The 44,981-nt window shown below is 71.3% G+C and carries 40 protein-coding genes and 1 pseudogene; 27 read left to right on the forward strand and 14 right to left on the reverse strand.

The window, feature by feature from the left end:
* Positions 1–310 precede the first annotated feature (310 nt).
* Positions 311–1,615, reverse strand: coding sequence for an MFS transporter (locus AC07FN_RS38600; protein ID WP_478400107.1), 1,305 nt, complete (start codon positions 1,613–1,615; stop codon positions 311–313).
* Positions 1,616–2,136: 521 nt separating this feature from the next.
* On the opposite strand from AC07FN_RS38600, the gene allB reads away from it, so the two are divergent.
* Complete coding sequence (gene allB / locus AC07FN_RS38605) at positions 2,137–3,504, forward strand: allantoinase AllB (RefSeq protein WP_452619455.1); 1,368 nt, start codon at positions 2,137–2,139, stop codon at positions 3,502–3,504.
* A 50-nt stretch (positions 3,505–3,554) separates the two neighbouring features.
* Here allB and AC07FN_RS38610 read toward each other — a convergent pair whose 3' ends face one another.
* Entirely contained in the window at positions 3,555–3,860 is a 306-nt protein-coding gene (locus AC07FN_RS38610; protein WP_478400108.1) for a hypothetical protein, read from the reverse strand.
* A gap of 80 nt (positions 3,861–3,940) precedes the next feature.
* Between AC07FN_RS38610 and AC07FN_RS38615 the strand changes: the two genes are divergently transcribed.
* The 5 genes from AC07FN_RS38615 to tsaD all read left to right on the forward strand — a co-directional run bounded on the left by AC07FN_RS38615 (position 3,941) and on the right by tsaD (position 10,255).
* Positions 3,941–5,272, forward strand: a complete 1,332-nt coding sequence (locus tag AC07FN_RS38615; protein ID WP_478400109.1) for an SWIM zinc finger family protein — start codon at positions 3,941–3,943, stop codon at positions 5,270–5,272.
* A complete protein-coding gene (locus AC07FN_RS38620; protein ID WP_478400110.1) occupies positions 5,269–7,884 on the forward strand; it encodes a DUF6493 family protein in 2,616 nt (871 codons plus the stop codon). The genes AC07FN_RS38615 and AC07FN_RS38620 overlap by 4 nt, the downstream gene beginning before the upstream one ends.
* Positions 7,885–8,055: 171 nt before the next feature.
* Complete coding sequence (gene tsaB, locus AC07FN_RS38625; protein WP_478400111.1) at positions 8,056–8,712, forward strand: tRNA (adenosine(37)-N6)-threonylcarbamoyltransferase complex dimerization subunit type 1 TsaB; 657 nt, start codon at positions 8,056–8,058, stop codon at positions 8,710–8,712.
* Positions 8,709–9,200: a ribosomal protein S18-alanine N-acetyltransferase gene (gene rimI / locus AC07FN_RS38630; protein WP_478400112.1), complete on the forward strand. Its 492-nt coding sequence runs from the start codon at positions 8,709–8,711 to the stop codon at positions 9,198–9,200. The genes tsaB and rimI overlap by 4 nt, the downstream gene beginning before the upstream one ends.
* Positions 9,200–10,255: a tRNA (adenosine(37)-N6)-threonylcarbamoyltransferase complex transferase subunit TsaD gene (tsaD, locus tag AC07FN_RS38635; protein WP_478400113.1), complete on the forward strand. Its 1,056-nt coding sequence runs from the start codon at positions 9,200–9,202 to the stop codon at positions 10,253–10,255. The genes rimI and tsaD overlap by 1 nt, the downstream gene beginning before the upstream one ends.
* A gap of 245 nt (positions 10,256–10,500) precedes the next feature.
* Here the strand turns inward: tsaD and AC07FN_RS38640 are convergent, their stop codons facing one another.
* The 4 genes from AC07FN_RS38640 to AC07FN_RS38655 form a co-directional block, all read right to left on the reverse strand.
* The gene (locus tag AC07FN_RS38640) at positions 10,501–13,275 is read right to left on the reverse strand and encodes a PQQ-dependent sugar dehydrogenase (RefSeq protein WP_478400114.1); all 2,775 of its coding nucleotides are present in this window, start codon (positions 13,273–13,275) and stop codon (positions 10,501–10,503) included.
* Positions 13,276–13,427: 152 nt separating this feature from the next.
* Complete coding sequence (locus tag AC07FN_RS38645; RefSeq protein WP_478400115.1) at positions 13,428–14,015, reverse strand: SanA/YdcF family protein; 588 nt, start codon at positions 14,013–14,015, stop codon at positions 13,428–13,430.
* A 109-nt stretch (positions 14,016–14,124) separates the two neighbouring features.
* A complete protein-coding gene (locus AC07FN_RS38650; RefSeq protein WP_478400116.1) occupies positions 14,125–15,693 on the reverse strand; it encodes an alkaline phosphatase D family protein in 1,569 nt (522 codons plus the stop codon).
* A 176-nt stretch (positions 15,694–15,869) separates the two neighbouring features.
* A complete protein-coding gene (locus AC07FN_RS38655) occupies positions 15,870–16,331 on the reverse strand; it encodes a MarR family winged helix-turn-helix transcriptional regulator (RefSeq protein WP_452619139.1) in 462 nt (153 codons plus the stop codon).
* Positions 16,332–16,432: 101 nt separating this feature from the next.
* Between AC07FN_RS38655 and AC07FN_RS38660 the strand changes: the two genes are divergently transcribed.
* The 3 genes from AC07FN_RS38660 (at position 16,433) to groL (ending at position 19,628) form a co-directional block, all read left to right on the forward strand.
* Positions 16,433–16,837 (forward strand): DUF5313 family protein, encoded by a 405-nt coding sequence (locus AC07FN_RS38660; protein ID WP_478400117.1) that lies wholly within the window; start codon positions 16,433–16,435, stop codon positions 16,835–16,837.
* Positions 16,838–17,502: 665 nt separating this feature from the next.
* Positions 17,503–17,793, forward strand: coding sequence for a co-chaperone GroES (gene groES / locus AC07FN_RS38665; RefSeq protein WP_010316109.1), 291 nt, complete (start codon positions 17,503–17,505; stop codon positions 17,791–17,793).
* Positions 17,794–18,005: 212 nt separating this feature from the next.
* The gene (groL, locus tag AC07FN_RS38670) at positions 18,006–19,628 is read left to right on the forward strand and encodes a chaperonin GroEL (protein WP_478400118.1); all 1,623 of its coding nucleotides are present in this window, start codon (positions 18,006–18,008) and stop codon (positions 19,626–19,628) included.
* A gap of 179 nt (positions 19,629–19,807) precedes the next feature.
* Here the strand turns inward: groL and AC07FN_RS38675 are convergent, their stop codons facing one another.
* Complete coding sequence (locus tag AC07FN_RS38675; protein WP_029536210.1) at positions 19,808–20,113, reverse strand: WhiB family transcriptional regulator; 306 nt, start codon at positions 20,111–20,113, stop codon at positions 19,808–19,810.
* A gap of 195 nt (positions 20,114–20,308) precedes the next feature.
* Here AC07FN_RS38675 and AC07FN_RS38680 point away from each other — a divergent pair, with 195 nt between their 5' ends.
* The 4 genes from AC07FN_RS38680 (at position 20,309) to AC07FN_RS38695 (ending at position 24,498) form a co-directional block, all read left to right on the forward strand.
* Positions 20,309–21,412 carry a MerR family transcriptional regulator gene (locus AC07FN_RS38680; RefSeq protein ID WP_478400119.1) on the forward strand — a complete coding sequence of 368 codons (1,104 nt, stop codon included), beginning with the start codon at positions 20,309–20,311 and terminating at the stop codon, positions 21,410–21,412.
* 309 nt (positions 21,413–21,721) lie between these two features.
* Positions 21,722–22,318 carry a response regulator transcription factor gene (locus tag AC07FN_RS38685; protein WP_029536209.1) on the forward strand — a complete coding sequence of 199 codons (597 nt, stop codon included), beginning with the start codon at positions 21,722–21,724 and terminating at the stop codon, positions 22,316–22,318.
* Between the two features lie 524 nt (positions 22,319–22,842).
* Positions 22,843–23,415, forward strand: coding sequence for a sigma-70 family RNA polymerase sigma factor (locus AC07FN_RS38690; protein ID WP_093265524.1), 573 nt, complete (start codon positions 22,843–22,845; stop codon positions 23,413–23,415).
* Positions 23,416–24,498: an anti-sigma-D factor RsdA gene (locus tag AC07FN_RS38695; RefSeq protein WP_478400120.1), complete on the forward strand. Its 1,083-nt coding sequence runs from the start codon at positions 23,416–23,418 to the stop codon at positions 24,496–24,498.
* A gap of 84 nt (positions 24,499–24,582) precedes the next feature.
* Here the strand turns inward: AC07FN_RS38695 and AC07FN_RS38700 are convergent, their stop codons facing one another.
* Entirely contained in the window at positions 24,583–24,978 is a 396-nt protein-coding gene (locus tag AC07FN_RS38700; RefSeq protein ID WP_478400138.1) for a DUF5319 domain-containing protein, read from the reverse strand.
* Between the two features lie 222 nt (positions 24,979–25,200).
* Here AC07FN_RS38700 and guaB point away from each other — a divergent pair, with 222 nt between their 5' ends.
* From guaB to AC07FN_RS38720, 4 genes are all read left to right on the forward strand, one after another.
* Positions 25,201–26,712: an IMP dehydrogenase gene (gene guaB, locus AC07FN_RS38705; protein WP_132486445.1), complete on the forward strand. Its 1,512-nt coding sequence runs from the start codon at positions 25,201–25,203 to the stop codon at positions 26,710–26,712.
* A 179-nt stretch (positions 26,713–26,891) separates the two neighbouring features.
* The gene (locus AC07FN_RS38710) at positions 26,892–28,022 is read left to right on the forward strand and encodes a GuaB3 family IMP dehydrogenase-related protein (protein ID WP_478400121.1); all 1,131 of its coding nucleotides are present in this window, start codon (positions 26,892–26,894) and stop codon (positions 28,020–28,022) included.
* A 138-nt stretch (positions 28,023–28,160) separates the two neighbouring features.
* Positions 28,161–29,108: a helix-turn-helix transcriptional regulator gene (locus AC07FN_RS38715; protein ID WP_478400122.1), complete on the forward strand. Its 948-nt coding sequence runs from the start codon at positions 28,161–28,163 to the stop codon at positions 29,106–29,108.
* Positions 29,109–29,262: 154 nt separating this feature from the next.
* Complete coding sequence (locus AC07FN_RS38720) at positions 29,263–30,963, forward strand: FAD-dependent oxidoreductase (RefSeq protein ID WP_478400123.1); 1,701 nt, start codon at positions 29,263–29,265, stop codon at positions 30,961–30,963.
* Here AC07FN_RS38720 and AC07FN_RS38725 read toward each other — a convergent pair.
* Positions 30,879–31,400: a CPBP family intramembrane glutamic endopeptidase gene (locus AC07FN_RS38725; protein WP_478400124.1), complete on the reverse strand. Its 522-nt coding sequence runs from the start codon at positions 31,398–31,400 to the stop codon at positions 30,879–30,881. The two genes, AC07FN_RS38720 and AC07FN_RS38725, sit on opposite strands and share 85 nt — an antisense overlap.
* Positions 31,401–31,421: 21 nt before the next feature.
* The gene (locus AC07FN_RS38730) at positions 31,422–31,856 is read right to left on the reverse strand and encodes a hypothetical protein (protein WP_478400125.1); all 435 of its coding nucleotides are present in this window, start codon (positions 31,854–31,856) and stop codon (positions 31,422–31,424) included.
* A gap of 152 nt (positions 31,857–32,008) precedes the next feature.
* Here AC07FN_RS38730 and AC07FN_RS38735 point away from each other — a divergent pair, with 152 nt between their 5' ends.
* The 5 genes and pseudogenes from AC07FN_RS38735 to AC07FN_RS38755 all read left to right on the forward strand — a co-directional run bounded on the left by AC07FN_RS38735 (position 32,009) and on the right by AC07FN_RS38755 (position 37,219).
* On the forward strand, positions 32,009–33,223 hold the full coding sequence (locus tag AC07FN_RS38735) for a sensor histidine kinase (RefSeq protein ID WP_478400126.1): 1,215 nt from the start codon (positions 32,009–32,011) through the stop codon (positions 33,221–33,223).
* Positions 33,211–33,849, forward strand: a complete 639-nt coding sequence (locus AC07FN_RS38740; RefSeq protein WP_478400127.1) for a response regulator transcription factor — start codon at positions 33,211–33,213, stop codon at positions 33,847–33,849. The genes AC07FN_RS38735 and AC07FN_RS38740 overlap by 13 nt, the downstream gene beginning before the upstream one ends.
* Before the next feature lie 90 nt (positions 33,850–33,939).
* Positions 33,940–34,410: a carboxymuconolactone decarboxylase family protein gene (locus AC07FN_RS38745; protein ID WP_478400128.1), complete on the forward strand. Its 471-nt coding sequence runs from the start codon at positions 33,940–33,942 to the stop codon at positions 34,408–34,410.
* A 150-nt stretch (positions 34,411–34,560) separates the two neighbouring features.
* Positions 34,561–36,162: a glutamine-hydrolyzing GMP synthase gene (gene guaA, locus AC07FN_RS38750; RefSeq protein ID WP_478400129.1), complete on the forward strand. Its 1,602-nt coding sequence runs from the start codon at positions 34,561–34,563 to the stop codon at positions 36,160–36,162.
* 245 nt (positions 36,163–36,407) lie between these two features.
* Positions 36,408–37,219: pseudogene (locus tag AC07FN_RS38755) on the forward strand (nitrilase-related carbon-nitrogen hydrolase).
* A gap of 102 nt (positions 37,220–37,321) precedes the next feature.
* Here the strand turns inward: AC07FN_RS38755 and AC07FN_RS38760 are convergent.
* The gene (locus AC07FN_RS38760) at positions 37,322–38,212 is read right to left on the reverse strand and encodes a glycoside hydrolase family 16 protein (protein ID WP_478400130.1); all 891 of its coding nucleotides are present in this window, start codon (positions 38,210–38,212) and stop codon (positions 37,322–37,324) included.
* 218 nt (positions 38,213–38,430) lie between these two features.
* Here AC07FN_RS38760 and AC07FN_RS38765 point away from each other — a divergent pair, with 218 nt between their 5' ends.
* The 3 genes from AC07FN_RS38765 (at position 38,431) to AC07FN_RS38775 (ending at position 40,033) form a co-directional block, all read left to right on the forward strand.
* A complete protein-coding gene (locus AC07FN_RS38765) occupies positions 38,431–38,793 on the forward strand; it encodes a winged helix-turn-helix transcriptional regulator (RefSeq protein WP_478400131.1) in 363 nt (120 codons plus the stop codon).
* A gap of 100 nt (positions 38,794–38,893) precedes the next feature.
* On the forward strand, positions 38,894–39,667 hold the full coding sequence (locus tag AC07FN_RS38770; protein WP_478400132.1) for an E3 ubiquitin ligase family protein: 774 nt from the start codon (positions 38,894–38,896) through the stop codon (positions 39,665–39,667).
* A 183-nt stretch (positions 39,668–39,850) separates the two neighbouring features.
* A complete protein-coding gene (locus AC07FN_RS38775; protein WP_478400133.1) occupies positions 39,851–40,033 on the forward strand; it encodes a hypothetical protein in 183 nt (60 codons plus the stop codon).
* A 33-nt stretch (positions 40,034–40,066) separates the two neighbouring features.
* Here the strand turns inward: AC07FN_RS38775 and AC07FN_RS38780 are convergent, their stop codons facing one another.
* Together AC07FN_RS38780 and AC07FN_RS38785 are read right to left on the reverse strand one after the other, a co-directional pair.
* Positions 40,067–40,270: a hypothetical protein gene (locus AC07FN_RS38780; protein WP_132486427.1), complete on the reverse strand. Its 204-nt coding sequence runs from the start codon at positions 40,268–40,270 to the stop codon at positions 40,067–40,069.
* Positions 40,263–41,495: a PspC domain-containing protein gene (locus AC07FN_RS38785; RefSeq protein WP_478400134.1), complete on the reverse strand. Its 1,233-nt coding sequence runs from the start codon at positions 41,493–41,495 to the stop codon at positions 40,263–40,265. Before AC07FN_RS38785 ends, AC07FN_RS38780 begins: the two co-directional genes overlap by 8 nt.
* 119 nt (positions 41,496–41,614) lie before the next feature.
* On the opposite strand from AC07FN_RS38785, the gene AC07FN_RS38790 reads away from it, so the two are divergent.
* Together AC07FN_RS38790 and AC07FN_RS38795 are read left to right on the forward strand one after the other, a co-directional pair.
* Positions 41,615–42,931 (forward strand): ATP-binding protein, encoded by a 1,317-nt coding sequence (locus AC07FN_RS38790; RefSeq protein WP_478400135.1) that lies wholly within the window; start codon positions 41,615–41,617, stop codon positions 42,929–42,931.
* Positions 42,932–42,968: 37 nt separating this feature from the next.
* The gene (locus tag AC07FN_RS38795; RefSeq protein ID WP_478400136.1) at positions 42,969–43,664 is read left to right on the forward strand and encodes a response regulator; all 696 of its coding nucleotides are present in this window, start codon (positions 42,969–42,971) and stop codon (positions 43,662–43,664) included.
* Here the strand turns inward: AC07FN_RS38795 and AC07FN_RS38800 are convergent.
* The gene (locus tag AC07FN_RS38800; protein WP_478400137.1) at positions 43,644–44,672 is read right to left on the reverse strand and encodes an Lrp/AsnC family transcriptional regulator; all 1,029 of its coding nucleotides are present in this window, start codon (positions 44,670–44,672) and stop codon (positions 43,644–43,646) included. The two genes, AC07FN_RS38795 and AC07FN_RS38800, sit on opposite strands and share 21 nt — an antisense overlap.
* Between the last annotated feature and the right edge of the window lie 309 nt (positions 44,673–44,981).

Below are 44,981 nucleotides of genomic sequence, written 5' to 3' on the forward strand. Positions count from 1 at the left end.
TCTGGGCCCTGCTGCGCGACAGACGAACCTTCAGCCCAGCTGGACCACAGAAAGCTACTGCTGCAGCTTGACATGATCATTCAGATTCTTTCAGCACTGCTTTGGACTTGGTCTTGCCTTCAGGCGGCGCAGCCGCTTGGCCCACCTGTTCGACTTGCACCGCCGCGGGTTCTCAGGAGGCTTCTCGCGAGGACAGCCCCGATGCCGCGTGGGTCAACGCAAGTCGGGGATCCCGGAGTCGAGAAGGCTGCCGTGGTTCCCGCAGGGGGGCCGCTACCTGCACCGCTGCGCAAGCCGGGTCCGGAGACCGTCAAGCGGGGAGGCGCTTGGTGTAGTCGAGGGTGAGGACCGCGGCGGTCATGATCAACCCGGCGCCGACGAAGTAGAGCAGTGCCCAGGTGTAGCTGCCGGTGGCGCCGACGATGAAGCCCACCAGCATCGGGGTGAGGATGCCCGCGATGTTGCCGCTGAGGTTCATCGCGCCGCCGAGCGCACCGGCGTTCTCCCGGCCGCCGAGCAGCGACGGGACGCTCCACATGAGGCCCACCCAGCGCAGGAAGAACAGCACGATGGACAGCAGCGTCACGGCCGCGATCGGGCCGGGCACCAGGGTCACGCCGAGCAGTCCGAGCACGACCGCCACGCCGGCGACGCCGAGCAGCGTGCGCATCACGACGTTGCCGTTGCGGCCGCGGGCCCGCCAGGCGTCGGCGAGCCAGCCGCCGATCAGCTCGCCCACGAAACCGGCGCCGAAGATGACGAAGGTGGACCAGCCGATCGTCTTGATGTCGAAGCCCTTGGACTCCGACAGGTACAGCGGACCCCAGGTCAGCAGGCCGTAGAACACGCCGTTGAAGCCCAGCCACGCGGCGCACATCGCCCAGAACGACCGGAACTTCAGGTAGCGGCGCAGGGGGCGCCGACCGCTGACGGCGCCCGCGGCGCGGTCCTCGGCGGCGTGCGAGGTCTCGATGTCAGTGGCCTCGGCGTCGTTCACGCCCGGGTGGCTGCGCGGGTGGTCCCGGAGGTACCACCAGGCCCACAGGCCCATCAGCACGGTGACCGCGCCCGCGACGATGAACGCGGGCCGCCAGCCGCCGGTCGTCGCGATCAGCCAGGAGATCGCGATGCCGCCGACGCCCGCGCCCAGCGGCGCACCGGCGTCGAGGATGACCGCGCCGCGGCCGCGTTCCCGCAGCGGCATCCAGATGGCGTTGAGCTTGCCGCCGGCCGGCATCACCGGCGCTTCGGTGGCGCCGAGCAGGGCCCGCATCCCGAGCAGCGCGCCCGGGCCGGGGGCGGTCGCGGTGAGCGCGGTGGCCGCACCCCAGGCGATGCACGAGCTGCCGACCATCCGGCGCGGGCCGAAGCGGTCGATCAGCCAGCCGCTGGGCAGCTGCATCAGGGCGTAGGTCCAGAAGAAGGCGGCCAGCAGGATGCCGGTGAGCTCGTCGGAGAGCCCGAACTCCTTCTTGATCAGCGGCAGCGCCACCGAGATGGAGCCGCGGTCGACGTAGTTGATGGTCACGATCGCCAGGAGCAGCAGGAAGATCTTCCAGCGGACCCGGGTCGGCTTGGTCCCGGTGTCCGTGAGGGTTCCCGATGTCTGTGTCACGTCTGGTCTCCAAAGGGGCGAGGAGGAGCCGGGCGATTTGGGATGCGGTATACCAAACATCGTGCTGGGACCCATGTCAATACCTGGGAAAATACGAATCGGTGACCGGCGTGAAGAAAGCGTTTCGGGTCCGCCCAGGAAGATCGCGCTGAATCGATGCTCCGGCGTCGCCCCTTGACGGCCGCGCGGCGAGTACCGTTAACTTTCCAGAAAACGATAAGTATACTTCGCGATGCGGAAATCCATGGTCCAACGCGGCGAATGCTCGCGCTCAGCGGGCACCGTTCTTCTGGCCGATCGGCGTGCTTCTCGCGAACGGTGCCGCCGAACCGCCGGCGCGCCGCACCGGCCCGGTGCTCGCACCATGGGAACCGCGCGCGGCGTACTGCGGGTCAGGTCCGTGTCGGTGGCCCGTTCGCCCCGGTAGAAGTGGCGAACGGTTCGTTCGCTCCATCCCCTTGACCGGAACCGCACCATGGTTCAACACTTTGTTGAACCACTGCCAGGAGGAGGTAACCGCGTTGCCCGAACCAGCCAACGGAGCGTTCGACGTCGTGTTCCGCGCGCGACGGCTCATCGGCCCGAACGGTGAGACGTCCGGCAGCGTCGGCGTCCGCGACGGCCGCATCGCCGCCGTCGAGCCGCTGGACGCCCCGCTCGAAGCCGCCCGCACCATCGAGCTCGCCGCCGACGAGGTCCTGCTGCCCGGGCTGGTCGACACCCACGTGCACGTCAACGACCCGGGCCGCACCGAGTGGGAGGGCTTCGACACCGCCACCCGCGCCGCGGCGGCCGGCGGCGTCACGACCATCCTCGACATGCCGCTGAACAGCCTGCCGCCGACGATCGACACCGGCGCGCTGGAGGTCAAGCGCAAGACGGCGCGCGAGAAGGCCTACATCGACGTGGGCTTCTGGGGCGGCGCCGTGCACGGCAACCTCGCCGAGCTGCGCGGGCTGCACGAGGCTGGCGTGTTCGGCTTCAAGTGCTTCCTGCTGCACTCCGGGGTCGACGAGTTCCCGCCGCTGAACCCGACCGAGCTCGACGAGGCGCTGCGCGAGCTGACCCGCTACGACGGGCTGATGATCGTGCACGCCGAGGACTCCGACGCCATCGAGCACGCCCCCACGGCGCACGGCGAGACCTACGGCGACTTCCTGAACTCCCGCCCGCGCGGCGCCGAGAACGTCGCGATCGCGCAGGTCATCGAGCTGGCGCGGCGCATCGGCGCGCGGGTGCACATCCTGCACCTGTCGTCGTCGGACGCGCTGCCGATGATCGCCTCCGCGCGCGCCGACGGCGTCAGGGTCACGGTCGAGACCTGCCCGCACTACCTGAGCTTCAGCGCCGAGGAGGTCCCCGACGGCGCCACCCAGTTCAAGTGCTGCCCGCCGATCCGCGAGGCCCGCAACCGGGAACTGCTGTGGCAGGGGCTGGCCGACGGGATCATAGACTGCGTGGTCAGCGACCACTCGCCGTGCACGCCGGAGCTCAAGCGCTTCGACATCGGTGACTTCGGCGTGGCCTGGGGCGGGGTTTCCAGCCTCCAGCTGGGCCTTTCGGCGGTGTGGACGCAGGCGCGGGTGCGCGGCCACAGCCTCGCCGACGTCGTGCAGTGGATGTCCCGGAAGCCCGCCGACCTCGCCGGGGTGCGCGGCAAGGGGTCCATCGCGGTCGGCAACGACGCGGACCTCTGCGTGTTCGCGCCGGACGACGCGTTCGTCGTCGACGTGGGCAAGCTGCACCACCGCAACCCGGTCTCGCCGTACCACGGTCGCCCGCTGTCGGGCGTGGTGCGCGAAACCTGGCTGCGCGGCACGCAGATCGTCGGCCCGGGCGTGGAGATGACCGCGCCGCAAGGCAATCTGCTCACCCGCCAGGGCTCGTAGCAGAGCGGAACGGGGCCGTGAATCCGCTGCGGGTTCACGGCCCCGTTACGTCAGCCCTTGAGCCCGCGGACCAGGCCGGCGGCGCTGGCCAGGGACAGGCCCGGCAGCTTCCGGCGGACTTCCCGGACCGCCGCGATCTCGTGGGTGCTCGGGTCGATGCCCGCATCGGCCAGCACCTGACGGGTCCAGCGGACCTCCTGCGGCTCGCCGTCACCGGCCTCGTCCAGGATCCGCAGCGCCCGCTGCAGGCCGGGCAGTTCTTCGGGGCTAGCGTCGTGGACCGCGCGCCGCACCGCTTCCCGCGCCTCGTCGAGATCGTTGAGCACCAACAGGTGCGCTTCGCGTTTGCCGAACATCTCAGCCTTCCTGCACGGGGCTCGGGTATCTGGACCATTCTCCCGCACCCTGTCGGTGATCATGGTTACCCTTCGCCGCCATGAGCGATGCGGAGCACTCGCTGACCTACCGGCGGCCCTCGGTGCTCGACGGCGGCCGGCTCGGGTTGGAGACCGCGGGCGGGACCGCGCTGGCCGGCCCGGCGGGAAATCCCCGGTTCTTCACCGGGTTCCTCACCGATCCCGCGCCCGCCGCCGGCGGGCTCCAGGCGATCGCCCGGGTCGCGCGGTCCCGGTACCCGGAGCTCACCGGCCGCCCGGCCTTCCGCGATCCGGTCGTCACCTGCAACGGCGACCGGTTGCGCTTCGAGTCCTTCTCCCGGTGCTGCGGCGTCTACGCGCGGCTGGACGTCCTCTCCGGTGGCCTGGACGGCGAGGTGCACGACCGCGGAACGACCAATGTGGACATCAACGAGCCGCTGCGCCGCATGCTCGCGCGCGTCGGCGGCCGCGATCCGCTGCACCTGTCGGTCGGTCCGGACGACCTGACCGCCACCACCCTGGACGGCTCGGTGGTGGAGAAGAAGGTGCCGCTGCCGCAGCGGTGGCTCCGCGGGTTCGCCGAGGTCCAAGTGATCACCGCCGGGTTCGAGCCGCGCGCCGAGCTGTCCGCCGCCGAGGCCGCGCGCCTGCTCCGATCGCTGCCGTCCCGTTCGAGCGGCGCGCTCTGGGCCGTACCAGCCGGACGCTCGCTGCGCCTGACCGGCTCGCCGACGCCCGGCGCGGTCTGCGTGGCGAGCCCCGACCGGCTCGAATCGCTCGTGCCGTTGCTGCGCTTCGCCCGGGCGCTGCGCGTGCACGGCCCCCAGGTCCGCGCCGGAAGCCATCCCGTCGCGAGTGCCTGGGAACTGGATCTGCCGGGAATGCGGCTGGTTCTGGCGCTGTCGCCGGGGCTCAACCGCGGGTTCTCCGGTGAAGGGGCGGTGCTCGACGCGCTGGCCTCGGATGACAGCGAAACCGACGCCGAGTTGATCGGGGCGTTGCTCGCTTTCGAGCCGCGGGTGGAGGTCGACCTCCTCGCGGAGCGGTCCGGCCTGCCGCGATCGAGGGTTCGCAACGCCCTCATCCAGCTCGGGACCGCGGGCCGGGTCGGTTACGACCTCGCCGAGGCGGCCTACTTCCACCGCGAACTGCCCTACGACGCGACGGGCGCGGAGGCGATGAACCCCCGCCTCCGCAACGCGAGAGCGCTCGTCGAGGCGGGCGCGGTGCACATCGACGGCGACACCGCGACGGTGGTCGTCGGAGACCACGCGCACCGGGTGCGGGACGGCGGCTGCACCTGCCGGTGGTGGGCGGAATTCGGCGGTACCAGGGGAAAGTGCAAGCACGCGCTCGCCGTGGACGTGGCTCGGAACGGAGCACGGGGATGAACTGGGAAGATCTGAAGGAACTCATCGAGCAGGGCGACCTGGACGCCCTCGCGGCGGCGCTCGGCGAAATCGGCCCGGCGGACAGCCGCGCGCTCGCCAAGCCGCTGGCGGACTTCGAACGCTCAGTGCGGCAGGAGGGTTTCTACACGGCACAGCAGTTCTCGTCCATGCTCTCGATCGCGGGCGCAGCCGTGCTGCCGATGTCGGCGCTCGCGCCGTGGTTGTCCCGCAACAACCTCGACCGGCCGATGCGGCCGGACCACCACCGCGTGCTGAGGCCCTACGGCGCTCCGGCGTTCGACCACGTCCTGGCCCTGCTGCGCCGGCGGGACGTGCCGCAGCTCGCCGAGAAGCTCGCGCAGCGGCTCCGCCCGCGAGGACAGATATCGAACTACTACTGGCGGCTCATCGTCGCCATCGCCGGGGACGTCCTGCCCGACAGCGACGGATTCGTGTACCACTGGCCGGAGATGACCGGGCGCGAAGCCGCGGCGATCCTCGACGAGATACGCGGAGATCGCCGTTTCCTGACCCTGGTTCCTCGACTGTTCGAAGTGGACGGTGTGGCGCGGCGGCTCGCGGACTCGTGGGTGCAGGACGGCTGGCCGAGCGCGCTGGCGGAGCTCGCCGCCGCCGGTGAGGTCGATCGGCTGGTGCTGCTGGACGGGCTGCTGGCGCGCCTGCAGCGCGGCGGCAAGCAAGCGGATGTCGTGGCTCTGATCACCTTGCACGACAAGCTTTCCCCGGACCTCGACGAACTCGCGCCGCGCGGCGGCGACTACGCGGCCCTGGTGCCCGACAGCCACTCGACGGTCGCCGGGATGGCGCAACGGGAACTCCAGCGCCTGGACGAGGCGAACCGGCTGGACGTCGACGTCCTGCTCGACGTCAGCCGGGCGATGTTCTTCCGCCCTGAGAAGAAGCTCGTCCGGGCCCAGCTCTCGTGGCTGGACAAGGCGATCCGGCGCGGTCGGCCCGAGGCGCTGGCGGTGCTCGGCGGCGCGTTCGGCCACGAATCGGCCGACATCCAGGAACGCGCGCTCAAACTGGTGCTCAAGCACGCCGGCGAGCTCGATGCGGACGTGCGCGAAGAACTCGCCGAAGCCGCGGCGGCGCTCCCGCAGGACCTCCGGGCGCGTGCGGCCGAGGTGTTCGGTGAGTCGGAGGCCATGCCGGAACCCGCGCCGGTCCCGGTTGCCGCGCCGCGCCCCGAGATGCCGCCCCCTATCACATCGGTGGACGAACTGGTCACGGCCTTCGCGCAGCATGCGCATGGAGGAGATCCGCCCCAGGAGGAGCGGATCCTCGCCGCGATGGTCGAGTTCGCGTTCACCGACCGGGCTGCCCTGCGCCGCGCTTTCGCCCCGCTGCAGGAGCAAAGCCCGTGGTACGCGCCAGGGCTGCCGGACTGGAGCCGGCAGCGGAATTGGATCGGTTCCCCGTGGGTGAACGGCGAGTTCACCGCGGTCCTGCGAGCCGCGACGGGAGAGTGCCGGGGCGACGTCACCAGCCCCATCCCGAGCGGCGAGGAGATCCCTGGGGAGGCGGACTGGGAGGAACTCGTGACGCGCGGCGTGGACTACGGCACCGTGTCGCTGCGCCGCCTGCACGAGATCTCGCTAGGTCTCGCGTACGCGCCCCGGCCGTTCTTGATGTCCACGCCAACCGAGGCGTCCGGGCTGATCGCGCCTGAAGCGCTGGCCGAGCGGCTGGAGCGGGCGGCGGTGCAGGGTTTCGAGCCGTGGGAGCACGACTTGGTCGTGGCGATGCTCCGGTTGCCCCGGGACGCCGCGATCGCCGACCGGGTGCGGGGGCTCGGCGACGCGGGCGCGCAGGTCGCGCGGTGGATCGACGGCGGTGGGCTCGGCAACCCGGAGATCCGCCGCGAGGTGGTGCCGGTCAAGAAGTACGACTGGCGCGGCATGCACTTCGAAGACCGCACCCGCGTCACAGTCGCGTTCCCGGACTCGGCGGGGCCCATTCGCAAGTCCTTCGACAGCACGGCGACCGGCCGGTATTCGGCGGTCCTCCGCGAGCAGAACGCCGCCCCGGATCTCGTGCCCGCCCATCGGGATCTCAGCGCAGCGCACCAAGTGGCGGCTTTCGCGGACGGGGCGCGGAGGAGCGCGACGGTGCTGGGCCGCCTGGTCGACGCCCACGGCCCGATCGGCGACGGGATGACCACGGTGCTGGCCTTCGCGCTCGGAGCCCGGGAGCCGGCGGACCGCGCGGGCGTGGTCGACGCGCTGATCACCCTGACCGCAAGGGAAGGGCTGCGCGGCGCGGACGTCGGGCATGCCGTGGTGGAGCTGGTGGCGCGCGACGAGGTGGTGCTGAAACGCGTGGTGCAGGCGGGGCACGATGCGGCGCGAGCCGGTCTCGTGCAGCTGGCGTGGGAGGTGGTCGCGGTGCTGGTCGAGGGCCTGCTGCCGGCCGAAGGGGAACGTCCCCGAACGGCGCTCGCGGACCTGCTCGCCCTGGGCGTGGAGCTGGCCGATCGGCTCCGCCCGACCACTTCGGTGCCAGGACTGGCGGAGGTCGCGGCCCGCAGCGGCTCCAGCCGCTTCGTCAAGGAGGCCCGCAGGCTGCATCAGGCGCTGAGCAGCGCCTGATGGCACTGTTTCGCCTGGCCAATGCTCGTGAGTGCTTTGGTCTGCCTTAGCACTCCAAAACACGCACGACCCATGAACAGCCGAAACGGTCCGCCCGGCGAGCTCGGCCGGGGCCGCTCCGATGCTCCCCGCGTAACCCCGGTGACCAGGGCTGACGTACGCTGAGTAATCGTGCTCGTCATTGCGCTGGACACCTCGACCCCCGCGGTCACGGCGGGGCTTGTCGCCCTGGACGACGGTCCGCCGCGCGTCCTCGCCGAGCGCGTCACGGTCAACCCGCGTGCGCACGGCGAACTCCTCATGCCGCAGCTGCTGGACGTCATGACAGAGGCCGGACGCCAACTCGGCGACGCCGACGCGATCGTCGTCGGCGCCGGACCGGGCCCGTTCACCGGCCTCCGCGTCGGCATGGCCACCGCTGCGGCGCTCGGCCAGGCCTGCGGCCGCCCCGTGCACCCGGTCTGCAGCCTCGACGCGATCGCCGCGCAGGCCACCGCCGAAGGTCCCCTGCTGGTCGCCACCGACGCGCGCCGCAAGGAGGTCTACTGGGCCGCCTACGACGCCGCCCGGACCCGGATCGACGGGCCACACGTCCAGCGCCCGGCGGACGTCCCGACCGAGGGCTTCGCCGCGGCGGCCGGGGAAATGGCCGAGGCGCTGGGCATCGACGCCGTCGAGCCGCGCTACCCGACGCCGGTCGGGCTGGTCGCGGCGGCGCGCGCCGCGCTGCAAGGCGAACCGGCGCCGCTGGTGCCGCTCTACCTGCGGCGGCCGGACGCCGCAGAGCCGGGCAAGCGGAAGTCCGTGTTGACCAGGGGTGGGAAGTGACCGACCGCGCCACCACCGCGCCGCAGGTGCTGAAGCTGCGCCGCAGCGACCTGAAGCGCTGCGCGGAGCTGGAGCAGGTGCTCTTCCCCGGCGACGACCCGTGGTCCCGGCCCGCCTTCGCCGCGGAGCTCGACCAGGGCCACTACTACGTCGGCGCCTACCTCGACGAACGACTGATCGGCTACGCCGGGCTCGCCGTCGTCGGCCGCGCCCCGCACGCCGAGGCCGAGGTGCACACCATCGGCGTCGACCCGGCGCACCAGGGCCGCGGCGTGGGCAAGGCGCTGCTGCGCGCGCTGCTGGACAGGGCCGACGAGAAGCAGGCGGCGACGTTCCTGGAAGTGCGCACCGACAACGACGCCGCGATCGCGATGTACGAGAACCACGGCTTCGAGATCGTCGGGCTGCGCAAGCGCTACTACCAGCCGTCCGGGGCGGACGCGCACACCATGCGGCGGCCCCCGGCGGAAACTGCGGAGGCTGGGTAATGACTGCGGATCGAGTGGTGCTCGGCATCGAGAGCTCCTGCGACGAGACCGGCGTGGGCCTGGTCCGGCTCGCGGCCGACGGCCGCGTCGAGCTGCTGGCCGACGCGGTGGCGTCCAGCGTCGACGAGCACGCCCGCTTCGGCGGCGTGGTGCCGGAGATCGCCAGCCGCGCGCACCTGGCGGCGATGGCCCCGACGATGCGCCGCGCGCTCGACGAATCCGGCCTCGAACTGTCCGATGTGGACGCGATCGCGGTGACGGCCGGGCCGGGCCTGGCCGGCGCGCTGATGGTCGGCGTCGCGGCGGCCAAGGCCTACGCGGCCGCGCTGGACGTGCCGCTGTTCGGCGTCAACCACCTCGGCGGGCACGTCGCCGTCGACACCCTCGAACACGGGCCGCTGCCGGAGCGCTGCCTGGCGCTGCTCGTCTCCGGCGGGCACACGCAGCTGCTGCTGGTGGAGGGCATCGGGGAGCAGATCACCGAGATCGGCTCCACGATCGACGACGCCGCGGGCGAGGCATACGACAAGGTGGCGCGCATCCTCGACCTGCCGTACCCGGGCGGCCCGCCCATCGACAAGCAGGCCAAGCTGGGCAACCCGAAGGCCATCGCGTTCCCGCGCGGGCTGACCGGGCCCCGCGACGCCAAGTACGACTTCTCCTTCTCCGGGCTGAAGACGGCGGTCGCGCGCTGGGTGGAGACCGAGCAGCGCGAGGGCCGGGAGATCCCGGTGGCGGACGTGTGCGCGTCGTTCCAGGAGGCCGTGGCGGACGTGCTGACGGCGAAGGCCGTGCGAGCGGCGCGGGACCTGGACGTGGACACGCTGGTGATCTCCGGAGGCGTGGCGGCGAACTCCCGCCTGTCGGAGCTGGCGGCCCAGCGCTGCGCGGAAGCGGGCATCACGCTCCGGGTGCCGCGCCCCCGCCTGTGCACCGACAACGGCGCGATGATCGCGGCCCTCGGCGCCCACGTCCTCGCGGCGGGCGCCAAGCCGTCGCCCCTGGACATGCCTGCGAACCCGGGCCTCCCGGTCGGCACCATCGTCGTCCAGTAACCCGATGGTGTAGTTCTTCCCGCAATTTCAATGGAAATCAGAGCTCTGATTTCCATTGAAATTGCGGACTCCCGGACTCCCGGACTCCCGGACTCCCGGACTCCCGGACCCCCGGACCTGGTGCCCGGTCGGCATTGTCGTCGTCCGGGGGTCACAGTTTCAAATTGAAAGTGCCACCCCCTGAGATGGCGTGCGTCGTCCGGTCTGGCCGCAGTTTCAATTGAAATTGCGGCCAGACCAACGGTTCAGTACCTCCGGTCGATCGTCGTGCCGGTGGCCGCTCGCCACTCGACGTAGCCGTGCTCGAAGTCGTTGCGGCGACCGCCGGAGACCGCGAACTCGCCGGTCTTCGGGTAGCCCAGGTACGAGCGTTCCCAGCCGAGAGGGGACCAGCGTTCGCGGATCCGGCCGTACACCTCGTGCGCTCCGGTGCCCGGCGTCCAGTAGATCGAGCCGGCCTTGGAGAAGTGGTTGTACCGCCCCACTCCGTCCGGCGTGGTGAGCTCGTCGGTCGTCGGGTAGCCGAGCGGCCCGAGTTCCCAGCCCAGCTGCGACCAGGTCACCCGGATCGCGCCCCAGATCGCATGCGCCCCGGAGCCGGGCGTCCAGTAGATCGAGCCGGCCTTGGAGAAGTGGTTGTACCGCCCCACTCCGTCCGGCGTGGTCACCTCGTCGGTCGTCGGGTAGCCGAGCGGGCCCTGCTCCCAGCCGTTCGCCGCCCAGTTCTGCCGGATCGCGCCCCACACCGCGTGCGACCCGGTGTCCGGGCTCCAGTAGACCGAGGCCGGGAAGCCCGCGGTCACCCCGACGAAGTGGTTGTACCGGCCGACACCATCCGATGTGGACAGTTCATCCGTGGTCGGCGGGCCGAACCTGCCGTGCCCGCCGAGTTGCAGGTACTTCGCGAGGTTCCCGCCGTAGACGTAGTGCACGCCGGTCTGCGCGGTCCAGTACAGCCGCCCGCGCTCGTAGCCGCGGTAGCGGATGCCGTCCTCGGCGATCTCCGGACCGGTGGGCTGCCCGAGCAGGTTCCGCAGCTGCGGTTCGGCTTCGTAGCGCCGGTCGATCGGCGTGGCGTACCGCGCCGCGAGCGTCAGGTCGCCGGCGCCCATGGTCAGCACCCGCGACCGGGCACCGACGCCGTCGGTCCAGCCGGCGAAGGTCGCCACGCCGTCGGTCGCGGTCGCCGCCGCGATCACGTCGAAGGAGGCGCCTTCGGTGACCATCGCCGAGCTCCGCCCGCCCTCCGCGGGGATCTGCAGCACGGCGGGCACGTTGCTGGTCAGCGTGAGCAGGTGTTCGCGCGGCATGGCCGCGTAGGTCTCGCTGCTGCGCACCCCGGCGCCGTCGGTCGTGCTGGCGGTGATCTCCATCCGCGAGTCCGGGTGATCGGTGAACGCGACCTGGAACGACTCGCCGGTGCCGCCGGCCCCCGGATGGCGGTGGCAGGTCGCCTCCTCCGGGCAGTGCACCTCGGCGCTGGTCCAGGTGATCGGCGTCGTGCCGTCCTCGGCGTCGGTGGCCCGCGCGGTGAGGGACGCGGTCTCGCCGACGGCGAAGGTCCGCCCGCCGGGCGTCGTCAGCGCCAGCTGGGGGGAGTGGTTCGCCGGCGCGACCAGCAGGTCGACGCTGCCGGACGCGCCGAGCGGGTCGGTCACGGTCAGCCGTGCGGTGAACCGGTCGCCGTCCGGGTAGGTGTGGCTGGTGCGCGCGCCGGAGCCGGTCGCGCCGTCGCCGAAGTCCCAGCGGTAGATCAGCGGATCGCCGTCGAAGTCCTGCGATCTCGACCCGTCGAAGGTGACGGTGCGGGTCGCCGGATCGGTGCTGATCTCGGCCTCGGCCACCGGCGCGGAGTTGCCCTGCGGGTAGCTGAGCCGCCGCAGCGTGCCGGAGTAGATGTCGGCGAAGACGACGTCGCCGTTGGGCGCGGCCGCGAACTTCACCGGCCCGCCGATGTCGCCGCCGAACGGCGGGTTCTCCGGCGCCCGCACCAGCTTCCCCTGCGCGTCGAAGCGCAGCGTCCACAGCTTCTTCGTGGTGTAGTCGCCGAAGAAGTACGCGCCGCGGTAGGCCTCCGGGTAGCTCTCGCCCCGGTAGATGATGCCGCCGGTGACGCTGTTGCCCTGGTCGGCGCCGCCGCCGTGGTGGTACTCCCACAGCGGCGGGGTGTTCACCACGGACGCGCATTCGGGCAGGTCGTCGTAGCCCGGGGTTCGGTGGTTCCCCTCCCAGCAGGGCCACTTGTAGTTCTGGCCGGGCCGGACGAGGTCGATCTCCTCCCAGGTGTTGTAGCCGACGTCGCCGACGATCGGCGTGCCGGTGCCGGGGTCCAGCGACAGCCGGAACGGGCTGCGGAATCCGCCGGCGTACACCCGGCTGCGCCACGACGAGGGGTTCGACGCCTGGTAGTACGGGTTGCCGGGCACGCCGTCGCCGGTGGCGGTGACGTGCAGGACCTTGCCGTTGGGCGAGTCGACGTCCATGGTCCGCAACGCGTTCCGGTCGGTGCGGGTGAAGTCGGAGAGGTCACCGACGGACACCCACAGGGTGCCGTCGTCGGCCGCGACGACCCCGGTCATGCCGTGCACCGCATAGGGGCTGCGGAACTCGAAGAGCACCTGTTCGTCGGCGAGGCCGGTCGGTTCCGGCGCGCCGGTGACGGTCCAGCGCGCGAGCCGCAGCAGGTAGCCGCCGGTGCCGCCGGGGACCGAGCGGGCCAGGTAGACGTGCCGCGAGGTGGCGTAGTCGGCGGCCACCGCGAGCCCGGTCAGTCCCAGGTCCTGCGCCGGTTCGACGGGCAGGGCGGCGATGGTCCTGGTGCGGCCGTCGGCGGCCACCCACGCCACGGTGCCCTTCTTCCCGGTGGTGAGGACGCTGCCGTCGGGCAGGTACGCGAAGTCGGTCAGATCGAAGGCGGCCTGCCCGCTGGGTTGGCTGCGGAGGACGAAACCGGATGGCACGGCGGCTTCCGCGCGGCGGGCCGGTAACGCCGCCAGCAACCCGATGGATAACAGCGCCACGCAGCACGCGCTCAACCAGCTGCGAAGTCTTCGAGCGAGCACGGTGATCACACCCCTCTTCGGCAAGGATGTGCTGATATCGCCCGAAGTTCCGCCCGGGTTGCCCACCGCCCGGAATCTTGCCCACCGTCACGACCGATCACCGATGGTGATCAGCGGCGCCACCAGAACGCCTTGGTGGTGGCGAGGAACTCGCGGCGGGCGCCGCGGGCGGAGACCCGGCGCAGGCCGTCGGCCGCCGCGTCGTGGCCGACGCCGTGTGCGTCGATGCCCGCGCGCCGGCACAGCGCGACCGCGCGGCGCAGGTGGAACCGGGTGGTCACGACGGTGATCTCGCGCAGCCCGAAGTCCTCGGCAGCCCGCCGGCAGGACGACCAGGTGTCCACACCGGACTCGTCCAGCACCACCGCGGAGGCGGGAATCCCGTGCGACACGAGGTGGTGCCGCATCACGACGGGTTCGCTGTGCCCGCGGGATTCCGGGCTGCCGCTGACGATGATGCGCCGGACCCGGCCCGCCTCGAACAGCTCACGCGCCACGTTCAGCCGCCCCTGCAGGATCCGGCTCGGCAGGCCGTCCCAGCGCACTCCCGCGCCGAGGACCAGCGCGTACTCGGTCGCGGGCGCGTCCTGGACCGTGCTGATGCGGCGGGCGCTGCGCGCCAGTGCCCATGCCGAGGGCAGCGCCGCCGCGACCCCGAGCCCGGCCAGCGCAGCGAGTCCCTTCCGAAGTCCACGCACCGGACAAGTGTGCCATCGAGGACAACGGCCTCGTGAGTGTTTTGGAGCGCCGCAGCACTCCAAAACACTCACGAGCGATCGGAAACCGTCCCCAGTGGACGGTCCGGGGTCAGGCCGGGTTGAGCACCGGGTTGCCGTCCTCGACCACGAACGACTTCGCGGTCTCCGCCGGGGCGTCCTTCTTCGACACGTACGGCAGCACCCGGTAGTCGGCGCGCAGCTCCGCCTCGGTGAACTTGGTGCGCACGTAGCCACGCCGGTTGGCGTAGAACTTCACGTGCGGGTTCTCCTTGAGCACGTCGCCGTTGCCGTCGTCGTTGCCGTCCCCGCCGCTGGTGACGGAGGTGGTGATGAACTCGGTCCCGACGGCGCGCGACTCGGGGTCGTCGTGGGTCCGCTTGATCTCCGCGGCCCAGTGCCGGTGCACGTCGCCGGTGAGCACGACGCCGTTGCGGACCGCGCTGTCGGCCATCGCGCCGGCGATCCGGTCGCGGTTGGCCACGTAGCCGTCCCAGGCGTCCATGTTGTAGCCCTCTTCGGCGCCGGGCGTCAGGTCGATCTTGGAGAAGAACACCTGCTGGCCCAGCACGTCCCAGCGGGCGGTGGTGTCGCGGAACCCGTCGGTGATCCACTTCTCCTGCTCGGCGCCGGTGATCGACCGGTCCGGGTCCTCGCGGTCGGTGCAGCCGGCCTGCACGCCGTCGCCGCAGGCCTGGTCGTCGCGGTACTGGCGGGTGTCGAGCAGGTGGAAGTTGACCAGCGATCCCCAGCCGTACCGCCGGTAGAGCTGCATGTCGATGCCGCTGGGCTTCGAGCCCGCGCGCAGCGGCATGTTCTCGTAGTACGCCTGGAGGGCGACCTCGCGCCGGTCCAGGAAGCCGTCGTCGGGCTTCTCCGGGGTCTCGTCGGCCCAGTTGTTCTCGACCTCGTGATCGTCGAACACCACCAGCCACGGCGCGGTCGCGTGCGCGAGCTGCAGGTCCGGGTCGGTCTTGTACTGCGCGTGGCGCTGCCGGTAGTTGGCCAGCGTGCGGGTCTCCGGGCCGAGCACCTTCCGCACGTCGCCGTCCTTGGCGGCGTACTCGTACTGGTAGTCGCCGAGGTGCAGGATCAGCCCCGGCTCGTCCTCGGCCATCCGCCGGTACGCGGTGAAGTACCCCTGCCCGAAGTGCGCGCAGGAGGTGAAGCACATGGTCAGCTCGCCGAGCGCGTCCGGCGCGGGCGCGGTGCGGGTGCGGCCGACCGGCGAGATCGAGCCCTCGGCGCGGAACCGGTAGAAGTACTCCGCGCCGGGCTGCAGGCCCTCCAGCTCGACGTGCACGCTGTGCCCCAGCTCCGGCGCGGCCTGGGTCTCGCCGCTCTGCACGATCTTGCCGAACTGCTCGTCCGCGGCGACCTCCCACTGCACGGGCACGGCTTTGCCGGGCATGCCGCCCAGCCCGTCGTCGGCGGTCGGCTCCGGCGCCAGCCGGGTCCACAGCACGACCCCGTCCGGCAGCGGATCGCCCGAGGCGACGCCGAGGGTGAACGGGTCGGCGAGCCGGCGGGCACCGGCGCCGGGCAGCGACAGCGCGTTGGCCAGCGCGGAGCCGCCGAGGGCGGTCGCGCCGAGCGCGGCGGCGCCGCCGAGCAGCACGGCGCGGCGGCTGACCCGGCCGGGTAACGGGATATCGGGCATCGGTGTCCTCCAGGTGTCCTGCGGAAGTCGTCCGGGGCTCGACCGTGGCGCGATCGAGCGCACGAAAGTACCGACACCGGAAGAGGGTTTGGTGAATTCCCGGCGAAATGGGGCGGCCGAAGCAAGCCCCGGGATCCGTTCGGCCCAGCCGCCGCCGGACCGATCGGCTCAGCGCGTCACCCGGCGTCGAGGGCGCGGCGGGTCGCCGCGATCACCTTGCTCAGCGCCGCGTTGAGCTGCTCCAGCTCGGCGACCTCCATGCCGAGGAGTTCGACCACGCGGTACGGGATCTTCTCGGCCTCCGCCCGGAGTTCCCGGCCCTTCCCGGTCAGCTCCACGGCGAGCAGCCGCTCGTCCTCGGTGCTGCGGCGCCGTTCCAGGTAGCCGATCGATTCGAGGCGTTTGAGCAGCGGCGACAACGTCGCGGGGTCGGCGTGCAGGGCACCGCAGAGGTCCTTCACCGATCTCGGCGACTGCTCCCACAGCGCGAGCATCACGAGGTACTGCGGGTGCGTCAGGCCGAGCGGCGCGAGCAGCGGCCGGTAGACGGAGATGACGTTGCGCGAGGCGACGGACAGCGCGAAGCACACCTGGCGATCGAGGGTGAGCGGGTCCTCACCGAGGTCGATCTGGTTCATCGGGGTCTCCTTCCGGCCGGGGTGCCCGCTATCACGCTAATCATTAGCGTGCTAATGATTAGCATATAGGTTGTTCGTAGACGCTCGGCGAAGGAGGGGACGTGGCCGCTGACGGACGAATCCGGCCCAACCCGGTGCAGTGGATCTGGTACGCCTTCGGCGGCCGGCTGCCTGCCAGGTGCCGGGAGTGGGTCCTGCACGACATCACGTGCCGGACCTGGGTGCTGCGGCACATCGGCCGCAGCCTGGTCCAGATCTCCCCGGGACTGCTCTTCCTGCTGCTGCCCGGTCCGTTCTGGATCCGGGCGATGTCCGTGCTCGGCGGGGTCATCCTGGCGCTCTGGTACTCGCTGTCGTACCTGGAGCACACCAGCGAGTACCGGCTGACCAAGCACGGTTACCCGATGGGTACGGGAAGGGCGGTGCGCGAAGAGGCGCAGGCCGCGATCCGCGCCCAGCGGGCGCAGCGGTACGCCGAGCTCTACCGCAACCAGCCGGAGCGGTGAGCTCGCGAGGTCATTTCGGCCGCCACCCGGCTCGGGTCGGCGGGCCGGGCGGGCCGGGTGGGCGCGCGGGTCGGGGGCGGCGCTCCCAGGGGCGGTTCGCGGGCTTGGAGAGGGCGGGCATGCCTGGCAACCTAGGGCACCGAACCGCCTTGGTGTGAACCACCTCGTGGCATTGGTGACATTTCCCGCATGGCGATCTACCAGCGAAGATCACGCACAGCTGATCGTCTGTGACAACTTCCCAGGTGGTGGCCCCACGGCCCCGGTTCGCTACGGTCCGAACCGAATCGAATCCGCCGGGTAGCCGGAGCGGGCCGAGTGCGCGGATGCCGGGATCCCGCGTCGCTGGGTGGTCGAGCCCGGGGCGCCGCCGACTCTGCTTGACTGTCGTCCGGCGGAGACTTCCGGCTATCGGGACGGCGGCTGCGCCGCTGGTCGGTTCGTTGCGGCTGAGCCCTTCCCGGTCTCGCTCCGGCTCGGCGATCCGGGGCGATCGACACGCCGGGAGGCCGGAGGAGAGGGTTGTTGTTGAGCGTTGGCACTCTCATGGGTAGAGTGCTAGCAGAACGGCGCCGCAGCGCCCCGGCACCCGCGACGGCGGGGAGCCACGGAGCCGTCTTAACCCAGACAACGCTTCGAAGGCCCCAGAAGGTGGAGGTCACACCGTGGCGAGCATTAAGCCGCTTGAGGACAAGATCGTGGTCCAGGCGAGCGAGGCCGAGACGACGACTGCGTCCGGCATCGTGATCCCGGACACCGCCAAGGAAAAGCCCCAGGAGGGCAAGGTTCTGGCCGTCGGCCCGGGTCGCGTCGACGACAAGGGCAACCGCATCCCGGTGGATGTCAAGGAAGGCGACGTCGTCATCTACTCGAAGTACGGCGGCACCGAGGTCAAGTACAACGGCGAGGAGTACCTGATCCTCTCCGCCCGCGACGTGCTGGCCGTCGTCAACTGACGCTGCACCACGCGAGCAATGCCGCCCCGGCGGTCCCGACCGGGACCCCGGGGCGGTCGCATGTCCGGGACCGGAGCGTCCCGAGTCGTACGGAATGGGAAGTCCTGGGCGCGTGATCGCACCTCGGACGTCGGGCCAGCGGCGCCATCCGCGCCGCCACGCAAGGCGACCCCGTGCACAGCAAAAGGCATCCATGAAGGGCTGTTGTAACCATGGCTAAGCAGATCACCTTCGACGAGCAGGCGCGGCGCGCGCTGGAGAGCGGCGTCAACCAGCTCGCCGACGCGGTGAAGGTCACCCTCGGGCCGCGTGGTCGGCACGTCGTGCTGGACAAGCAGTTCGGCGGGCCGCAGATCACCAACGACGGCGTGACCATCGCCCGCGAGATCGAGCTGAGCGACCCGTTCGAGAACCTGGGCGCCCAGCTCGCCAAGAACGTCGCGACGAAGACCAACGACGTCGCCGGCGACGGCACCACCACCGCCACCGTGCTCGCCCAGTCGCTGGTTCGCGAGGGCCTGCGCAACCTGGCCGCGGGCGCCAACCCGGCGTCGCTGAACAAGGGCGTCCAGGCGGCCACCGACGCCGTCGTCGAGGCGCTCAAGGCCAAGGCCACGCCGGTCAAGGGCCGCGACAACATCGCCCAGATCGCGACCGTGTCCTCCCGGGACGAGTCCATCGGCGCCCTGATCGGCGAGGCGATGGAGAAGGTCGGCGAGGACGGCGTGATCAGCATCGAGGAGTCCTCGACGCTGGCCACCGAGCTGGAGATCACCGAGGGCCTCCAGTTCGACAAGGGCTTCATCTCCCCGCACTTCGTCACCGACGCCGAGCGTCAGGAAGCGGTGCTGGAGGAAGCGCAGATCCTGCTGCACCGCGACAAGATCTCCGGCCTGCAGGACCTGCTGCCGCTGCTGGAGAAGATCGCGCAGGGCGGCAAGCCGCTGCTGATCATCGCCGAGGACGTCGAGGGCGAGGCGCTGTCCACCCTGGCCGTCAACGCGATCCGCAAGACCCTGAAGGTCGTCGCGGTCAAGGCCCCGTTCTTCGGCGACCGCCGCAAGGCGTTCCTGGACGACCTGGCGATCGCCACCGGCGCCCAGGTCATCGCGCCGGAGGTCGGCCTGAAGCTGTCCGAGGCCGGTCCGGAGGTGCTCGGCGCGGCCCGCCGGGTCACCGTGACCAAGGACACCACGACCATTGTGGACGGCCGCGGCAGCGCCGAGGGCGTCAAGGACCGCGTGGACCAGATCCGCAAGGAGATCGAGGCCACCGACTCCGACTGGGACCGCGAGAAGCTGCAGGAGCGGCTGGCCAAGCTGTCCGGCGGCGTCGCGGTGATCAAGGTCGGCGCGGCCACCGAGACGGAGCTCAAGGAGCGCAAGTCCCGCATCGAGGACGCCGTCGCCGCCGCCAAGGCCGCGGCCGAGGAGGGCAGCGTCCCCGGTGGTGGGTCGAGCCTGATCCACGCCGCCAAGGCGCTGGCCGACAACCTCGGCCTCACCGGTGACGAGGCCACCGGCGTGCAGCTGGTGCGCCGCGCGCTGGACGCCCCGCTGTACTGGATCGCCGCCAACGCCGGCCAGGAAGGCGCCGTCGTGGTGTCCAAGGTCCGCGACCTGGACTGGGGCGCCGGTTACAACGCGGCGACCGACGAGTACGGCGACCTGGTGCAGGCCGGCATCGTCGACCCGCTGAAGGTGACCCGCTCCGCGGTCGCCAACGCGGCCTCCATCGCCCGCATGGTGATCACCACCGAGAGCGCGGTCGTGGAGAAGCCGGAGGAGCAGCCGGAGGCCGCCGGGCACGGCCACGGCCACGGGCACGGCCACTGAGCCATTGCGCGTGAGCCGGGCCCTCGGCCCGGCTGAACGGCACGAAGATCGGGGCGGTACCCACGGCGTGGGTACCGCCCCGATCTTTTCGTCCTACCCGGAGCCGAATGACGCCCCTCGTAGTCATCCGACTCCGGCGGCCGTCCGCGATCCGCGACGCGGCGGCCGACACAAGCGCGTCAGCTGGCCGCGACCGCCAGCTGCTGGCGCTTGCGCGCCTTGATGATCACTTCCCGCTCCGACTCCGACAGCCCGCCCCAGATGCCGTACGGCTCCTGCACGGCTAGCGCGTGCGTCCGGCACTGCGCGATCACCGGGCAGTGCTGGCACACCTCTTTCGCCTTCGCCTCGCGCCGAGCTCGTGCCGGGCCGCGTTCGCCGTCCGGATGAAAGAAGTACGCGCTGTCCATGCCTCGACAGGAGCCCCGTATCTGCCAATCCCAGATATCGGCGTTCGGTCCTGGAAGACGTCGAGTGTCTGCCATTGCGCAAACCACCTCCTAGCGGTGGGTCCCCTCCCCGCTGCAGCCGGCGGCCGCAGCCTCGCATGATCCGACCGTAGAACCGCGCCAAAACTTGTTCAACCCTTATCGAGCCAAAAGCTGTTCATCGTTGGAGTGATCTTTGGCCGACCAAGATCGACGCCCGACGGCTTGCCCTCCACGGGCCGGAACCGGAACATGTCCCGCGTGACGACGCGGCCGGAACCTGTGCAGGGGCAGGACACCCCCATCCCGAGCGACGATCCGGAGCTGGTCGGAGGTCCGGATGGCGCCGCGTCGGGCGATCAGCCGCGGCTCAGCGTCGCCGCGGTGGCCCGCCGGCTCGGTGTGGCACCCGCCACGCTGCGCACCTGGGACCGCCGGTACGGACTTGGGCCCAGCGATCACACCAGCGGTCGGCACCGCCGCTACGGCCCGGACGACATCGCTCGCCTGGAGCAGATGCAACGCGCGCTGCTGCGCGGTGCCTCTCCGATGGAGGCAGCCCGCTACGCCCGCACCGTCGCCGCGCCGCTGCCGCAGCGATACCCCGACGCGACCGAGCGGCAAACGCAGCCGGACGGATCCGGCGCCGGGCCGATGATGCTGTCCGGCGTGCTCGGCGGCGCCGGCGACATCGAGTTGGCCGGCGCCTCGAACACCGGCGGGCGCGGGCTCAAGCTCACCGGGGCGGGGCCGCGCGCCCGCGGCCTGGGGCGGGCGGCGCTCGCGCTGGACTCCTGGTCCGTGCAGCGGCTGCTGATCGAGTCGATGGACAGCGACGGCGTCGTGGAGACCTGGCAGGGCATGCTGCAGCCGGTGCTGCGCGCGGTCAGCGAGCGGCGGCAGCGGTCTGGCTCCGGCATCGAGGTCCTGCAGCTGCTGGTCGACTGCGCGTCCACCGCGCTGCGTTCGGTGATCGCGACCGCACCGGCCCCGCTCAATCCGCGCCCGGTGGTGCTCGCCCCGGTCCCCGGCGAAGTGCAGGAGCTCGAACTCGTGGCGCTGGCCGCGGCGCTCGCCGCCAACCGCGTCGGCCACCGGCTGTTCGGCACCGCACTACCGCGCGAAGGGCTCGCCGCCGCGGTGCGCCGCTCCGCCCCGGCTGCCGTGGTGCTCTGGGCCGACCAGTCGCACTACGCCTCGGCGCGGGTGCTGGACGACATCCCGATCACCCGTCAGCGCGCCCGCGCGTTCGTTGCGGGCGCCGGGTGGGCGCAGCAGGCGCTGCCCGCGCACGTGGAGCTGCTCGATTCGCTGGAGACGGCTGCGGCGCGTGTTTCCGAGACCGTACTGGGCTGAGCGAGACCTTTTGTGGCATAAATCACACACCCACCGTGTGGGTGGGGTTACGGCGTTCGTGCGGACGGGCGAAACTGCAGTCACGACTGGGTGCGATCGGGTGAATACTGCAGGTACGGCGCGTGGTCGGCGGCTTCCCGGAGCAGTGGGCGGGTCGGTCCCGGCGGCCTGCTCCGTTCCAGTGAACCGGCACCCGATCGGGCTGACACAAAATTTCTTGACGGATTAAGCACCGGATCGTGTCAAGGTTTTGGCCCCTGCGTCCGATAGGGGAGTTGGAACGTCACTCGCCTGCAGGAAGGAGTTCCCGTGACGACGGTCCTGATCTGCGATGACCGACGTAGCGTCCGGGAAGGGCTCACTCGTGTGATGTCTGCTGTCCCCGGAGTGAGTCGAATTGATTGCGTTGCGCACGGTGATGAGCTGCTGGCCCGCTTCTCGCGGCAGGCCGTCGACGTCGTCCTGGTAGGTACCCAGCGCGCGGTACCGAACGGCGTCGAGGCCACTCGGAGGCTCGTCTCCGCCCATCCGCAAGCAAACGTGATCGTGTTCGGTGCCCCGGACGACGCGGCCAGCATCGCCGCCGCGATCGCCGGTGGCGCTCGCGGCTACCTCCGCTGGGATGCTTCCCGGCCGGAGTTGGTGGCGGCGCTGGCGCACACGCTGGCGAGCACCTCGGTGCCCGCGCCCCGGCAACCGTCCGACCCGGGCGTGCAGCTGACGGAGCGCGAGCTCCAGGTGCTGCGCGGCATGAGCCAGGGCAAGAGCAACGGCCAGATCGGCCGGGAGCTCTACCTCTCGGAGGACACGGTCAAGACCCATGCTCGCCGGCTTTTCCGGAAGCTCGGCGTGCGCGACCGCGCGCAGGCAGTTGCGCACGGTTTCCGCCGCGGCCTCGTCGCGTGATCGTGGCGCGCGGTGATCACCGCGCGCCTGCCGATCGGAGCGCACCGGCAGATCCAGTCCGGGCTGCCGGTGCTCGGCGAGGACGTTGGCTTGGAGCGAGCTGACGTTACGAGTGCGCCTGTGGCTCGCGTCACTTTCGGCACGACCCCGATCCGGGGTGCGACCGCCGGTGTGGCGCGAGCCACAGTTCTTCAAAGTGGGACGCTCCGGGACGAAACCGGCCTTTTCGGCAATCGGCGCAGATGCCTCGAACGGGTCGCGATAACCCGGTCGTGCGACCCCTGTGAAGATCCTCTCTGATCTTCTTTGGTGAACCTCCAAGATCCCGTGGCCAGGCTAAACGCCGCCGGGGTCGGCGTCTGGTATCTCTGAATGTGTGACGACGACGGCCCCCTCCTTCCACTCCCTGTTCAACGATCGCCCCCCGGCCGGTACGGTGAGCTCGGCGCGGCGTGCGGCGCACGCGATCTCCGCCGGACAAATCCGAATCGCTTGAACGCGTAACACCAGGGCTGCTGTCTGCGATGACCAACGTGGGGGACGGGCTGGACGCTCTTGTAGGCGCCGCCGTCGACGGCGATCGTCAGTCGATCGAGCGCTTGCTGGCCGAAATCCGTCCTTTGGTGGTGCGGTACTGCCGCGCCAGAGTCGGACGAAACGAGAGGTCGTTCGCTTCGGCGGACGACGTGGCCCAGGAAGTGTGCCTCGCGGTGCTGACCGCGCTGCCCACCTACAAGGACCAGGGTCGTCCGTTCCTGGCGTTCGTGTACGGCATCGCCGCGCACAAGGTTGCTGATGCGCACCGCGCGTTGGCCCGCAACCGCTCCGAACCGGTGGCAGATGTTCCGGACACCCCGGAATCCGAGGCCGGACCGGAGCAGCGGGCCATGCAGGGTGAGCTTTCGGGCAGGATGGCGCAGCTACTTCGCGTCCTCCCGGCCAAGCAGCGGGAAATCCTGCTGCTCCGGGTGGTCGTCGGGTTGTCGGCGGAGGAAACCGCCGAAGCGGTCGGTTCGACGCCGGGCGCGGTACGCGTGGCTCAACACCGCGCGTTGGCCCGGCTGCGAAAGACGCTGTCCGCGGAGGAGGTGGTCTGAATGGCGGAGCGGAAGGGGCCCGAGGGGGAGCAGGCGGGACACGACCCTGTCGAGTCCGGCCGGCACGAGGACCGTTCGCGCGGGGCAGACGAGCGGGACCAGCTTCCCGCAGAGGGGTCCGCAGACGAGGGAACGGAACTGAGCGACAACCAGCGGGATTCCGGCTCGGCCGAGTCTGAAACCACCGAACCCGACGCCGTGTCGGGCGACGCCGACGTGCTCTCCTTCCGGCCGCGACCGGCCGAGGAGTCCGACGAGCTGGTCGACTTCGACGACTTCGGCGAAGAACCGATCGACCTGGGCGCGCTGCAGGCCGACGACGCATTGCTCGACGCGCTCGGCGGGACCAATCCCGACGTGGTCGCGTCGGCCGACGACGAGCGCCCCAGCCTGGAAGCGTTGCTGATCGCGTGGCGGCAGGACATCGACGCCGCGCCGATCGGCGATCTGGTCGACGTGGAGACCGCGACCGCGGCCATCGCGGCGGGCAGCCGTCCGCGCCGCAGGCTCAAGCGCCGGCACCTGGTGCCGGTCGCCACCGCCGCCGCGGTCCTGATGATCACGTTCACCGGGGTTGGCGTGGCCGCCCGCGACGCGCAGCCCGGCGACATGCTGTGGGGCGTCGCGCAGGTCCTCTACTCCGACCGCACGCGCGCGATCGTCGCCGCGAGCTCGGCCCGTGAGGACCTGAACACCGCCGAGGGCGCGATCGAGCAGGGCAACCGCACCGCCGCCGAGGCCGCGCTGCGCTCCGCGCAGGAGCAGATGCGGGGCGTCGACGACGAGCACGGACTGTCCGACCTCAAGGCCGCGCACGCTTCGCTGACCGCGCGGATGGGCCAGGGCGAGGACCAGCAGACCCCGCAGCCCTCGACGCCGACCACGCCGTCGACGCCGACCACGTCGCCGTCGCAGCCGTTGCCGCCGGTGCCGCCGACGGACAGCTCGTCGGTGCCGCCGACGTCGTCCACGTCGCCGTCCGAGTCGTCCACCTCGCCGAGCGAGACCAGCGGCAGCTCCGAGCACCCGTCCAGCGGCTGGGGATCGGACCTGTTCCCGCAGAAGAGCACCAGCAACCCGTGATGACGAGGCCGGTCTGACACCTGCCAACGCGAAGAGGGGCTCCCAGCCGGGAGCCCCTCTTCGCGTTCTGCTTGGTGGGAGTTGTCAGTGCGTCGTTTCGGTCTCGGTCACGCCGTCCGCGTAGCCGCGGCAGTACTCCCAGGTGACGTAGTCGCTCGGGTTCGGGTCGAACGCCGGCTCGTGCGGGCGCATCCGGCCGTCCTGCAGCAGCTGCTCCAGGCTGGAGCGCAGCAGCTCCCAGTCGTGGTAGTGGCATTCGCCGCAGTCCGCGCAGTCCACCACGATGCCGCGGAGCCCGCGGGGCTCCAGCAGGGCCTGGTAGACGGCGAGATCGGTCAGGTCGGCGAGCAGTTCGGCCCGTTCCTCATCGCCGAGTGGTGGGCCGTCGTCGGCGTCGTGATCGCCGAGTGCCATGCTCGGATCTTCCGGGTCACCCGCGAACGGGTCTGGTGGCATCGGATCGTGCGGCACGGCCCGCACGGTACCGGCTGCGTCCACCTCGTGGGGTTGTCGGGGCGGGTTTGGCCGCCCGTCGTGGCGTGGCCCACCCCTCGGGCCACGGGGCAAACGCGCCTGACCTGTGGTCTCTATCATTGAGGGAATCCCCGATGCCGATGCCACGTTCCACACGTAATCGCCGAGGACATCCAACCGCACCCGCAGTCTGCGGACCATAGCGTGAAGGAAGGCACATCCCTCGCCATGAGCAGCGAACTCTCCGCACCCGGCCTCCCCTCGAAGTTCGCGACACTGGGTCTGACCTTCGATGACGTGCTCCTCCTGCCGGACGAGTCCGACGTCATCCCCAGCGGCGTCGACACGTCCACCCAGCTGTCCCGCAACATCCGCCTGCGGGTGCCGCTGCTGTCCGCCGCGATGGACACCGTCACCGAGGCGCGGATGGCGATCGCCATGGCCCGCCAGGGCGGCGTCGGCATCCTGCAGCGCAACCTGTCCGTCGAGGAGCAGGCCGCGCAGGTCGAGGTGGTCAAGCGCTCCGAGGCGGGCATGGTCACCGACCCGGTGACCTGCTCGCCGGACGACACCCTCGCCGAGGTGGACGCGCTGTGCGCCCGCTTCCGCATCTCCGGTGTGCCGGTGACCGACCCGGACGGCACCCTCGTCGGCATCATCACCAACCGCGACATGCGGTTCGAGGTGGACTTCACCCGGCGGGTGCGCGAGGTCATGACCGCGACCCCGTTGATCACCGCGCAGGTCGGCGTCACCGCCGAGGCCGCGCTCGGGCTGCTGCGGCGCAACAAGATCGAGAAGCTGCCGATCGTGGACAACGCCGGCAAGCTCCGCGGGCTGATCACCGTCAAGGACTTCGTCAAGACCGAGCAGTACCCGCGCGCCACCAAGGACCCGGACGGCCGGCTGCTGTGCGGCGCGGCGGTCGGCGTCGGCGCGGACTCGCACGAGCGCGCGATGGCGCTGGTGGACGCCGGCGTCGACGTGCTGATCGTGGACACCGCGCACGGGCACTCGCGCGCGGTGCTGGACACCGTGGCGACGCTGAAGAAGGAGCTCGGCAACTCCGTCGACGTCATCGGCGGCAACGTGGCGACCCGGGCCGGCGCGCAGGCGCTGGTCGACGCCGGGGCGGACGCGGTGAAGGTCGGCGTCGGGCCGGGCTCGATCTGCACCACCCGCGTCGTCGCCGGGGTCGGCGTGCCGCAGATCAGCGCGATCTACGAGGCGAGCATGGCCTGCCGTCCGGCGGGCGTGCCGCTGATCGGCGACGGCGGCATCCAGTACTCCGGGGACATCCCGAAGGCCATCGCGGCCGGCGCGAGCAGCGTCATGCTGGGCAGCCTGCTGGCCGGCACCGCCGAGTCGCCTGGCCAGCTGGTGCTGGTCAACGGCAAGCAGTTCAAGGTGTACCGGGGCATGGGCTCGCTGGGCGCCATGCAGTCGCGGGGCCAGGCCAAGTCGTACTCCAAGGACCGCTACTTCCAGGACGACGTGCTGTCCGAGGACAAGCTGGTGCCGGAGGGCATCGAGGGCCGGGTGCCGTTCCGCGGGCCGCTGGCGCAGGTGGTCGACCAGCTGATCGGCGGGCTGCGCTCGGGCATGGGCTACACGGGCTCCAACACGATTCCGGAGCTGCAGGACGCGAAGCTGGTGCGGATCACCGCGGCGGGGCTCAAGGAGAGCCACCCGCACGACATCCAGATGACCGTCGAGGCGCCGAACTACACCACGCGCTGATCACCACCGTCCCGGCCGCCGCATCCCAGCGATGCGGCGGCCGCGTCGTTCTCCGGGGGCGCCGGAACCGCCGGTTTCGCGCGGTCGCGGCGGGCTAAGGAGCCCCCGTTGCACGTCACACGGGCAGCGAAGAGAGAATGCTTCGTCGGAAAGCGGTGCCGCGAGGAGGGACTTCAACGGTGCGGGATCAGGTTGAGATCGGCATGGGCCGCACGGCCATGCGCGGCTACGACTTGGACGACGTGGAGATCGTGCCCTCGCGGCGGACCCGGTCGTCGAAGGATGTTTCCCTGGCGTGGCAGATCGACGCCTACCGCTTCGACATCCCGCTGGTCACGCACCCGACGGACGCGGTCGTCTCGCCCGCCACCGCGGTGCGGATCGGCGAGCTCGGCGGCCTGGGCGTGCTGAACGCCGAGGGGCTGTGGGCGCGCCACGAGAACGTCGAGGAGAAGCTGTTCGAGGTGGTTCGCGCCGCCGAGGAGAACAGCGACCCCGAGGCGGCGATCCGGCTGCTGCAGGAGCTGCACGCCGCGCCGATCCGGGCGGATCTGCTGGCCGCCGCGCTGAAGCAGGTGAAGGACTCCGGTGTCACGGTGGCGGCGCGGGTCAGCCCGCAGCACGCCGAGGAGCTGACCCCGGACCTGCTCGCGGCCGGCGTCGAGCTGCTGGTCGTGCAGGGCACCATCATCTCCGCCGAGCACGTCGCCCGGGACGGCGAGCCGCTGAACCTGAAGCGGTTCATCGCCGAGCTCGACGTGCCGGTGATCGCCGGTGGGGTCGGCGACTACCGCACCGCGATGCACCTGATGCGCACCGGCGCGGCCGGCGTGATCGTCGGCTTCGGCCAGTCCCGCGCGGCGACCACCACCCAGGTGCTGGGCATCGGGGTGCCGATGGCCACCGCGATCGCCGACGCCGCCGCGGCCCGCCGCGACTACCTGGACGAGACCGGCGGCCGCTACGTGCACGTGCTCGCCGACGGCGGCCTGTCGTACTCCGGCGACATCGCGAAGGCGATCGCCTGCGGCGCCGACGCCGTGATGCTCGGCGAGGCGCTGACCGAGTCGGCGGAGACGCCGGCGCAGGGCTACTACTGGACTTCCGCGGCCGCGCACCCGAGCCTGCCGCGCAGCGAGATCGTCGGCTTCGCCGGTTCGGGCGCGGACCTGGAGCAGCTGCTGTTCGGGCCGAGCAGCGACCCGTACGGCACGCTGAACCTCTTCGGCGGTCTGCGTCGCGCGATGGCGAAGACCGGCTACCGGGACCTCAAGGAGTTCCAGAAGGTCGGCCTGTCGCTCCGCGGCTGACCGTCCGGTCCGCCTGCAGGTGTGGAGTGAACGGCCTGTTCGCCTCGATAGGTGAGGTGAACAGGCCGTTCACTGCATCCACTCCCCCAGCGGAGTCGGGTCGGTTGCCGTCCTAACTGGACGGGCAGAATCGGCGGCATGCTGGACACTTCGGCGCGCCTGCTCAAGCTGCTGTCGCTGCTGCAGACGCCGCGCGACTGGGCGGGGTCCGAGCTCGCCGAGCGGCTCGGCGTCAGCGCGCGGACCGTGCGTCGCGACATCGAGCGGCTGCGCGAGCTCGGGTATCCGGTGCACGCCACCCAGGGCACGGCCGGTTACCGGCTCGGCGCCGGGGCGGCGGTTCCGCCGCTGCTGCTGGACGACGACGAGGCGGTCGCGGTCGCCGTCGGGCTGCGCACGGCCGCCGGGGCCGCCGGGGTGGAGGAAACCTCGGCCCGGGCGCTGGCGAAGCTGGAGCAGGTCCTGCCGTCCCGGCTGCGGCACCGGGTGCAGACCCTGCAGAGCGCCATGATCGCGATGCCGGGGGACGGCCCGACGGTGGACGCGAGCGTGCTGACCGCGATCGCCGCCGCCTGCCGGGGCCGCGAGCGGCTCCGCTTCGACTACTCCGCCCACGACGGCACGACCAGCCGGCGGATCACCGAGCCGCACCGGCTGGTCGGCCGGGGCCGCCGCTGGTACCTCGTGGCGTGGGACGTGGAGCGCGACGACTGGCGGACGTTCCGGGCCGACCGGATCGAGCCCCGGACGCCGACCGGGCCGCGCTTCGCCCCGCGCGAGCTGCCGGGCGGCGATGTCGTCGCCTACCTCGGCGAACGGCTGAACGTCGCGCTGTGGCACTGCCAGGCGACGCTGCGGTTCCGGTTGTCCGCGGCCCGCGTCGCGGAGCTGATCACGCCGACCGGCGCGCTGATCGAGCCGGTGGACGACAACGCCTGCGACGTGACCATGGGCGCCGATTCGATGCACCTCCTGGCGGTCTTCGCGGGGCTGATCGAGGCGGACTTCGAGGTCGTCGATCCGCCCGAGCTCCGCGATCGCCTGGCCAGGCTCGGCACCCGGTACCTCCGCGCCGCCGGATCGTGAGCGCGGGTTCGGCTGGAGCGTCCTGGGCGGCGGTTTCGCGCGAAACCGCCGCTCCCCGGCGCGAGGTCCGCCACCCGGAGCCGCTGCGAAAAGCGGGTGCAGAACCTGTTCCGCCTCTAGCTACTGGCGAGTAATTACGTCTAGTCTGTCGCGCATGGCTGGACGTGACGAGAGCGAAACCGATTTCGACGTGGTCGTCATCGGTTCCGGGTTCGGCGGCAGCGTGGCCGCGCTGCGCCTGACGGAGAAGGGCTACCGCGTCGCGGTGCTCGAAGCCGGTCGCCGGTTCGCCGACGACGAACTGCCCAAAACGTCCTGGGACCTGCGGAAGTTCCTGTGGGCACCGCAGCTCGGGTGCTACGGCATCCAGCGCATCCACCTGCTGCGCAACGTGCTGATCCTCGCGGGCGCGGGCGTCGGCGGCGGCTCGCTGAACTACGCCAACACGCTCTACCGGCCGCTCGCGCCGTTCTACAACGACCCGCAGTGGGCGCACATCACCGACTGGGAAGCCGAACTCGCCCCGCACTACGACCAGGCCACCCGGATGCTCGGCGTCGTCCAGAACCCGACCGAGACCCCTTCCGACGTGGTGATCAAGCAGGTCGCCGGGGAGATGGGCGTCGGCGACACCTACCACCACACGCCGGTCGGCGTGTACTTCCGCAAGCCCGGGCAGACCGACTCCGATCCGTTCTTCGGCGGCGCCGGGCCCGCGCGCACCGGCTGCACCGAATGCGGCGCCTGCATGACCGGCTGCCGCGTCGGCGCGAAGAACACGCTGGTCAAGAACTACCTGTACCTGGCGGAAGCGGGCGGCGCCAAGGTCTTCCCGCTGACCACCGTGACCCGGCTCGGGCAGGGCGCCGACGGCCGGTGGCGGATCGCGACCGCGCGCACCGGGGCGAAGATGTCCCGGCGGCCCCGGATCTTCCGCGCCGACCAGGTCGTGGTCGCGGCGGGCACCTGGGGCACCCAGAACCTGCTGCACCGCTGCCGCGAGAACGGCGACCTGCCGCGGCTTTCGACGCGGCTCGGGCGGCTGACCCGGACCAACTCCGAGGCGATCATCGGCGCGCAGATGAACAAGCGCGACCCCGAGCGAGACTTCTCCACCGGTGTGGCCATCACCTCCTCGTTCCACCCGGACACCGACACGCACATCGAGCCGGTGCGCTACACCAAGGGCGCCAACGCGATGGGGCTGCTGCAGACCCTGGCGACCAAGGGCGGCGAGGGGTCGCGGTGGAAGCAGTGGGCGAAGTACGTGTGGAAGCACCCGAACCTGGCGCTGCGCATGCTGTCGGTCAAGAACTGGAGCGAGCGCACCGTGATCCTGCTGGTCATGCAGAGCCTCGACAACTCGCTGACCACGCGGCTCAAGCGGGTCTTCGGCAAGAAGCTGCTGACCTCGGAGCAGGGCCACGGCGCGCCCAACCCGACCTACATCCCGGCCGGTGAGCAGGCCAACGAACTGGTCGCCGAGCGCATCGGCGGCGTCGCGGGCGGCACCTGGGGCGAGCTGTTCGACATCCCGCTGACCGCGCACTTCCTCGGCGGCTGCGCGATCGGCGAGGACGCCGAGCACGGCGTGATCGACCCGTACCACCGGGCGCACGGCTACCCGACGATGTCCATCGTGGACGGTTCGGCGGTGTCGGCGAACCTGGGCGTGAACCCGTCGCTGACGATCACCGCCCAGGCGGAGCGGGCGTTCTCGATGTGGCCGAACAAGGGCGAGCAGGACGCCCGCCCGGACCAGGGGACCGGCTACCGCCAGGTGGAGCCGGTCGTCCCGAAGTCGCCGGCGGTCCCGGCCACCGCGCCCGCGGCGTTGCGCCTGCCCGTCGTCTGACCACCGCTGAACCGGCGGCGCACGGCGAGCACGCAGAGGAGACCGGCCATCGCCAGCCAGCCCGGCCACGCCGTCAGGCCCGCGGTCAGCGGGCTCGGTGGCTGGTCGGCGGAGCCCAACACCCACGGCAGCTGAACCGCGGCCGTGCTGGTGAAGGTGTGCGCGACGACCGCGGGCACCACCGAGGCGGACCGCATCCGCAGCCAGGTGAAGACCGGCACGATCAGCACGCAGGACACCAGGAACGAGCCGATCGAGACCGGCCACGAAGCGCCGGGGTACTGGCCGCCGAGCAGCAGCGTCGGCAGGTGCCAGAGCGCGAACACCACGCCGGTGCCGACCATCGCGAACACGGGGCCGCGCGGCAGCAACCGCGGCAGCAGGAAGCCCTGCCAGCCCAGTTCCTCGCCGAAGAACATCGGCAGGAAGATCAGCATGTTGAGCAGCAGCCCGGCCGCTCAGATCCCCAGCTCCGGCCACGGAACACCGGTCTGCCCAAGGGTTTCCGGGGCGAACTGGCTGCGGAACCCGGAGAAGTTACCGAGATCCGGGGGGTAGATCCCGGCCACCGCGCCCACCGACAGCGAAACCAGGCTGAGCATCAGCGGCACCGCGAAGGCGAGCGCGCATTCCACAGCCGTGCCCTTGGGCCAGGTCAGTGCCAGCGTGGCGCGAACGTTCCGGCGGCGTTCAACGCGGCGCAGGACGAACACGGCGGCCAGCGCCGGGGTGAGCATCGCGGCCGCGATGCAGAGCTGTTCGAGCAGGCCCATCGAAACGTCGTTGCCGGCCCGGCGGAAACCGGTCAGCCACAGCGGCGCCATCGCGAGCCACATGCCCGCGTAGGCGAGTCCGATGAATGCCAGGACCGAGCGGGTTTTCGGTTGGATCATGGCGGCGAAGCTATGGCGGCGACGGCGTGTCGCGACAGGCCGCGGGCACCCGGCCCGATGGTGTCGTGCACTCCACTGTTCCGCGGGGCCGGCTCCGGCAGACTCTTGCCTGAAATCCCCGATTGCCGGGGATTCGAGGGGAGAGGTGGACGATGCGGCTGCGCGAGGTGGTTCGCGATTCCGGGTTCCTGCTGCTCGGCCTGGCAACGGGAATCGCCGCGCTGGTCGCGATTCCGCTGATCCTCACCAGCGGGATCCTGGTCGCGCTCGGCGTCGGCGTGGTCCTGCTGCCCGCCGCCCTGGGGGTGCTGCACCGGTGGGCGGAATGGGAACGGCGGCGGGCCGGGCGGCTGCTCGGCGTCGCGGTCCACCCGACGCAGGTGGTGACCGGATTGGGCGCGGTGCTCCGGTCGCCGGGCACGTGGCGGGATCTGCGCTGGCTGCCGGTGCACGCGCTGACGGGCACGATCACCTCGCTCATCTGCCTCGTCGCGGCCGCCGGGCCGGTGGCCACCGTGGCGACGATGCTGATCTGGCCGGTGGTGCCGAACATGTCGTTGCTGGGCCTGCGGATCACGAGCTGGCCGCTCACGCTGACCGCCGGCCCGGTGCAGCTCGCGATACTGCTCGCACTGCTGCTGTGGGGAGTCCCGGCGCTGGCGAAGTGGCAGGCGAAGCTGAGCCTCGCGCTGCTTTCCCCGTCGGCCGCGCGGCTGAAGGCCGACGAACTGGCCGAACGGGTCGACGAACTGGCCGAAACCCGGACGGGCGCGCTGGAGGCGCACGGCGCCGAACTGCGGCGGATCGAGCGCGACCTGCACGACGGCACGCAGGCCCAGCTGGTCTCGCTCGCCATCCGGCTCGGGATCGCCGAGAAGGCGGCGCACCAAGACCCAGATATGGCGGTCCGCATGCTGCAGGAGGCCCGCGAAGGGGCGGAGGAAGCGATGGCCGGGCTGCGCAACGTCGTCCGCACCCTCTACCCGCCGATCCTCGCCGACCGCGGGCTCGCCGGGGCGGCCTCCGCGCTCGGCGCCCGGTGCGCCGTGCCGACCACGGTCACCGTCGCGGAGCTCGGCGAAGTTCCGGCCGCAGTCGAGGCCGCCGCGTACTTCGTCGTCGCCGAGGCGCTGAACAACGTGACCAAGCACGCCCGCGCGACGCGCGCCGCCGCGGCGATCGACCGGGTCGGCGACGAGCTCCGGATCGAGATCGGCGACGACGGGATCGGCGGAGTCGACGAGTCGAAGGGCACCGGCGTGGCCGGCATCCGGCACCGCGTCGCGGCCCTGGACGGGCGGACCGAGGTGGTCAGCCCGGTGGGCGGGCCGACCGGGATCCGGGTGGTGCTGCCTTGCGGGTCGTGATCGTCGAGGACAACGTGATCCTCGCCGAGGGGCTCAAGTTGCTGCTGAGCACCGTGGGCATCGAGGTCACCGCCGTGGTCGCCGAGGCGGAGCCGTTCCTCGACCTGATCGAAGCGGAAGCGCCGGACGCCGCCGTGGTGGACGTCCGGCTGCCGCCGTCGTTCCGCGACGAAGGCGTGCGGGCGGCCCTGCGGGCGCGTCGGATCCGGCCGGGCCTGCCGGTGCTGGTGTTCTCCCAGTACGTGGAGGAGACCTACGCGCGCGAGCTGCTCTCCGACGGCCGGGGCGCGGTGGGTTACCTGCTCAAGGACCGGGTTTCGCGGGTGGACGAGTTCGTCGACGCGCTGCGCCGGATCGCCGGCGGCGGCACCGTGATGGACCAGGAGGTCGTCGCGCAGCTGCTGACCCGGCGGCACGACCCGCTCGCCGCGCTCACGCCGCGCGAGCGGGAGGTGCTGGCGCTGATGGCGGCGGGCTACGCGAACGCCGAGATCGCCGCGCGGCTGTTCGTCACGGAGCGGGCCGTGCTCAAGCACGTCGGGAACATCTTCGCCAAGCTCGACCTGCCGGTCGGGGACTCGGGCCACCGCCGGGTTCTCGCGGTGCTCGCCTACCTCGGCGGCTGACGAGACGGGCATCACATCCAGGCCGGTCACATCGCGCCGAGTCAACTCGTCATAGGTGTGCAGGCACCGAAAACGGCAGAGGAGCCCACGATGGACGCGCGTTTGAACCTCTTCGGCAACCAGATCGCAGGCAAGTTCGTGAAGCACCTCGTCTCGGCGAACAAGGCGGTCTCGGAGTCGGAGCTGCCCGCCGCGACGCAGGAGCTCGTGAAGATCCGCGCGAGCCAGATCAACGGCTGCGGGTTCTGCACCGACATGCACACCAAGGATGCGGCCGCCGCCGGCGAATCGTCGCTGCGGCTCAACCTCGTCGCGGCGTGGCGGGAGGCCACGGTCTTCACCGAGGCCGAGCGCGCGGCGCTGGAGCTGGCGGAGCAGGGCACCCGCATCGCGGATGCGGCCGGCGGCGTCACGGACGAGGCATGGGAGAACGCGGCCAAGCACTACGACGAGGACCAGCTCGCCGCGCTGGCGTCCCTGATCGCGCTCATCAACGCCTTCAACCGGCTGAACGTGATCGTCCGGCAGCCCGCCGGCGACTACCAGCCCGGCCAGTTCTGATCTCCCGGTCCGGGGAGCCGGGTCCGGTGCCGTCGCGCACCGGTCCCGGCTCCCCGTCGTCCCGCCGGGCAAGGGCGGGGTCGGTGCCGCTGTGGCCTTGATTACCTGGGACAATGGGCGCCACCGCTCTCGCCAGGAGGTTTCGACGACGTGTCCGGTACCGCAAGCAGCAAGGGCGCCGATCGCCAGGGGCAGGGGCCTGTCCTCGTTGTCGATTACGGCGCCCAGTACGCGCAGCTGATCGCGCGACGGGTGCGGGAGGCGCAGGTCTACTCGGAGGTCGTCCCGCACGACACCTCGGTGGAAGACATCGCGCGCCGCGACCCGGCGGCCATCGTGCTCTCCGGCGGCCCTTCCAGCGTCTACGCCGACGGCGCGCCGCAGGTCGACCCGGAGCTGTTCAGCGCGGGTATCCCGGTGTTCGGCATCTGCTACGGCTTCCAGGCGATGACCTCCGCGCTCGGCGGCACGGTCGAGCACACCGGCACCCGCGAGTACGGCCGCACCGAGCTGGACATCACCGGCGACGGCGGCACGCTGCACGCGGAGCTGCCCGGCCACCACCCGGTGTGGATGAGCCACGGCGACTCGGTGAGCAAGGCCCCCGAGGGCTTCGCCGTCACCGCCGGCACCAAGGACACCCCGGTGGCCGCCTTCGAGAGCGTCGAGCGCCGGCTGGCCGGCGTGCAGTACCACCCCGAGGTGGTGCACTCGCCGCACGGCCAGGAGGTGCTGCGCCGCTTCCTGCACGAGATCGCCGGGGTCCGCCCGCAGTGGACCACCGCGTCCATCGTGGACGACACGGTGGCCGCGATCCGCGAGCAGATCGGCGACCGGCGGGCGATCTGCGCGCTGTCCGGCGGGGTCGACTCCGCGGTGGCCGCCGCGCTGGTGCACCGCGCCATCGGCGACCAGCTGACCTGCGTCTTCGTAGACCACGGCCTGCTGCGCTCCGGCGAGCGCGCCCAGGTGGAGCGCGACTTCGTCGCGGCGACCGGCGTCCGGCTGGTCACCATCGACGCGGTGGACCGGTTCCTCGGCGCGCTTTCCGGCGTCACCGACCCCGAGGAGAAGCGCAAGATCATCGGCCGCGAGTTCATCCGCGTCTTCGAGCAGGCCGCCCGCGACCTGCAGGCAGAGGCGGGCGCGGCCGGCGAGCAGATCGACTTCCTGGTGCAGGGCACGCTGTACCCGGACGTGGTGGAGTCCGGCGGCGGCACCGGCGCCGCGAACATCAAGAGCCACCACAACGTCGGCGGGCTGCCCGACGACCTGCAGTTCGATCTGGTCGAGCCGCTGCGCGCGCTGTTCAAGGACGAGGTGCGCCGGGTCGGGCTGGAGCTGGGCCTGCCGGAGACGATCGTGCACCGGCAGCCGTTCCCGGGCCCGGGGCTGGGCATCCGGATCATCGGCGAGGTGACCGCGGACCGGCTCGCGACGCTGCGCGCGGCCGACTCGATCGCCCGCGAGGAGCTGACCGCGGCGGGCCTGGACCGCGACATCTGGCAGTGCCCGGTGGTGCTGCTGGCCGACGTCCGGTCGGTCGGCGTCCAGGGAGACGGCCGCACCTACGGCCACCCGGTGGTGCTGCGCCCGGTGTCCAGCGAGGACGCGATGACCGCGGACTGGACCCGGCTGCCCTACGACGTGCTGGAGAGGATCTCCACCCGGATCACCAACGAGGTCGCCGACGTCAACCGGGTGACCCTCGACGTCACCTCCAAGCCGCCGGGCACCATCGAGTGGGAGTGATCCCAGCGGCCTGAAGCGAGGAGGGCGCCCCGACCAGCCGGTCGGGGCGCCCTCCTCACTTCGCCGGAATGGTCGAAGCGCCGATCCGGAATCGCGAACGGCCGGCGATGGAGAACGAGTCGGCCTCCCATGCCGTCCCCCTCCCGCTGCCGCATGTTTCGCCACCCGAGCTGCTGCACACCCGATGGGGCGAGCGGACCGCCGCTCCCGCTGTTCGCCGGATGACTCGTGGAAGTGGCCTGGGAATGCGCGCCTCCCTGATCCAGCTCTCGGTCTCGGACACCGAATCCGCCGACGAACGCCGGGCACGGGCCGCCGGTTTGGTCCGGCGCCGGGCGGGCGACGACATCGTCGTGCTGCCGGAACTCTGGACGACCGGCGCCTGGGCCTACGACGACTGGCAGGCGGGTGCCGAACCGGTGGACGGTCCAACGGTGCAAGCCATGTCGGCGGCGGCGGCCAGATCCGCGGCCGTGTGGTTGCACGCGGGGACCGTGGTGGAACGCGACGGCAACGGCGCGCTCTACAACACGCGTTGGTTTTCGACCGGGTCGGGGCGCTGCGCGCCAGTTACCGCAAGATCCACCGCTACGGCTTCGACACCGGTGAGGCCGTGCTGATGGCCGCCGGGCGGGATGTCGTGACGATCCCCACCGAGTTCGGCGACCTAGGTCTTGCCACCTGTTACGACCTGCGCTTTCCCGAGTTGTTCCGGGCGTTGGTCGATGCTGGGACGGAGATCCTGGTCGTGCCCGCCGCCTGGCCGGCCCGGCGCCGCGAGCAGTGGAGGATCCTGGTGCGCGCCCGCGCGGTCGAGGAGCAGGCCATCGTCCTGGCCTGCTGCGCCGCAGGCTCCCACGGCGGCATGGATCAGGCCGGTGGCAGCCTGGTCGTCGACCCCTGGGGCGCCGTGCTCGCCGAGGCGGGTGCGGGCGAGGACGTCCTGACCGCGGACGTCGACGTGGGCTCGGTCGCGGCGATCCGGACCGAGCTGCCGGTCCTCCGGGACCGCGTCCTCGCCATTCCGGCTCCGCCGGCCGGGCACGCCGGAGCGTGAAGCGCCCGCTCCGGTCGGCACTGCGGAGCTTGCTCGCCATCCGGTCGCTCGCTCCGACGTCCCGCCCGCCTGGTGGGGCGTCAGAGCCCGCGGAACCGCGCGTCACTGCTCGACGCGAACCCAGTCGATCAGGTACCGGACGTTGCCCGCGGCCACCTTGTCCACTGTGGACTGAGGCAGGCCGAAGTACGGTTCCGTGACGCCGTTGACGCCGTTGGGGTACCCGCCGCCGAGGGCGAAGTTCAGGATCAGGAACTGCGGGTCGTCGTACGCCCATGTCCAGCCCTTGGACTGGATCTCCTGCTTGGTGACCCGGTACGTCTCGACGTCGTCCACGGAGAAGGCCAGCCCGTCCGGCGTCCAGTCGACCTTGTAGACGTGCCAGTCGGCCGGGTCCTTGCCCTCGAAGTTCTGGCGCTTCGTGAACGGGGTGTCGCCGTGGTACTCCGGGCCGTGCAGCGCCGAGCTCGTCCACGGCTCGCCGACGTGCTCCATGATGTCGATCTCGCCGCACTCCGGCCACGGCTTGCCTGCGTCGATGTTCGCGCCCAGCGACCACCACGCGGGCCACAGCCCGGACGCGGTGGCGCCCTCGGGGAGCTTGAGCCGCGCGGCGTAGCTGCCGTAGGTGAACTCGACCTTGTCCTGGGTCTTGATCCGGCCGGAGACGAAGTCGTAGGTCTGCCCGTCCGGCGCCTGGTGGCCGGGCTGGTACCGGGGGTGCAGCACCAGCGCCCCGTTGCTCGCGCCGGTCGACGGGTCCTGGTCGAGGTAGATCGTCTCCGCCGAGTCGATGTAGGCCTGCTGCTCCTGGTTGACGGTGCCGAAGTTCTCGCCGGTCACCTCGACCGTCCACTTCGAACGGTCCAGCTCCGGGCCGGAGAAGTCGTCGAAGAACACCTCGGCGCGGGGCGCCGCACCGGCTTCGAACAGCGGGGCGGAGGCCAGTAGAGCGAGCGCGGCACCGGCCGCGAGCAGTCGTCTCGGGGCCATGTCGGCTCCTTCCGAGTGGTGGGAGCGCCCCACTCCCGCGCGCCCAGGGTTCGAAAATGGATCGATCGAGTATGCCCACCGATTCCGCGCCCGGTCCCGCTCGTGTCGTGTTTTGGACCCGCGTTCAGATCGGCTCACCGGCGCTTTCTCCGCCGCCGCAACCGGTTCCGCGGTCGATAGGATCGACTCGTCCTCCGGTCGTCTCACGAGGAGTGCGGATGGTGAAGTCAGCCCGGCGCGGGCCCTACTTCTGCGGCATCGATGCCGCGATGGACGTGGTGTCCGGCAAGTGGAAGGTGCTGATCCTCTGGGAGCTGGACGAGCACGGGACCCGGCGGTTCGCCGAACTGCGGCGCGGCCTGCCGGGCGTGACCGAGAAGATGCTGACGCAGCACCTCAGGGAGATGGAGCAGGACGAGCTCGTGCACCGCGAGGTCTACCGGGAGGTGCCGCCGAAGGTGGAGTACTCCCTGACGGAGCACGGCGAATCCCTCAACCGGGCGCTGATGGACCTCGGCATCTGGGGCAACGAACGCATCCGCCGCATCGGCGCCGAGAAGGTGCACGTCGCCGCGAGCTGAGCCCGGCGGAATCGTGGCGAGCATTGCAGATCTGCCGGAATCGCGGTCCCGCCCGGGCACGCGGAACTAGGGTCGGGCGCGACCGAGCGGAGGGGGATCGATGCTCATCTTCGGGATCGTGCTGTTCATCGCGGCCGGGGTCGGGTTCTACTTCATGCGACGTGCCCGGGACCAGCTGCACGCGATGATCGGTGCGGAAACCCTGCCGGTCAACGAGCTGGAGGTGCTGCGCCGGGCCTCCGACGAGGTCGGCGCGCGGGGCGGGTTCCGCAAGCAGTGCGAGGTGGTCGGCGCGGCCCACCCGCGACCGGAGGGCGTGCTCGTCTCCGAGCTCAGCAAGACGGAATGCGTCTGGTTCCGCTACGTCGTCAAGCGGCGCTACGAGCAGGTGAACTACCGGGACGGCCGCCGCCACGTGGAACGGCGCACCGAGACCGTCGCCCAGCACACGTCCTGGGAGGGCTACGCGCTGCGCGACGACCAGGGCGTGCTGATCGGCGTCGATCCCCACGGCGCCAACCCGGACCGGCCGGAGCAGGTCGTCGATCGGTTCGAGCCGTACAACCCGCAGGGCCCGGTGGTGTTCGGCCTCCAGCTGCCGAACATCTTCGACAGCAGCGGCACGATCGGCTACGAGTACGAGGAGTGGGTGATCCGGCCCGGCCGGCGGCTGTACGTCCTCGGCGAGGTGCACGACAAGATCGGTCCGCTCGTGATCGGCAAACCCGAGCGGGACGGCCACTTCATCGTCTCCACCCGCACCGAGCAGGAGGTCCGCGACAGCCGCCGGAACCAGCACCGGTGGCTGGCGATCGGAGTCCCATTGGCCGCCCTGGCGGGAATCGTCCTCGTGGTCCTCGACATCGTCCGCTGACAGCCCGCTCCCGGTGGTCCGTTTCCAACCTCGTTTTGCGTGGCGGTGCGGGTAGCGGAACCTCAGAGGCTCCCTGGTCTGTGGGTGCCCCTCCTGATGTATGAGACCAATACACGGCGGAGGGGCCGTCCTCGCCAGGAAACCTCTGAGAACCCGCGGCGGTGCAGGTGTCGTAGGTGGGTTATGCGCCTGCGGCGCATGCGACACCTCATCGACGTGTGGCTTTGCGGGCCGCGGTTGCGGGCCGACCAGGATGAAAAACGCTCAATGGAAATTGCTTACCACCGGCGTGTCACGCCCGACACGCCGACTCCTGTGGACAACTTCCGCAATTTCAATGGAAATCGGACCTTCGATTTCCATTGAAATTGCGGACCAGCGGACCTCGGGGCCGCTGGTTCAGGTGTCTCGGCGGGTTCGGAACGAGGCGATCAGCATGACGATGCCGATCGCGACCGCGGACGCCGCGAGCAGCCACTGCACGTCGCCGCCGAAGCCGAGCAGCAGACCCCCGGCGATGACGATCGCGAGCAGGCCGCCGGCCAGCGTGAACATGTCCGGTCCGCCGCGGTCGGCACGGCGGGTGATCTCTTCGTCAGCCACGGATGACCTCCACGTCTCCAGTGCCCACCACCAGGTCGAGCACGATGTGCCCACCGCCGGGTCCGTCCTCGCCCTGGTCCACGACCGTGCGCTCCGCCGACCGGCCGTCCGTCGAGTCGCCCAGGCATTGCACGCTGCCCAGCTCCGCCGCGCACCGCGCGGTCACGTCCACGTCCGGCGGCAACTGCACGAGGATGTCGCCGAGCCCGACGTTGGCGCCGGTGTGCAGCTCCTGGCCGTCGGCGATCCGCAGGTCCCGCAGGTCCAGCTGGACCGATCCGGCCGATCGCTTGTAGAGCGGCTGGACGTTCTGGATCGCGGTGGGCCGGATCTCGTCGTCGCCCAGTTCGCCGCTGAGATCGCCGAGCGGCAGCGCCGCCAGCAGCATGGCCAGCCCGCCGACCGGGATCGCCGCCCCGATCAGCCCGCGGCCGCCGCGCAGGAACGCGCCGACGACCATGCCCACGCCCAGCACGGCGAGCGCGATGGCCAGCGCGGTGCTCATCGGCGAGCCCAGCGCGGTGGCGAGAGCGGCGGCGAACGCCGCGAGCCCCAGGGTCACGAAGCTGATCCAGCGCCGCGTCGGCTGCTTCTGCTCGTGCTCGTCCGGCTCGCTCGGCTCGGGCAGGTCCCACGCGAACGGCGCGGCGCCGAGCGGATCCCAGGCCGGCGGAGTCTGCCGCGGCGTGTCGTCCGGGGGCGGCGCGGTCGATGTCGTACCGGGGTAGACCCAGGTGTTCGCAGCCACCGGCGCCGCCGGTTGCGGGCCGGTTCCGGGCGTCGCCCGGGGTGCCGCCGGCGCGACGCCGCGGTCGCTGTAGTTGTGATGCAGCAGGTAGAGCAGGGCGAGGCCGATCGCCAGGCCGAGGATGGACGGCGTGCTCACCAACCAGAGCACTCCCGGGATCAGCAGGAGCACGATCACCACGGCCAGCGTCGCGGACGTCGGCTCCCGGGTCGGCTCGGTCGAGCCCGGAACGGGATCGCCTTCCTTCGGGAACAGCAGCCATCCCAGCAGGTAGAGGACCAGCCCGGCGCCGCCGTAGAACGTGCCCAGGACGAAGGCGACGCGCACCAGGATCGGGTCGATGCCGTACCGCACGCCGATCGCGGCGGACACGCCGCCCAGCTTGCCCCCGGTGCGCGGCCGCACCGGGCGGGTCTCCCAGAAGTCCCGCAAGGTGTCCTCGAAACCGGCGATGCCGGACCGCTTCGTACTGGTCATGGCAACCACTATCCGAGTCCGGCGCGGCAGGCGGCATCAGGGTCGCCCCTGAGGTAGCCCGGAAAGTCAGGGACCGTCCCCGATGTCCGCGTGCGCGCGTGCGTGTGACCATCGATGTCGTGAAAGCCCGGTACAAGCGGAAGCGGACCAGTGCGGCGGAAGCGGCGGCTGAACCGCCGACGATCCCGGCGGCGCGCCTGATGGCGGAGCACCGGCAGCAGCCCGCACCGTTCGCGCAGCTGCACCGGCGGCGCACCGGACGGCTGGTGGCCGGGGTGGCCGGTGGTGTCGCCGAGCACCTGAACCTGCCGGTGCTGTGGGTGCGCGGTGCCTTCGCCGCGCTCGCCGTGTGCGGTGGAGCGGGAATCATCGCTTACGCGATGCTCTGGGTGTTCGTCCCGCAGGGCACCGGCGCGGAGCAGCCGGTCTCGACCAAGGAGCGCCAGCAGGGCTTCGGGATGATCCTGCTCGGCATCGGCGCGATGGTGGCGGTCGGCTCGCTGGTGGCGATGCCGACGTGGGTCGTCGCCCCGCTGCTGGTGGTGCTGATCGGCGCCGCCGTGGTCTGGCGGGAGGCCGACGAGTCGCAGCGCCGCCGGTGGCGGCAGGGTGCGCGGTCCGGGATGGTCGGCGGCGGCGGGCGGCCGGCGCTGGTGCGCATCCTCGCCGGCGCGGCGCTGGTGGTCGTGGGCATCGTGGTCTTCCTGGCCGGCACTTCCGACCCATCGGACGTCCGCACCGGCCTGCTCGCGATGGTCGCCACGCTGATCGGCGTCGCGGTGCTGACCGTGCCGTGGTGGCTGCGCCTGGTCCGCGATCTCAACGTCGAGCGGGCGAGCCGGATCCGTTCGCAGGAACGTGCCGAGATAGCCGCGCACCTGCACGATTCCGTGCTGCAGACCCTCGCGTTGATCCAGAAGCAAGCCGAGTCCGAGCGCGAGGTGCGCCGCTTGGCGCGAGGCCAGGAACGCGAGCTGCGGAACTGGCTCTACGGCCCGGACGGCTACGGCTCCGAGGGGACGGCGTCGACCGACGACGGGCCCGCTGCGCGGTTCGCCGCCGAGGTGGCCCGGATCTGCGGCGAGGTCGAGGACGTCTTCGCGGTCAAGGTCCAGCAGGTCGTGGTCGGCGACTGCGACCTCGACGAGCGCCTGACCGCGCAGCTCGCCGCGGCCCGCGAGGCGATTGTGAACGCCGCCAAGCACGCGGGCGTGGGGGAGGTCAGCGTCTACGCGGAGGTGGAGCCCGAGCAGGTGTCGGTGTACGTGCGGGACCGCGGCGCCGGGTTCGACCCGGAGCACGTGCCCGACGACCGGCACGGCCTCGCCGACTCGATCCACGGCCGCATGCAGCGGCACGGCGGCCGGGTCAAGGTGCGGACCTCGCCCGGCTCGGGCACCGAGGTGCAGATGGAAATGCCCAGGGCAGCGGCGTGAACTCGCGTACGCTGCGGGACGAACCCAGCGATGGAGGATGTTGATCGTGACCGGTGAAGCGACACCCGAGGGCAGCGAATCCCGGCCGGTCCGGGTGTTCCTGGTCGACGACCACGCGTTGTTCCGCGCCGGGGTGCGTGCCGAGCTGGCGGCGGCCGCCGACCAGGTCGAGGTGGTCGGGGAGGCCGGATCGGTCGCCGAGGCGGTCGCCGGGATCGGCCACTACGCGCCCGAGGTGGTGCTCCTCGACGTGCACATGCCCGACGGCGGCGGCGCCGAGGTGCTCCGGCAGGTGCGCAGCAAGAACACCAGCGTGGTGTTCCTGGCGCTGTCCGTGTCGGACGCGGCGGAGGACGTGATAGCGGTGATCCGCGGCGGCGCGCGGGGCTACGTCACCAAGACCATCTCCGGGCGGGAGCTCGCGGACGCGATCGAGCGGGTGCGGGCCGGCGACGCCGTTTTCTCCCCGCGGCTGGCGGGTTTCGTGCTGGACGCGTTCTCGGAGGGCCCGAACTCGGCGCCGGTCGGCGACCCGGAGCTGGACCTGCTGACGCCGCGCGAACGCGAGGTGCTGCGGCTGCTGGCGCGCGGCTACGCGTACAAGGAGATCGCCTCCGAGCTGTTCATCTCGGTCAAGACGGTGGAGACGCACGTGTCCAGCGTGCTGCGCAAGACCCAGCTGTCGAACCGCTACGAGCTCTCCCGCTGGGCCTCAGACCGCCGCCTGGTGTGATTCTGTCGCGGGCCAGGCGCGCATCGGCACGACGCCGGTGGCGCGCCCGGATTCCGCGAGCAGCCTGCCCATCCGCTTCACGGTCCGCAGGTTCACCAGCGTGTCGTGCACGACGAAGCTCGGGAAGTTCCGCGCCACCACCTGCTCGAACTGCTGGATCGCGCTGATCGAGGGCAGCCACACCGTGGCGAGGAGGTTGTGCTCGCCGGTGACGGTGGCGCACATCCTGACCGGTACCAGGCCGGCGAATCCGGCGGCCACACGATCCACGTTCTCCGCGGCGACCCGGCCGCGCACCGTCACGGTGACGGGAAGGCCGACCAGCGGCGCGGCCACCTCGCAGCGCAGGGAGAGCACGCGGGACCGCAGCATCGCGGTGGTGCGGCGGCGTGCCGTCGCCTGGCTGGTGCCTGCATCGCGAGCCAGGTCCGCGTAGGAGGCGCGCCCGTTCTCCGACAGCAGCCGCGCCAACCTCCGGTCGAGCGCGCTGAAAGTGAACGCGGTGCCGGGCTGCTGGCGGTCGAGCCCCGGGTCCAGTGCCGCGTGCGCTGAAGCGCCCAGCGCGTGCAGCCGCCAGTTCGCCCCCTCGCTGTAAAAGCGGGTGACCAGCGCCGTCGTCGTCGCGGTCAGGCCGGGAATCCGCTCGACCCGCCGGAGCAGGTAGTGGTTGAGCGCTTCGAGGTTCTGCGCCGCCACGGTGAGCATGAGGTCCTGCGCCCCGGCGGTGACCTCCACCGAGATGCAGCAGGAGTCGTGGGCCAGCGCCGCCGCGACCTCGTCCTTGGTGCCCGGTAGGCACCGGACGGTCACGAACGCGACGCAGTCGCCGTTGGCGGGCGCGGCGAAGTACGCGGTCGTCCAGGCGTCGCCGCTGCCGGACAGCCGTTCCCAGCGGCGGGCCATGGCATCGGCCGACCGGACGCCCAGCGAGGCGGCCACGGCGGACCACGGGGCCCGAGGCCAGACCTGGAGCGCGTTCACGAGTGCCAGGTCCGACTCGCTGAGCATGACCGATTTCCCCGCCACAGCCGGGAATCATGACGGATTCGCCAACTTTCGACAATGCCTGCGCCGCGTTCACCGACCATGCCGCAAACCGCATGGAAGGAGTCGCGATGACCACCAGCGCAGATGCCGGGCGGACGCGGCACCGCCGCACCGCATCAGGCTCGCCCAGGTCGAAGCCGCCGAGGGGCCGCCGGGTTCCAGGTGGCGAAGTGGCGGCGATTTCGCGCTCTTACTTACCAAGTTCACACAGACCAGCGCCGGACCACCGGGCAGCCCGTTACCAGCGGCAATAACCCCGACCCGACGTCA

Source organism: Saccharopolyspora sp. NPDC045941, assembly GCF_056431445.1.

Excerpts from the sequence above, each read along its gene's own strand:
- AC07FN_RS38610 (WP_478400108.1), bottom strand. The coding sequence starts at position 3,860 with ATGTTCGGCAAACGCGAAGCGCACCTGTTGGTGCTCAACGATCTCGAC.
- AC07FN_RS38615 (WP_478400109.1), top strand. The coding sequence starts at position 3,941 with ATGAGCGATGCGGAGCACTCGCTGACCTACCGGCGGCCCTCGGTGCTC.
- AC07FN_RS38620 (WP_478400110.1), top strand. The coding sequence starts at position 5,269 with ATGAACTGGGAAGATCTGAAGGAACTCATCGAGCAGGGCGACCTGGAC.
- tsaD (WP_478400113.1), top strand. The coding sequence starts at position 9,200 with ATGACTGCGGATCGAGTGGTGCTCGGCATCGAGAGCTCCTGCGACGAG.
- AC07FN_RS38650 (WP_478400116.1), bottom strand. The coding sequence starts at position 15,693 with ATGCCCGATATCCCGTTACCCGGCCGGGTCAGCCGCCGCGCCGTGCTG.
- AC07FN_RS38655 (WP_452619139.1), bottom strand. The coding sequence starts at position 16,331 with ATGAACCAGATCGACCTCGGTGAGGACCCGCTCACCCTCGATCGCCAG.
- groL (WP_478400118.1), top strand. The coding sequence starts at position 18,006 with ATGGCTAAGCAGATCACCTTCGACGAGCAGGCGCGGCGCGCGCTGGAG.
- AC07FN_RS38675 (WP_029536210.1), bottom strand. The coding sequence starts at position 20,113 with ATGGCAGACACTCGACGTCTTCCAGGACCGAACGCCGATATCTGGGAT.
- AC07FN_RS38680 (WP_478400119.1), top strand. The coding sequence starts at position 20,309 with ATGTCCCGCGTGACGACGCGGCCGGAACCTGTGCAGGGGCAGGACACC.
- AC07FN_RS38690 (WP_093265524.1), top strand. The coding sequence starts at position 22,843 with ATGACCAACGTGGGGGACGGGCTGGACGCTCTTGTAGGCGCCGCCGTC.
- AC07FN_RS38695 (WP_478400120.1), top strand. The coding sequence starts at position 23,416 with ATGGCGGAGCGGAAGGGGCCCGAGGGGGAGCAGGCGGGACACGACCCT.
- guaB (WP_132486445.1), top strand. The coding sequence starts at position 25,201 with ATGAGCAGCGAACTCTCCGCACCCGGCCTCCCCTCGAAGTTCGCGACA.
- AC07FN_RS38715 (WP_478400122.1), top strand. The coding sequence starts at position 28,161 with ATGCTGGACACTTCGGCGCGCCTGCTCAAGCTGCTGTCGCTGCTGCAG.
- AC07FN_RS38720 (WP_478400123.1), top strand. The coding sequence starts at position 29,263 with ATGGCTGGACGTGACGAGAGCGAAACCGATTTCGACGTGGTCGTCATC.
- AC07FN_RS38725 (WP_478400124.1), bottom strand. The coding sequence starts at position 31,400 with ATGCTGATCTTCCTGCCGATGTTCTTCGGCGAGGAACTGGGCTGGCAG.
- AC07FN_RS38730 (WP_478400125.1), bottom strand. The coding sequence starts at position 31,856 with ATGATCCAACCGAAAACCCGCTCGGTCCTGGCATTCATCGGACTCGCC.
- AC07FN_RS38735 (WP_478400126.1), top strand. The coding sequence starts at position 32,009 with ATGCGGCTGCGCGAGGTGGTTCGCGATTCCGGGTTCCTGCTGCTCGGC.
- AC07FN_RS38745 (WP_478400128.1), top strand. The coding sequence starts at position 33,940 with ATGGACGCGCGTTTGAACCTCTTCGGCAACCAGATCGCAGGCAAGTTC.
- AC07FN_RS38760 (WP_478400130.1), bottom strand. The coding sequence starts at position 38,212 with ATGGCCCCGAGACGACTGCTCGCGGCCGGTGCCGCGCTCGCTCTACTG.
- AC07FN_RS38765 (WP_478400131.1), top strand. The coding sequence starts at position 38,431 with ATGGTGAAGTCAGCCCGGCGCGGGCCCTACTTCTGCGGCATCGATGCC.
- AC07FN_RS38770 (WP_478400132.1), top strand. The coding sequence starts at position 38,894 with ATGCTCATCTTCGGGATCGTGCTGTTCATCGCGGCCGGGGTCGGGTTC.
- AC07FN_RS38775 (WP_478400133.1), top strand. The coding sequence starts at position 39,851 with ATGCGCCTGCGGCGCATGCGACACCTCATCGACGTGTGGCTTTGCGGG.
- AC07FN_RS38785 (WP_478400134.1), bottom strand. The coding sequence starts at position 41,495 with ATGACCAGTACGAAGCGGTCCGGCATCGCCGGTTTCGAGGACACCTTG.
- AC07FN_RS38795 (WP_478400136.1), top strand. The coding sequence starts at position 42,969 with ATGTTGATCGTGACCGGTGAAGCGACACCCGAGGGCAGCGAATCCCGG.
- AC07FN_RS38800 (WP_478400137.1), bottom strand. The coding sequence starts at position 44,672 with ATGCTCAGCGAGTCGGACCTGGCACTCGTGAACGCGCTCCAGGTCTGG.